Source organism: Brasilonema octagenarum UFV-OR1, from assembly GCF_963888615.1.
GTDB classification, from domain to species: domain Bacteria; phylum Cyanobacteriota; class Cyanobacteriia; order Cyanobacteriales; family Nostocaceae; genus Brasilonema; species Brasilonema sennae.
In genome coordinates this window covers 57,672-109,260 of sequence record NZ_CAWPKW010000056.1, presented here as the reverse complement: position 1 = coordinate 109,260, position 51,589 = coordinate 57,672, and the positions used below count along the sequence as shown (strand labels likewise).

The following is a 51,589-nucleotide window of genomic DNA, read 5'->3' as shown; positions in this document are numbered from 1 at the left end:
TCAACTAGTTGGGTATGTCAGAGTAAGTCAATCTCTAGAAGAATTTGAGGAAACCCTGGAAAAATTGGACTGGGGATTAGGCGGTGGAATTATTATAACTTTGGTTCTTAGTGGAGTTGGGGGAATTTTACTAACTCGTCAAGCGATGCAGCCAATTGAGGAGAGTTTTCAAAGACTCAAACAGTTTACTGCTGATGCTTCCCACGAACTACGCAGTCCGTTAATGGCAATTAAAATTAATGCTGATTTGGCGCTAGAATACCCAGAAGAAATAGGAGCAAAAGAGGTAGAAAAGTTTCAGGCGATCGCCAGCGCTACTAACCAGATGACTCGCCTCACAGAAGACTTACTATTCTTAGCACGCACCGATAAAGTTCCGAATCAAAATTGGGAGACTCTCAATTTAACGTCTATTTTAGAGAACTTAGTACAACTGTATAAACCTCAAGCTCAAGCTAAGCAAATTAACTTAATATCTCAGTTAAGCGAAAATCTTTATCTGATGGGTGATTCAGTTCAATTGACACGGCTATTTACGAATTTAATTGAAAACGCCCTTTATTACACACCATCATCCGGTGTAGTTGAAATCAAAACTAGTCGTGTCGCTTCCCAGCTTTATGTGAACGTGCAAGACACAGGTGTGGGAATTGCGCCAGAACATATCGACAAGGTTTTTGAGCGCTTTTGGCGAGCAGATCTGTCTCGTTCTTATTGGGGAGGTGGTTCTGGTTTGGGGTTGGCGATCGCTCAAGCCATTGCTCAAAATCATGGTGGATTGATTACTGTCACGAGTCAATTAGGAATTGGTAGTTGTTTTACAGTACGCTTACCAGCTTCTTGACTATCAAGACTTGATAAAATTTACTTTTTATGCTTCATAAAATGACGCAGCAAGTACCAGAAGACAGCTACATTCAATAAAAGTACTATGAACTTTAGTATTGTAATTCCTTTAATTAACTCAAAGATTTCTGGAGGGATACTAATGCCAACAAGTCCCACAACTAACAGTGTTGCCCAGGATTTTTCATACCACAATCCAACTGCTTCAATTGCAGTTACAATAGCATAAACCCCAATAGCTATTCCGCTGAATTTCAGTTTTGTTGGACTTATCTTCAGAATTTTATCTATGAGCAATTCAATAATTGTCATTTTGGTTTCTAAAACATAAGATTCTGAAAAATCAGCTAAGTTTTGGTAATTTTTTAGTGCTAATAGCAAGGCGATAGAAGTAACAGCTAAGAGTGAAGCGACAAAGGTCTTGTAAATGACAATTGCTAATAAACCAGGTGGGCGCTTATTTTTCACGTAACCTCTTCAAATTGTTTAATATCTACTTGATTCTAATCCCAATTATACAAATAAGGGATTGTGAAGGTTATCTTCAACAATCCCCATGTAGTTGATGTTTTGTTAATACGCGCTACAGCAGTATTTTACTTAACTTCTGGTGCTTACAACTGAGATAGTGTAAATTTCAATTTCCCTACTTACCATCATCATTAGTTTCACCATCGCCATCACTGGTTTGCTGAACTTGAATGCTACTTTTGGGGCGAGTGGCTTCATTCTTATCGTCTTCTTGATTGGCATTCTCAGTGTAGAGAACCTTAGCATTACCAGCATCAACTTTAATCTCTTGCTGGGCAATTTCTACAGCATAAACTAAGTTGCCATTTTCATTTTCGAGTTTGACGCTGCTAGCTTTACCTCCTACAGATGTTTCAGCTGCTTGCTGTGCTTGTTGTGCTGTAATTTTAGCTAGAGGTTGTAATTTAGTTGCTTCTTGCTGTTCTTGTGCATCGTCGTTGGTTTCACCATCGCCATCACTAGCTTGCGCAACTTGGGTAACACTATGATGCTGACGCACAATTGCAACTGGAGATTGTGGTTGTTTTGCAGACACAACTCGCGATAATCCAGCAAGTCCCAAAGTACCAAAAAAAGCTGTTGTCAAAATGATTTTTGTTGAAGTTTTCATAGTTGTAGAATACCTTTCATTCTGGGTTTGTCTTTTCACGGTATGTAAGAAAAGTTCAGAAATAGTCAAGATTGGTTGGAGTTAACAAAATTCAATATCAAATCGTTAAATCAAGTAAGAATTAGAGATTTCAGCAATTTTCTATTCATCTATCAAGGGTAAATTCCGCTTGAAATAAAATCTTGACTTTTTCTTGACCTTTGGTGTGTATAGTGCAATCACTATGTACCAAATAAAGTTATAAAAAAACTTTTCTCTGCTTCTATTGAGGCGAGTTTTTTTAGGTACTATTGTGACTAAATTGATATCAACAAACTATAAATCATTACTTTTAGAAAGGAGGAGGAATACGATGAAGAAGATGTTAAACAGGGTTCCAGAGATTACACTTGTTTTCTGGATTATTAAGGTTCTCGCAACCACGGTAGGTGAAACGGCAGCAGATTATTTGTCAGTAACCCTGAACCTTGGTTTAAGTGCTACATCGTATATAATGAGCGGCATATTATTGATTGTGCTTTTGAATCAGTTTAGGCTGAAACGGTATATTCCATTGAGTTACTGGATTGTAGTTGTTTTGATGAGTATTACTGGCACACTGATCACTGATAGATTGGTGGACGAGCTTAAAGTTAGTTTGATGACAACTACTGTGATTTTTAGTGTTTCCTTATTGGTAGTCTTTGCGCTCTGGTATTCAAACGAAAAGACGTTAGCCATGCACTCCATAAATACAGCGAAAAGAGAACTTTTCTACTGGGTAGCTATTTTATTTACGTTTGCCTTGGGAACCGCAACAGGAGATCTCTTGGCAGAGGCTTTGAAGCTGGGATATACCCAATCAGCACTGATATTTGGTGCTTCAATTGCAGTAATAACAGTCAGTTATTATTACTTCAGAATGAATGCTGTTTTGGCATTTTGGTTAGCTTACATCTTGACTCGTCCGCTTGGAGCATCTATAGGCGATTTACTATCCCAACCTGCTTCAAATGGTGGCTTTGGTTTAGGTACGGTTGGCACTAGTATGCTTTTTCTTTCTATAATAACGAGTTTGGTTATTTACTTAAGCCTGAAGCAGAAGAAATCAGTATCATTGCCGATCAACTCACAACACTGATTGGCGCTCGCCTTCTCGAACTTGGGCATTTTTCTGTTTGTGAAGAGGCGATTTGGTTGGCAATTTGTGATCGCCTGATCCATCCCTTCACTGTTCAATAGCTTTTAAAACTGTAGTCCTGATTCCACATAGCTTAGGTTGTTTCTACCAGACTGCGCTCATCGGAATGATGATGACTTACTATTTTTTATTGTGAAAAAGAAATGAACAAAGTTGCAAAAGTCACAATTTTCTTCTGGATCATGAAGATCATCGCTACGACGCTTGGCGAGACGGCAGGTGACTTCATCTCAATGTCTCTTGGGCTGGGGTATTACATAGCCTTTGCCGTAACGTTCGCCATTCTGGCTATTTTCCTGTTTTTTCAAATTCAATCCGACAGATATCGTCCAGTCCTTTATTGGGCGGCTATCATTGCGACAACCACAGCCGGAACCGAAGTTTCAGACCTGATGGATCGATCTTTCGGATTGGGCTACGCACTGGGATCGCTTATTCTGGTAGCCTGTCTGTTGAGCGTTCTTGCCATCTGGTACTACCGCGATCGGGATCTGAGCGTTTATCCGATTATGAGGAAAGACGCAGAGACCACCTATTGGCTGGCTGTCGTGTTCTCCAACAGTTTGGGAACGGCATTTGGTGACTTTCTGACAAGCAACTTGGGACTGAGCTATATCCAGGGCGCATTTGTGACGGCCAGCGTCATTGGTGTTGTCATCGCCCTTCACTACCTAACAAAGTTGAGCGATATTCTCTTATTCTGGCTCGCGTTCATCTTCACGCGACCCTTCGGAGCCACCTTCGGAGATTTTCTTACCAAACCAGTCAAAGATGGTGGTCTATCACTGCCAAGGGGCTATGCTTCGGCGATCGCCTTTATCCTGCTGGCTGTTGTCCTATTCTTTTCAGTGCGAAAGGAGAAAAAAGTGCGTCACCCAATTGAGTGATGCATTTAAACTGCTGCTACTTGAAGGCGGAAGACGGAAGTCACGTTAGCAGAGAGTAAGGTTTTCATTCCCAAGCATATCTTTTGTGAGCTTAATATTTTAACATATGATACAAATTATTTCTACCTTTTGGTTGCGTTATATACATCCTCGTTTGATTTCCTTAATCGCCACAATTGGTATTGTTGGACTTACTAGTTGTCTGCTGATCCTGTTTGTTGTCGCCAAGCTTGCTGAAGAAGTTTTAGAGAAAGAAGCTTTTGCATTTGATACATCTTTTCTTTTATGGTTGCATCAGTTTGCTAATCCGAGTCTAGATAATTTAATGCTGGCTATAACGAGTCTTGGTAGTTCAACGACAGTAGTAGTAGTCGCAGCATTGACTTTAGGAACACTTTGGTGGCGACATTACCGAGTCGAAACATATATTTTTGTGCTTACCTGTTTAGGAGGGTTAATTTTAAATAGAGGGTTAAAGTTATTTTTCTCTAAACCTCGTCCACAACTTTGGACTCTTTTGATTTCTGAGAAGTCTTTTAGTTTTCCCAGTGGTCATGCATTAGGTTCTATGGTACTGTACGGTTTTATTGCTTATATACTAGCTACTCATTCTCCGAAATTTTCACAGATAATCTACACTTTAGCAGTTATTTTAATTGTGGCAATTGGTACCAGTCGGCTGTATTTAGGAGTACATTGGCCGACAGATATAATTGCAGGTTACGGTATTGGATTTTTGTGGTTGATGATATGTATCACAATGCTGAAGCTACAGAGATTAAGGCAGGGACAGTCTCTTGATTGAAAAAGCTAAACTTGATTGATCGGTTGTGGTGGGATGAAATAGCGCATATGTTCCTTCCCGTAACACTGTTAATATAGAACCACATTGTTTTTAGCTAGTGAAACAACAAAAAGACAACTGTGAAAATTCTTTTGGTGGAAGATGATGAGCGGATTGCCTTGGCACTAGCAGAAGCCTTAACTGACCAACATTATGTGGTTGATATTGCGTCGGATGGTCAACAAGGGTGGGATTTTGTAGAAATCTTTTTCTATGACCTAATTGTATTGGATATAATGTTACCGCAGTTAGATGGTATCAGCTTTTGCCAGCAGTTGCGTAGAAGAGGTTATTCTATGCCAATTTTAATGCTGACAGCTAAAGACACCAGTACTGATAAAGTTATGGGGCTAGATGTAGGTGCAGATGATTATGTGGTCAAACCCTTTAATTTACAAGAGTTAATGGCTCGAATTCGCGCTTTGCTGCGGCGTGGAATTGCTATTTTACCTCCTGTTCTGGAATGGAAAAATTTGTGTTTAGATCCTAGTAAAATTGAGGTGACATATAAGGGAAAGCTGATACATCTTTCTCCAAAAGAATATCGAATATTAGAGTTATTTATGCGTCATACTCATCGAGTATTTAGTCGTCGTGAAATTCTCGAACATCTTTGGTCTTTCGAGGAAATACCAGGAGAAGAAACAGTTAAAGTTCACATTCGGAGTTTACGCCAAAAATTAAAATCAGCTGGAGCCTCTGCTGATTTTATCGAGACAATCTACGGCTTGGGTTATCGCCTCAAGCAATCTTCTTAAGTTTATGTTTCAGGTTTTACGCTGGCGGCTTCTACTTTCATATATAAGTGTTATGGTGGTGATTTTGGGAGTATCCACTGTAGTTGTTTATGAGTTTGTTGCCTACAAACTTTATCAAAAACTAGACCGCCAGATGATTACATTAGCAGATGCTGCTGCTCATAGTTTACTAACAATTAAGGCTGATGCAAAAGCGATTTCGCGTAGAACTCCTCGGAATTTAGATTATGATGATGACTTAGATATACCTTGGCAAGATTTACACAATAATTATCAAAGTGTGGAATGGTTTGATGCCAATGGTCGGTTATTGGGTAATGCAGGTCGTTATATTCCTCAAATTCCATTTAATCCAAATATAAAAACTTCTCAAAAGGAAAAAATCCGCAGCATTATTATCCCTGTCTACTCCGCTAGTTTTATTCCAGAAAAAAAACAACTACAAGGATATGTACGGGTAAATGAATCTACTGAAAATTTGCAAGAAGAACTCGATAGGCTTATGTGGGGGTTCAGTTGTGGAGGACTCATTGCTGTTATTTTAACTGGGATTGGCAGTTGGTGGTTGACAAGACAATCCTTAAAGCCTGTTGAACAAAGTTTTCAACAATTAAAACAGTTCACTGCGGATGCTTCCCATGAGTTGCGAAGTCCCCTTACAGTTGTAAAAACCTCTGTTGAGGTGATGATGAATCACCCAGAACGAATTCATCCCAATGATGAAAAGAAGTTGAAAGCGATCGCAAGCGCGACTAACCAAATGACTCGTTTAGTAGAAGATTTACTCCTGTTAGCAAGAACTGACACCACACAAACGCTAACTTTTAAGTGGGTATCAATTCCCCTAGATGAACTTTTAGAAGATTTGATGGATTTACTGCAACTACAAGCAGATGTTAAGGGAATCATCCTCAAGTCAGAAATACCCGAAGAGGTGTTTGTTAAGGGGAACCCTGTTGAGTTAAAGCGATTATTTTCTAATCTCCTAGAAAATGCTTTGCAGTATACACCAACTGGAGGAACTGTGAGTGTCGGGGTAGTGAGACGAGATCGCTTTGTTTTTGTTTCTGTCAATGATACTGGTATTGGTATTGCCTCAGAAGATATTCCACTAGTTTTCAATCGCTTTTGGAGGGCAGATAAAGCCAGAAGCCACAGAGAAGGAGGTTTGGGCTTGGGATTAGCCATTGCTGCGGCGATCGCCCACACTCACAGCGGAGAAATCACTGTCAAAAGTCAAGTTGGCGTTGGTAGTTCTTTTCAAGTACGCCTGCTTGCTGTTTTGAAAACATACTGAGTACAGAAATTAGTTCAGATATTAACTATCTTTCCGAGTTTTTTACTTTTCACATCTAAAGTAGCTAGTACCGCTTTGCGAAATTCAAAAACCATGATTGTTCTGTAGCTTTTAACAAAAGTGGAAATGGTTTAGCAAATTCGTTTACCTGTACTAGAACAGTAAGAGAATGAATCCGTTAACTGAAAAACCGCCTCGTCAAAAGTTGCATCTTCATTACCTGGATGGCTTACGAGGAATTGCAGCTTTGTATGTGGTAGCCGTACATATTGAACCATCTCTAGGAGAAAAGTTACCTACATTTTGGTTACTTTTTAAAAATACACTGAGATATGGTGCATTCAGTGTTGTTATTTTTATTGTCCTTTCTGGCTATGTTCTCATGTTGCCAGTTACACGTTCACAAAGTGGTTTTGTTTCTGGTGGTTTACTTGAGTATTTTAAAAGGCGTTGGCGTCGAATCTTACCACCTTACTACGCGACTCTGTTGGCATGTCTCTTACTCGCATTTGCAATATTCTTGCTAGAGAAATTTACTACTTTTCAATGGGATGAAGTTGCAGGAAAAGGCCCATTTTCTCCTGACTTTTCATTGATTGATGTGTTATCTCACCTATTCCTTGTTCACAATTTTGCCCGTAGTACATCCATGACTATTAACCCACCAATGTGGAGTGTAGCAACAGAGTGGCAGTTATATTTTTTATTTCCACTTTTACTACTACCCATATGGCGGCGTTTCGGGTTGTTATCAGTCGTTATTGCTGGCTTTAGTTTAGGAATATTACCATTTTATATTCTGCATGATTTTTCAATGGCAACCAGTTCTTGGTTCATTGGCTTATTTACCTTGGGAATGGCTGCAGCAGAAATTGGATTTTCTCAAAAACTCCAGTTAATTGCTTTGAAAAAATCCTTACCGTGGGGTATTATGGCAATAACTTTAACTATTGTTGCTTTTATAACTGAGTGGAAAAGACTGGGACTACCGATATGGATTGGTCAGAGTTTTTTTGGTGCTTCAGCAGCTTGCCTATTTATTTACTGCACTCAGTTTGTGATTTCGGGCAAAAAGTTACCTCATGTTTTAGGGGTAGTTGAGCATCCTTGGGTAATTACATTGGGCGCATTTTCTTACAGTCTGTATCTCACCCATGGACCAGTCATCACCATGCTACGTTACTTTCTTTATACTCTAAATATGACGCCCTTCATGTTTGCGACAACATCTTACTTAATGGGTGTAGTACTATCCCTACTCATTGCTTATTGGTTTTATTTAATTTTTGAGCGACCATTTATGTCCAACTTCAATCGTTGCAAGTGAGATTTTGAGGTGATTTGTTTACGGCGAACACGTAGTGTGCGCTTGCGCTTACAGAATGACATTCAGGATTTTTTGACTTTTGCAAGAAGTCTAGTTATTGGGACTTTAGAAAATTCGGACTGGAAAAGTACCTGAAATCCTTGGCAGATAACGGAACTTAAACATTTTTGAGGGATAAACAAGCCTCAAACCCATACAGGGTAAGGGAAATACACCAAATGCTCAAAAATGGTTGAAACCCAAATATATCAAAAAACTAGGCGAAATGATGTCAAAGTCTTTCTGTATATAGATTTGAGGTTTGTTTATGGGTGTTTTTTGTCTAAGTCCCAATAAGGGAAATACGTCGATGAGCTAAAAATGTCTCAAGTTCAGTTCAATCAAGGAAAAGTGATGAATCGATGTAAAACCTTTATCACATCTAAGTTTGGAGCTAATTTGAGCTTAGTTTTTTACAAAGTCCCATGCAAGTTTTTATATTGTTTTGCAAACTAGACTTAAAAAAATCTTCGTCAAACTAGATTTCATCCCAATTTCATCTTCTTCTGAGAAATTATGAGTAGTGCTTAACCATTAACATCGCTCTCATCCCAACTGGTTGAGCAGCATTGGAAAGCAAATATCCCAGCCAGGGGTCTAAAAAATGCTCAATTCCATCATTAAATGGGCGATCGCTCGCCGTTGGCTAGTCGTTTTAAGTGCAATTATCCTGATGTTTTGGATATTTAGGACAATTATCCAAATGCCTCTGGATGTCTTCCCCAGCTTTGCGCCCCCCCAAGTCGAAATTCAAACTGAAGCACCGGGACTTGCTCCCGAAGAATTGGAATCCCTGGTAACTTTACCAATTGAAAGTGCAATTAACGGGACTCCGGGCATCACTGCGGTACGCTCTTCGAGTGCGGCGGGCATTTCTGTTGTCAAAGTCATTTTTAACTGGGGAACCGATATCTATCAAGCTCGCCAGCTAGTAACAGAGCGATTGCAACAAGCTCAAAGTAAGCTTCCATCCGGGGTAGAAACGCCACAAATTTCCCCTACCAGTTCCCCCATTGGCACTGTACTACAGTATGCCTTTACTTCTCAAAGCACTCCTTTAATGGAAGTGCGGCGTATTGTTGATTGGCAAGTGACAAACCGCCTTTTGGCTGTCCCCGGCGTTAGCCAGGTAGTAGCATACGGTGGTGATAGTCGTCAATATCAAGTATTGGTTGATCCAGAGAAATTAAAAGCATTTAATATTACTTTACAAAACATAGTAGAAGCAGCTTCTGCTGCCAATGTCAATGCTCCTGGTGGCTATTTTATCACCCCTGACCGAGAAAAGTTAATTCGGGGTATTGGGCGGATTGAATCTATCGAAGAATTACAGCAATCAGTCATTACCTCGCGCAATGGTACGCCTATTAAGTTATCCGATGTCACTAATGTGCAAATTGGTGCAGCTATTAAACGGGGCGATGGCACCTTTAACGGTCAAAAGGCAATTATTGTCATGATTAATAAACAGCCGCAAGCTGATACTCCCACTGTTACCCGCGCCATAGAAAGGGCGATGGAAGAGATTAAAGCAGGCTTACCTAAAGACGTTCAGGTACACCCAACATTTCGTCAAGAAAACTATATCGATTCTTCTATTGAAAATGTTAGAGAAGCTTTAGTTGAAGGCAGCATTATTGTTGCGATTATTCTCATTCCGTTTTTGATGAATTGGCGCAACTTGGCTATTTGTTTAACTGCTCTTCCCTTGTCTTTACTAATAGGAGTACTGGCACTGAATTGGTTGGGACAAGGTTTAAATACGATGACTTTGGGAGGGTTAGCAGTAGCAATTGGTTCAGCAGTTGATGATGCGATTGTCGATGCTGAAAATGTCTTTCGTAACCTGCGAGAAAATAAATACTCTCCTAACCCGCGTCCTGTTCTAGATGTTGTATTTGACGGCTGTCAGGAGGTGCGCGATTCAGTATTTGGAGCTACGATAATTACAATAGTTGTCTTCTCTCCAATTTTTGCTTTGAGTGGCGTAGAAGGTAGCATTTTTATTCCAATGGGGTTGGGATATCTAGCAGCAGTTCTCGCTTCTAGCGTGACAGCATTGACGGTGACTCCAGCTTTATGTGCAATTCTTTTGCCTTACGGTAACTTGCCAGAAACCGAACCTTGGGTTGCGAGATTTTTTAAAAAGCTCTATCATCCCCTGTTAACATTTTCTATACGCCGTTCTGGAATTATTATCGCCGTAGCTGCTGCCAGTTTAGTAGCAGCAACTGTGATTTTTCCCTCCTTTGGAAGAGTATTTTTACCAGAGTTTCAGGAACAAACTTTGGTAAATACCGTGTTGCTATATCCGGGTGTTTCTCTGGAAGCGACTAACAGTGCAGGCTACGCTATCCAAGATGCACTTAAGGGAGACTCCAGATTTCCTTACGTGCAGTTACGTTCTGGACGTGCGCCTGGTGATGCGGATGCAGCAGGGGTGAATTTGGGACACTTGGATATTGAGTTAAGCGACTCAGGAATGAAAGACAGGGAGGCGACTATTGAGAAGCTGCGAGAGGAATTTGCTAAGTTACCAGGGGTAGCACCGAATATTGGTGGTTTTATCTCTCACCGGATGGATGAGGTGTTGTCTGGAGTCAGGAGTGCGATCGCAGTCAAAATTTTCGGTTCAGAATTAGAACAACTCCGCACTATTGGGAGTCAGGTAGATGAGGTGATGAAAACCGTTAATGGTATTGTAGATTTGCAACTTGAACCTCAAGTACCAGTAGAACAGATACAAATTAAGTTCAATCGAGGAGCAGCTTCTCGATATGGTTTGACAGTTGGAAAACTTTCCGAAATTATTGAAACTGCGCTCAATGGACGAGTAGTGTCTCAAGTGTTGGAAAATCAACAAACTTTCGATTTAGTTGTGTGGTTAAAACCAGATGCACGGCAAAACCTGGATACCATTAACAATTTATTAGTTGATACTCCTGGTGGTAATAAAATTCCCCTAGCACAAGTTGCCGCAATTGACAATGGTACTGGTCCCAACACTATCAACAGAGAAAATGTTTCCCGTTTGATTGTGGTTTCTGCTAATGCAAGCGGCAGAGATTTGCGCTCTATCGTGAATGAAATTCAAACCAAAGTTAAGCAACAAGTACAGATACCCTCTGGCTACTATATCCAGTATGCTGGTCAATTCGAGGCGCAAGAACGAGCTACTCAAAATATCTTAATTTTTAGTGCCATAGCCTTTGTCGTCATTACAGTAATCATGTACCTTTCAGTCAAATCCATTCCTTCTACCGCCATGATTATGATTAATTTGCCTTTGGCATTAGTCGGAGGAATATTTTCGGTAGCTTTGACTGGAAGCGTTATTTCCATCGCTTCTTTGGTTGGTTTTGTCACTCTATTTGGAGTCGCCACCCGTAATGGTTTGTTACTGGTGGATAATTACAACACCAAATATGCTGAAGGGATGGCTTTTAAAGAAGTTCTGATGAAAGGTTCAATGGAACGTCTTAACGCTATTTTGATGACAGCTTTTACTTCAGCTTTAGGATTAGCACCCCTAGTCGTTGAAAGTGGTCCTGGAAAGGAAATTCTGCAGCCACTTTCAATAGTCGTATTGGGTGGGTTGTTTACTTCTACAGCGTTAACGCTAGTCGTTTTACCTGCGTTGTATGCTAAATTTGGTAGGATTTTGCTGCCAAAGAGAACTATGCCAGTTGTAGCTAATGGTAAGGCAGTTGGAGCCGTTTTGGAAAATTGATTTGTAAAAATTACTGAGTGTGAAAATAACATCAATTTTTCTTGGTGCAAGATCTGAGCTAACCAAAAAAGTAAATTTCATCCTGATTTCATCTTGATTTGAGAAAGTAAGTACAGTGCCGAACCTTTAACATTGCTACTCATCCCAACAGGCTGAGTAGCATTGGAAAGCAGATATCCCAGCCAGGGGTCTAAAAAATGCTCAATTCCATCGTCAAGTGGTCGATTGCCCAACGGTGGCTAATCGTTATCGCTTCTATATTAATTAGCCTGTGGGGATTTCGCGTCATAACGCAAATGCCTTTAGACGTATTTCCTGCCTTTGCACCACCACAGGTGGAAATTCAGACAGAAGCTTCTGGTTTGGCACCAGAAGAAATTGAGTCTTTGGTCACTCGCCCAATTGAGAGTGCTATTAATGGTACACCCGGACTAGAATCTTTACGCTCTGCTTCTGCCGTGGGGATTTCTGCTATTAAAGCCGTCTTTAGCTGGGACACTGACATTTACCGTGCCCGTCAACTGGTGACAGAGCGATTACAAGGGGCAAAACTGCCACAGGGGGTAGATCAGCCAGAAATTCTCCCTGTTAACTCGCCCTTGGGATGGGCTGTCAAATACGCCTTTTCTGCTGAAAGCACTGACATGATGGAAGTGTGGCGCATTGTCAATTGGGACGTGAGAAACCGCTTACTGGCAGTGCAAGGAGTTAGTAATGTATTTATCTACGGTGGAGATGAGCGTCAGTATCAAGTTTTGGTTGATCCAGACAAGCTGAAAGCGTACAATGTTTCCCTGCTAGAAGTTACTAAAGCAGTGCAGAATGCTAACGTTAACGTGCCAGGAGGGTTTTTAATTACTCCCGACCAGGAAACGTTGATTCGAGGAATCGGGCGTATCGAGTCGATTGACAAGCTGAAGCGTTCGGTGATAAAAGCAACTAAAGGCACACCCGTATTATTAGAACAGGTAGCAGAGGTCAAAATTGGTCCAGCACTGCGGCGTGGGGATGGGCTATTTCAGGGCAAGCGAGCGGTGATTTTAACTGTTAGCAAGCAGCCTGCGGCAGATACTCCCACCGTTGTGAAAGCTGTGGAAGCAGCAATGGAGGAGATTAAGCCAGGGCTACCAAAGGATGTCAAGTTTACTAAGACGTTTGACCAAAATTTATTTATCGAAGCTTCCGTCAAAAATGTTGAAGAAGCCCTGCGCGATGGCACGATTATCGTTTCAGTCATCCTTGTTATCTTTTTGATGAACTGGCGCACGGTCATTATTAGCCTCAGTGCGCTACCTTTATCGTTACTGTTGGGGATGATTATTCTAAACTTTACTGGACAGGGCATTAACACCATGACTTTGGGAGGACTGGTCGTTGCCATTGGTTCTGTGGTGGATGATGCCATTGTGGATATGGAAAACGTTTACCGCCGATTGAGGGAAAACCAAATAGCAGGCAACCCTAAAAGTCCCTTGCAAGTGGTGTTTGATGGTTCAGTGGAGGTGCGAGTCAGTGTTTTATTTTCTACAGTGATTATTGCGGTGGTCTTTGCACCTATTTTTGCCCTGTCTGGAGTAGAAGGTCGTATTTTCACACCAATGGGGATGGCTTATCTGCTATCGATTCTCGCCTCCACCTTAGTTGCATTGACACTGACTCCAGCGTTGTGCGCCTTACTACTGGCAAATCGCCGCTTGCCCAGTACAGAAACTTGGCTAGAGCGTAAAGTACATCAATTTTATCGTCCGGCGTTGAAGTTTTCAATTCGTCGTCCCAAGGTGATTTTAGGGGTTGCGCTCGCGGGCTTTGTAGCTTCTATGATTATCCTGCCGGGGTTAGGCAAAGTCTTCCTGCCAGAATTCCAAGACCGCTCCTTGGTGAATGCAATAATTCTTTTACCTGGTGAATCTCTAAATGCAACTGACCAAGCAGCTTTAGCAACTATGGATGCCCTCAAAAATGATAAGCGCTTCGATGCCATTGCGTTTCGCTCTGGGTTTGCCCAAGGAGATCCAGATGTAGCAGGGGTGAACTTTGGGGAATTGGATGTGCAAATTAGCTCAGAAGGAGCAAAAAACCGGGAGAAAACAATTGAAGTACTTCGCAAAGAGTTTGAAAAACTTCCTGGTGTCGCCACGAATATTGGTGGATTTATTTCACACCGCATGGATGAAATTCTCTCAGGAGTTAGGAGTGCCATCGCCGTCAAAATCTACGGTCCCGAACTCGAACAACTCCGCACTATTGGCAAGCAGGTACAGTCGGCTATGAGTGGTGTTCCCGGCATTGTGGATTTGCAACTCGAACCCCAAGTTCCGGTCAAGCAGATCCAAATTCAGTTTGATCGCGATGCAGCTGCTCGTTATGGATTAACTGTCGGGGAACTGGCAGAAACGATAGAGACTGGGCTGAACGGTAAAGCTGTTTCCCAAGTGTTAGAGAAACAACAAACGTTCAATCTTGTCGTGTGGTTGCAAGAGCGCTACCGTAACAATTTGGATGTGATTGGCAATTTATTGGTGGACACACCCAACGGGCAGAAAATTCCCCTTTCCCAGGTTGCCAAAGTTGATTATGGCACAGGACCAAGTACCATTAACCGTGAAAACGTTTCCCGCCTGATTATAGTCTCAGCCAATGTTTCCGGACGGGATTTGGGGTCTGTGATTAAAGATGTGCGCGATCGCGTCAAGCAAGTACAACTACCTGGGGGGTACTACATCCAGTATGGCGGTCAGTTTCAAGCACAAGAGCAGGCAACCCAAACCCTCCTGATTTCGGGGGCAGCTGCTTTTGCTGCGATCGCCGTGCTGATTTACTTTGCTGTCAAGTCAATTCCTGCTACGCTGATGATTATGATTAATTTGCCACTAGCGTTAATCGGTGGTGTAATTTCTGTTGCTATAAGTAGTGGGATAATATCTGTCGCTTCGATGGTTGGTTTTATTACCCTATTTGGTGTTGCCACCCGCAACGGTTTACTGTTAGTGGATAACTACAACAATCGCCTAGCTGAAGGAATACCGCTCAAAGAAGTAATTGTTGAGGGTTCGATGGAACGCTTAGTGGCAATTCTATTAACAGCTCTTGCATCAGCACTTGGTATGGTTCCCTTAGTAATTGGCTCTGGCGCAGGCAAAGAAATTTTACAACCTTTAGCGGTAGTAGTGTTAGGAGGATTGTTTACTTCCACTGCTTTAACACTGTTAGTTTTGCCAGCTTTGTATTCTCAATTTGGTAGATTTTTAGTTCCTAAAATTTCTACAAACATACAAAATATTGAAGGAACTCAAGGGTCAAAAAAAGAGTCAATTGTATAAGAATATTTATGGATTTGATATATTGAAGAAAATCATAAATATTCTTAGGAAGCAAGGCATAATAAGAAGTGTAAAAACTTCATAAAACGGGGTAACCCTACCGATTTTTGCTCAATTTGTAATGATTCTAAATGAGGATAAAACGAATGAAATCACTGAAATTAGGTTTTCTTATTTTAGCAAGTACAGGACTAGTTTTGTTGGGAGGTCTTAGTAACAGCAATCAAGCAGCCCAGATTAGTAAAAGTCTATCTGGCTCAACTTTAATTTTAGCCAAAGACCAGTCATCAAATCATGGCGATTCACATGGGAAAAATGCTCAAGTTGTCGAAAATGGAGCCTATCATTTGGAGTTTGTCCCTGAAAAGGAAGCTAATGGAACTCACTTAGATTTCTATTTGCAAAAAGGAGACAATCACGAAGCAATTCCCAATGCGAAAGTGACTGCTCAAGTTCAGTCACCTGATGGGAAGCAAAAGTCAATTCCTCTCTCTTATGACGCCAGCGGCAAACACTATACAGCTGTACTTCCTGGAAACGCAGCTGGTCAGTATCAGGTGAAAGTTACTGCGGATATTGGCGGTAAAAAGGTAGACGGTCGGTTTAGCTTTAAGCAGTAGATTTTTAGGCTCAGTAAAGCTGCTGGGACTTATGTCTAATGCTCCTGATGTCTTTGTAGAATAAAAGCAAATCTACAGTTTTCTAGCTGTTCTTAGAATAGGGTGTTTTCTTAGCTTGAAGGAGGTTTTTGACAATGGAACACCAGCATAGCAGTCACCAAGATCACGAGCATCATACCTCCTCAAGCCACGGAGAACATCAAGGGCATGACAAACATGCTGGGCACAGCCCAGAGATGTTCAAGCAACGCTTTTTCGTGAGCCTCCTGCTGACTCTTCCCATCCTCTACTTTGACCCTCATTTTCAGGAGTGGTTCAACTACCAAGCAATTCAGTTTCCTGGATCAAGTTGGGTCAGTCCTATTCTGTCTATAGTGCTTTATTTCTATGGTGGCTGGGTGTTCGTCCAAGGAGCGTGGCGCGAGCTGCGCTCCCGCATTGGTATGATGACTCTAGTCGCGTTGGCAATTACTGTAGCCTTCGTCTACAGTTTGGCTGTGACGCTGGGTTTACCAGGGATGCCGTTTTACTGGGAACTAGCAACCTTAATAGATGTAATGTTGTTGGGACACTGGATTGAAATGGCTTCAGTGCAGGGAGCAAGTCAAGCACTTGAGCATCTAGCGCAACTCGTTCCTTCAGTAGCTCATCGATTGGTAGATGAGCGCCTGGAGAATGTATCCGTAAGCGAACTTCAGGCGGAAGAAATCATCCTGATTCGTCCTGGTGAACAAATCCCCATAGATGGAGTAGTGATTGAGGGAGCATCAAGCGTCAACGAAGCATTTCTCACAGGGGAATCTCGTCCAGTGTCCAAACAAGAAGGTGACGAGGTAGTTGCTGGGGCGGTTAATGGGGAAGGAGCACTGAAGGTTCAAGTCACGCGCACGGGAGAGAAGACAACCCTTAGCCAAATTATGCGTTTGGTGCAAGAAGCCCAAAGTTCTAGAAGCCGTTACCAAGTCTTAGCTGACCAGGTTGCTTACTGGCTGACTTTGATTGCAATTGGTGTTGGAACATTAACTTTTGTAATTTGGCTATCTCTGCAAGACTTGACTTTTGCCATCAACCGTGCAGTTACTGTGTTAGTCATTGCCTGTCCTCATGCTCTAGGTCTGGCAATTCCTTTGGTTATTGTCAATGCTACAGCAATGTCAGCGAAAAACGGAATCTTGGTTCGCAACCGTGAAGCCTTTGAGCGGGCAAGAGACATCAAAACCATTGCTTTCGACAAGACAGGTACTTTAACTGAGGGGCGGTTCGGAGTACAAGCTGTTTATGTTGAAGGTTTGAGTAAAAAGGAGGCTTTGGCAATTGCTGCTGCCCTTGAAAGTCTTTCCGAACATCCATTAGCTCAAGCAATAGTGGAAGAAGCTGAACGTGAACACGTCCAGCTCTCTTCTGCAACCGACTTCAAGGCGATTGCTGGTAAAGGAGTGGAAGGTAAAGTGGGCGGAAAGTCATATTGCGTTGGTCGTCCGGAGTGGATTGGAGAGTTAGGCATTGAGTTTCCTTTATCTGTGCAAAGTGGTCTTGAGGAGTCGGAAGCTAAGGGCGAGAGCGTGATTGCTTTGATGGACGAAACAAGGGTTCTCGCTTTATTTGCACTAGCAGACCGAGTGCGAGAAAGTGCCCGTGAAGCAGTCCGTCAGCTACAACAGCAGGGTATTCAAGTAGTGATGATTACTGGGGATGCTGAAGCTGTTGCTCAGACTGTTGCAGCAGATTTGCACCTTGACCGTTATCACGCTCGCATTTTGCCAAGTGAGAAGGCGCAGTTGGTGCGATCGCTCAAAACTAAAGCACCTGCCGCCTTTGTTGGTGATGGCATCAATGATGCACCAGCACTGCTGGAAGCCGATTTGGGAATCGCCATTGGTGCGGGAACAAATGTCGCCATTGAATCAGCTGACTTGGTACTTATCGAGGATGATCCCGTGGATGTGGCGCGGGCGCTCAAATTAGGAAAGGCTACGTACTCCAAAATGATACAGAACCTGTTGTGGGCTACTGGGTATAACGTTATAGCTATTCCTTTAGCTGCGGGAGTTGCCTATCCCCTGGGTTTTCTCCTTTCTCCGGCAGTAGGAGCTTTGTTTATGAGCCTTTCCACTGTTATCGTATCAATTAATGCTATGACTCTACGCCGAGTACCGCTGGCTTAGATTTGATAATTTGGGATTTTTTTCTAATGTTACTTTGGATGCTTAAGCCAGAGAGTCAACTCCCAGAACAGAAGCCATGTTTAAAGCAGTAGAGTTATAACAATGGTGAACACTAAGTAAGTCGGCGTTAAAAAATCAACCTACATAACAAAATGTAAAATCAGCAAATAGCCTAAAAATGTGTCATTTCACAGTTGTTACAAAACTCAATATATATTGGTTTTATCGTGCCGACTTACTTATCCAAAGATTCTCTCTGGTGGATAGAAACAGAAGGTTGTGTTCTCTCGTCCCTCATAAATTATCCCAAACTGATTTTAGCCTACTCTGAATTAAAAGTAACATTTTAGAGTATTTGGTACCCTTGTCAAAGGATGTTATTACAGATGACAATTGACCTTCAAAGTATTATTCAAAATTACAAGAGCGATCTAGAATCGGTTTATAACACCTGGTTTATTAATAATGAAGAACGTCTGAAAGCTTTCCGCTCTATCAGACGAGGAGTTATACAGGTTGTTCATGATATCAAAAACGCTAATTTTGGCAATGATTTTAAAGGTTCTTCTTTAGAGTTTGTCCTAACCTGCATTACCGAACAAAAACAAGTTTTTGAAGGAGCTGCTCATCCCTTTTATTGGAAGCCAAAATTAAGAATTCCAGATATTTACGAGAATGAAGCAAATAAAATAGCATTTGGTCAATTTCTCGAAAGTTGCTTAATATTTTCTAAAGAAGACCAGATTATCAAGGAAATTATCAAACTTTCTAGTAAAAATATCAAGGGTTTAGGTCCAGCAGTTGCTAGTATAATTTATTTCTTACACCCAACGATTATCCCTCCCTTCAACACTGGTATAGTCAACGGTTTTAACTATCTCTTTAGCGAGAAGCAAAAATTAGGTTCTTGGGATAGTTACTTGCGGATGCGAGAAATTATTATCCAAGTAAATCAGCAATATAAAAATATTCTTTCCAGTGACCTGGGTGCTTTCGCTGGGCTTCTATTTGAGATTGGCTCAAATAAGCTAATTATTAATCATAAACAAGTTATTGATGAAACGCAGAGAAGCAAAGTAGAAAAACTAATGGCGAAACGTCATACAGAAGTTTCGTTTGAAAGAGAAGAAGAAGATTTACATACTGAGATGCAATATCATCTCCTGAAAATAGGTCAATCGTTAGGATATGCTGTGATAGCAGCAGCAAACGACCGCTCAAAATCTTTTGCAGAAAATAAGTTCTCTTTCTTTTGTCTTCCTTGTCTTCCGGCAATGGAAATAGATAAAGATACTTTGAACACAATCAATTTAATTGATGTTCTATGGTTAGAAAAAAGTACTAATCAAATTATTAGTGGTTTTGAGGTTGAGAAGAGTACTTCTATTTACTCAGGAATTTTAAGACTGACAGACTTGGCAATTTCTTTCCCTAATAATTTAAAGACACTATTTTTAGTTGTTCCAAATAAACGAGAGAAAGAAGTAATTATGCAACTCAAAAGACCCTGTATTCAACAGCAAAACATTTCAATTAAATACATTCTATTTTCTGACTTACGTCAGCATTGTGAGGCAATTTGTAAATTTGGTGAAGACTATACTGTAATATCGAAGATATCGAAGGTAGCTTAATACAAGCTGATTTTTTAAGTTCTTTACTCCTATTCGATTAGAGATTAAGTAATAAATTCAAAAATTTACCTGACATTAGAAAGTTGCCGTTGAACGAACCAGATAATTATGGGTGGTATCAGTATCCACTGAAGCAATGGAAGCAAGCCAGTACCGAAGAATGGAAGCGTCAGCATGATATTAGCATATTCCCATCTGTTAAGCACTCCAGTAACTAGAGCTTCAAAAATAATCGTAATTATAACACCAACTAAAATAAAGCTACTTAACTGCCACCAATTTGGCTGACCGGTTCATGCCAAGTGGAAGAATCTGCAAGACTAAAACGTTCACCGTACTTTTTTGGGCAACCACGTTTTTTTGGGGTTTCTTGTATAGAAGGAGACTGATAGAAGACACGATGGCTACGGGTTCTGGCAATGAGCACTAAATTTTTGTGCTGGGCTTGTTCTACTAAAAATGAACGTTGACTATAAGTACTATCCGCAGCTAAAACAGATAATTTCCCAGACCACGGAACTTGAGGGCAGGACATAATATTGTTAATTTGCTCACTTCCCACACTGACTGGAGTTTAGACTAGACAACAAGAAACGACCCAGCTACGCTGAGTGAAAAAGAAACAGGCTTCAGGTATGAAAATCGACAATTTTAAGCAGATTCTGGTTGTTCTTTGCGGGGCTTAGTTGTAGTTTTTTTGACTATAGGATAGCGAATTCTACGTTGGCGTGGTAGCCCGGTCTTCCAGCCTGGAGACTTTCCACGAGGTTGAGGGGAACAGGCAGGAGTACCAATCACCGCAAAAATGCTCCCCATAGCCTGGGCAACCCTTCCAGGGGTCAAGTTGTCTAATGACTTTTGCCAAGGCAAAGGATTATCCGCCACGATATCACGCGCCAGCCACAATTCCCAAGTCATCATTGGCATCAGGTCACTCCAACGTATGCCCTTCGGGCACGCTACGCTAACACATTGCTTAGGGGTACTCAGCTTAGGTAGCATCCAGTGTAGACGTTGCTTCAGAAACCGATACCAGTGGTCAACAGTAAAGCGACGCAAGTAGAGTTGCCAAACTTCTTCTAATGGTGGCATTTGTTCTCCCAACCAAGCCAACCATAAAGGTTTTGATATCCGTAAATTGCCCAGTTCATCCACACGCTCAACTCTGATGAGGGACATAGGGCGTGTAGCAGTTTTACGAAAGTGTAAATTTGACCATAGATTAACCTGGACTCGTCCCAGCTGGGAATGGTTGACTTGTATACTTTGAGTGACTTCACCCCATGTAGAAGATTCATTGAGTTTGAATTTCTCACCATGCTTCCTGGGTCGCCCTCGACCAGAATATGCTGGTGGTGCGCCCCACAAACACAGGTTGGAACGCAACCGGACAAGAATATCTGCTTTGATGTCAGCCGTCTTCAACACGAACGGGGCGCAGCCATACTCGCTATCCCAAACAGAAATCGGTCTAGTAGACTTGGGCATAAATACGCCTACCATTGTTATAGTTGAACTAAATGGAGGTTGTATTCCTTGCCTAGACACATTCCTTCCGTTTTACAGTTAAGTGAAGAGGAACGCCAAGAACTACAACAGTTAGTCAATCGCCACAGTACTCCGCAGCAAATTGCCACCAGAGCCAGAATTATTTTGCTGGCAGACTCCGGACATAACCACCGACAAGTTGCCAGAGAACTGGACGTTAGTCGGGATATGGCACGTCACTGGCGTAACCGTTGGTTGATGTTGGCAGAGCGCGCGATGCCGATTGGTGAACGCTTGCAAGATGCTGAGCGCAGTGGCGCGCCTGGCAAGTTTGATATGGAGCAAGTGATTCAACTGTTTGCGATCGCATGTGACAAGCCAGAGGACTATGACCGACCCATCAGTCATTGGACAGCCCAAGAATTAGCTTCGGAGATGGTAAAACTTGGTATTGTCGAGAGTATATCCCGACGCCATGTAGGAAGACTACTCCAAGAAGCCGACCTCAAACCACACCAGAGTCAATACTGGTTAACCCCCCCCGGATCAGGACTTTGATCGCAAGGTGAGAGAGATTGCTCAAGTATATCTGAGTGCGTTGGAGGCGTCACAACAAGGAGAACGCACGATTTGTACCGATGAAATGACTGGAATTCAGGCGAACGAGCGCAAAGCACATGACCTACCCCTGTGACCTGGGAAAGTTCAACGACGGGAATTTGAGTATATCCGGCACGGCACCCAGTCATTGATTGCTAGCTTTGATGTCGTCAGTGGTCAGGTAATTTGTCCACTGGTAGGGGACACTCGTACTGAAGCAGATTATGCCCTTCATATCCGTAGCGTAATTGAAACTGACCCCGATGCCTCGAAATGGCACCTCATTTGCGACTGTCTTAATACCCACCAATCGGAATCCCTGGTGCGCTTAGTGGTGCAATTAGAAGGATTGGACATTGACTTAGGCATCAAGGGGAAAAGTGGCATTTTGCAGTCAATGTCAACCCGTACCGCATTTTTGTGTGACCCCACTCATCGCATTGTCTTCCACTATACACCCAAGCACTCCTCCTGGCTGAATCAGATTGAACTCTGGTTCAGCATTCTCGTCCGCAAACTGCTCAGACGAGCCAGTTTTCATTCTCAAACGGATCTCAAAGCCCGGATTTTAGAGTTTATCAACTACTTCAATCGCACAATGGCGAAGCCGTTTAAATGGACTTACAAGGGCAAGCCATTAACCGCTTAAAGGGTAGGCGTATTTATGCCCAAGTCTACTAGCATCGTCTTTAGGTTTTGAAGCTGAAGGCTAAAAAATAGAAATCTCCGAAAATAGCCAATTCTGATCTCTGACTGGCTTTCAGTGAGTTATGTACAGATAGTAGACTCAAGCCAGTTTTAAGGAAAAAATTACCACCTTCAATGATCTGAGGGCATTGATTCATTTTTGTGTACATTACTATTTTTTTATTTGGGTTATAAGGATTTCATGCTATTTTCATTTCTTTATAAGAAGCTGAATATAGATAGTGAAACTTAGCGGTTGAATTAAGTCTTGTCGTCTTGTCAGCCCTATTACCCTAGTTGAAGAGAAACAGATATGACCACACTAGAAATAAAATCACTTACTCTCCTAGAAAGCAAAATTGAGGAGGGTAAGAGTCAGAAGAAACTGGAGTACGAAATCCTAGCTAAGGACTCTAATCTCCCGTGGGTTGCCTCTAGCGAACTACTAAAGGATATCAAGGAGTTGATAAGTAACCATCCAGAATTGGATGGGTTAGCAGTTACCAGTATTTATGTATACGCACCCAAGTTTAATATAGAATCTACCAACTTATCTAAGCAAGTTCTTGATTTGACCCTCTCTGGTAAAGCAGAGGTTTACCACGAGGTATACGAGACAGAGGATGGATAAGCTAATCGGCATTAAAAAGTGCTTATTTAACAGAATTCCGAAATTTTGGAGTCAGGAGCCTGAAACTTTCTTTATTCTGAATTTATGCGCCTTTGTTTAGCTTATGAAATTGTGCTGGCGTCGTCAATTGTGGTTATTGCTGTTGCATTTCTAACAATTCAGGTACAGTCACAAACTGATACCCGCGCTTTCTAAGAGCATCGATAATTGATTAATTCCTTAGAATCCCAATTCAATGCTAAAGCCTCTAGCTAACTAAAGAGTCAAGGAATTCGTAAAACTTCTTTGTAACTACTCAATTCTTTCTAATTCCATTAATTTCCCTAAAGCATAAATTATCTCGATTGAAAACGTCGCGGTTTCTTCCATACACGGGCAAATAATTGAGTTCCATCGTCTACTACCGAGTGCATAACAGGAATGACAATGAGAGTGAGCAGAGTAGAAATGCTTAATCCTCCCAGAATCACTGTAGCGATTGGCGAGTATGCATCCATTCCAGTATCAGGGAAAAACGCAAGTCGGATAATCACTACTAAAGTGATAATTACAGTCATCAAAATCGGTTTAAGCCTAATAGGACCAGCTTCACGAATAGCGATATCTCTGGGAATTTTCTGCCTGCGTTTTGTTAAAATTAAATCTATTAGTAAGATTGCTCCAGCCACATCAATTCCTGACAGAATGATAATCCCTAAAATAGAAACTGTCGAAAATGTCTGCCCAGCTAGCAATAAAGCACCAAACACCCCCGCCAGTTCTAAAGGAATTGATAGCATCATGTTGAGGGGCTGGATAAACGAGCCAAACTGAACTACCAAGATGAGATAAATCAGTACTAGGGAAAGTACAAGCCCTCTAAGCAACCTAGCAAACTCAATCATCATGTCAGTCATATCACCCATTGAGTCTAAGCCGTATCCTGGAGGAAAATTAAGTTCAGCGCCAGCCTGCATTGCCACTGACATTGATAAATCCATAGAGGCAGGACTGTGTTTACGGTAAAATCCATTGATGTAGACTACGCGGTGACCATTGACATGTTCAATCAGGCTTGCTCCGTTACGACGCTCAAGGGTGACAACTGAATCAAGAGGTACTTGTTTTCCGTCTTTTGTTGTCAGGTAAGTGGCGGCTAAGTCTTGAGCATTCCCCCGGTCTTTCTGGTCGTAACGCACCAGAATGGAGTTCAGCCTGCGGTTAGGTAGATTGTAGTACTGCTGAGTATATCCCCCCTGCAAAGCGTAGCGAGCTTGTTCAGTTACTTCTGCAACACTAAGTCCCAATTCCATCGCGCGACGACGATCAACTTTTAGTTGATATTCAGGTTGACTCATTGTTGAGCTTGTGTGAGCCATTTTCAACCCAGAGGTTTTCTCAGCAATATGTAAAACCTGGTCAGCGAGGCGGTGTAAAATATCTAAGTCCTCTCCATAAACTGCCAACTGCACAGGCGCGGCGGAAGTAGCCATCACATCTACCCCCATTGGTTGCATAGCAATACGTCGGATACCAGGAATGGTACGACGAGCGATCGCTTCTACCGCATCGATAACCTGCCAGATATCGCGGGTTCTTTCGCCTCGGTCTTTGAGAGTCACAATCATTGAGGCGCTGTTTACCCCACCCATACTATAACCACTAAAATAAGTACTGTTGCTAGTGAGTTCAAACCCCACTTCTGAAGAAATTTTCTCGACTTCTCGCTGCTGGGATAAAATCTGCTCAAATTTCTGGGCGATGACATCTGTTTTAGCGAAGGATGTTCCTGGTTCAGCTTCCACAGTCGCCATAAATTGACCAGAGTCCGCCAAAGGCATCATTTCTTGACCCACAAAAGGGTACAAACTGTAGCCCAAGTAGATGAAAGCAATTGCGACAGCTAAAACCATCCCCCGATTTTTTAATGCTAAATCCAGTAGAGATGCATAGCTTCTTTCCAACCACCCAAAACCTTTACGAAATGGAGTAAGGAGCCGTTTTAGTAAGATTGGTTTGTGTTCTTCATGCTCGTTGTGAAGTTTTAAGAAGTAGGCTGCCATCAGGGGTGTCAAAGTCAGCGACACAATCAGGGAAGCTAATAGGGCATAGATAATTGGCCAGACAATACCGACAAACATTATTCCTGTTAGTCCGCCTGCAAAAGTCATCGGAGCTAATGCCGCAACCATCACTGCAGTAGCTGCGGTGATCGCCAAAAATACTTCTTGTGTCCCTTCAATCGCTGCGTGGAAAGGCTTTCTACCCTGTTTAAGCTTGCGCTCGACTGCTTCAATCACTACAATCGAGTCATCTACTAGCCGTCCAATAGCCAACAGCACCCCAATCAAGGTCGAAGAGTTCAAGGACATTCCCATCGGCACAAACGGCAAAATTGACATTGCCAACGAGGTGGGAATGGAAATTAGTACCATTGCGGTTGCCCGAAAATCCTCCAAAAAAATCAAAATCACTAGCCCAGCTAAAGCTACGCTGATGAGCAACTCTGCAATTGTGCCTTCTTTGATGATCTCTACCAAATGGGAATTATCGTAGGCTTCTTTAAACTCAATGCCAGAATACTGAGTCTGGATGCGCTTGAGTTCGGCTCGCACGCGCTCAATCACCTGGGGAGAACTAGCATCCGGCTTTTGGATAATATTAATTCCCAGCGCTGCTGAACCATTGTAGCGATAGCCACTACGCCGTTCTTCATAAGTATCTTTGACGGTAGCTACATCTCGGACATAAACAATGCGATCGCCTTGATTGAAAATAGGATAATCCAAGACTGTCTGAGCGCCCAAAGCGCGTTCGTCACTACGTACTAGGATTTCGTGATCGCCTTTGGTTAATACTCCAGCACCCTTGGAAATATTGTTACGGTCGATTGCATCCCGCACCTGTAAAATTGAAAGACCGTATGCTGCTAACTTTTCTCGGTCTACAATTATTTGTAGCTGCCGTCGGTATCCGCCAAAAATAGATACAGCCTGAACATCAGGTACTTGTTTGAGCCGATCAACCAGAGTATTATCTGCAAAATCACGTAGACGTACTGAGTCCCATCCTTCCCCTCGCAAAGCCAAGGTTAAAACAGGACGATTAAGGGGGTCGATGGACAGAACCCAGTAAGAGCGTGTATTGAAACCATCAAGAGGTATATCTCCTTCTGCCGATTTCATGACACTTTGCACTGCCGCAAGCGATCGCTGCATATCTTGACCCCAAGCAAACTGCACTGTCACTAGGGACATATCTTGCTGGGAACTAGAGCGGACAAAGCGCACACCGTCTAGCACCGTCATCCGCTGTTCGATTGGCTTGCTGATGTAAGTCTCTACTTCTTGGGGAGATGAACCAGAAGCCATTGTTACAATAGCGACTAGAGGACTTTGAAGGTAGGGCATCATCCGCACTGGTAGCTGAAATAGCGCCAAGACAGCTAGGGCAAGAATGCCAACATACAACGCTAACAAAATCACTGGGTTCCGGATCGACCAGCGCACAATTGAGCCAATTTTCATTTGGAAAGCTCCTATGGGCGATTATCCAATGTGAAAGAACCACTGCCAATTCGTGAGGAGTCTTTGACTTTGGCAGTTACTTCCCACTTTCCACTCATACCCAAATAGGTATTGACTTTAAAACGACCTAATTGAGTATCAGGTTTTACTTCCACATCAGTAGACATGGGAGAGGAATTTTTCATTGGCATGGTGACGCTAACTTCTAAACCTTCAACTTGTACAGGCTTCTTGGTTTTAGAGTCTTGAACTTCCAGAATCAGTTGATTATCACCAGATACTGCTTTGCCTTGCGGGCTGACTAACTTAATTTGGGTGTTGCCTTGTACAGCGCTACTTAAGGAGGCAACTGGTTGACCAGAATCATCAATAGCTGCCACTGATGCATTTTCAATTAGTCTTTCCTGTCCCGAAGTAATAACCAAATCGCCGGGTTGCAAACCGCTAGTTGCCTCTACGCGATCGCCGGTGGTTAACCCTGTGGTGATAAATTTGCGTTTAGCTGATTTACCTGCTAAAACCCATACAGCTTGCTTACCTTCAGATTCAACCAATGCTGCTTGAGGAACCGAAAGAGCATTTGGTTTACGAGCTGTAATAATTTGCATCTGAACTGCCTGTCCTGCCAAAATCTGTCCGCCAGGGTTATCGACAACTGACTCGACTGTAACTGTGCGAGTTTCTTCCCCAGCTTTTGGGAAAATGCTTGTCACCTTTGCTTTGATGGTTTTAGTGGAGTTGCCAATCACACGAGCCACAACAGGAGAACCGATTTCTACACCTGCTAAATTTTGCTGGGCAACATTTGCCTGGAGGCGAACTTTGCGATAATCTCCGATTTTAAGAATCCCCATACCAGGTTGTACCACTACACCAGGGTCTGCCATGCGCTCCTGCACAATACCTGTAATCGGTGATGTAATTATTTTGTAACTTTCTATAACCTTAAGACGCTGAATTTTTACTTTAGCCTGAGCTACCTGCGCTTGGGCTTTAGCTATCTGTGCTTGCATCCGTTCCAATTTAACTTTTGCACCACCCAGAGATGCTTTGGCTGCTGTCGCTTCACTTTTTTGTTTATCAAAGTCGTTGCGGGCGATCGCACCTGAATTTAATAAAACCTGCTCAGTTCGCTGTACTCTTGTATCTAAATAAGTAGATTCGGCTGCCATCCGCTGTATTTCTTGACGTTGCTCATCCAGTTCTTCTCTGGTTGCACGCTCCTCAGCTTTGGCTGCCTCCATTTCCGTTGTTGCTTCCTCTACCTCATCAGAAAGTTCCGTCGCAGTTAGCCGAGCCAGCACTTGTCCTGCTTTTACTTTACTTCCTGGGTAGGCAGAGTATTCAGTCAACTGCCCACCCACTCGTGGATATACAGTCACTTCCAGGTAAGGACGCACTGTCCCTGTGTAACGAACACTCGCCTCCATTAAACCAGACTTGATGGACTCGACCTTTACCGGGGTGGGATTAGAGGAACCGTCCACTCGCATCATGTCTTCCATTGACATCCCTTTCATATCTTCCATCCCAGCCATAGAAGAAGAGGGTTTGAACTGCTTTGTTACTATTGAGATGCCACCAATTAGTGCCGCGAGGACTGCAAGTGTCATGACCGTTTTGACGGATAAAATCAACTTTTTGACAGGCTTAATCTCAATTAAGGTGGCATTGTCATTATTACTGACCTGATCCGGTGTTCCTTCCTCAAGGGGGGAGAGGGGAGCAAGAGGAGTTTGCTCGTTCTCTGGTTTGATGCGAGAGTTTTGATGTTCGTCAGTAGTTCCGGACATTTACCCTCCTCGTAAGTTGTGGACAGGTACATCCTGGCAAGCGACTTCCTCAATCATGCTACAAAGCTCTTTGCTACACGGGTCGTCTAAAGGTCGGCTTGCCCAGCGCTCTTGATATGCTTCTAACTCCTCCTTCAGCACCTTCATGCGATAAATCTGCTTCTCAAGATCAGCTATTTTCTGTTTCAGTAAGCCCCTCACGAGTGGGCAAGCAGGATCGCCGTGGGAGCGGACACCAACCACTTGTTGAATTTCCGAGAGGGAAAACTGTAAAGATTGGGCTTTTTTGATGAATTGCAACCGCTTGATTGCTTCGCCATCGTAATAGCGGTAGCCATTTTCACTTCTTTCAACTGGTGTTAGCAATCCTAAGCTTTCATAATACCGAATTGTTCCTACTGCCACATCGGTTTGCTTTGCTAGCTCACCAATTTTCAGCAGTTTTTTCGGGGATGATGCTTCACAACAAACTTGTTCCACCACAGCAACTATAGTTCTTTATTTCTACTATGTATTGCTCCAACCTTAAAGTCTATAGTTAACTGTAGAGTCAACCCCTAAAGTCAGAATTTTTGTAAATTTTTCTGACAAAATCTTGTATTGCTAACAAATTGTCATACGTGTTAACCACAACGATAAGTTTAAAGCCAGGTGTAAGGCGATGAAAGAGTCAAAAACTTATACCTAGTGCAAGGAGTCAGAACTCACCAAGTCAGGAGAAAAATACCTACAAAATCAGAGTTTTAAACTATTCCTAACTGTCTAGTTATTTCTGCCACGCTGTACTAGATAGTTTCTACAAGTATGGACTTTTAGAAACTTTAGCCCAACTACTTAACGGCTACATTAAAGACAGCGCTGGCAGTAGGCTGAATGTCTTTAAGGTTTACCTTCAGTTGCCAGTTGCCCCCGTAAGGTAGGCTGGTTTGAATTTCAAACATACCGGGTGAAGATGCCGGCTTGACTTGTGTTTTTGCAGTTCCTACTCCTTCCATCCCCATTGCCTTCATTTCTTGCTCAGACATGACCATTTCGACTGCTATATTTTTGGCAGCTAAAGGCTTACCATTCTTGGCATCTGTAACGTTGAGCATTAAAGTACTTTTTCCGGTTTTGAGAGGTGTAGCTTCCGTGTTTAGAGTCATGCGAGCTTCTCCCGTCTGAGTAGCAGGTTCAATCACCTGACTGCCTGTCATGGTTTTTGAGGAAGAGACAGCAGGATTACTACCCGAATTATCTACCTGCTGTCCATTGCTACAGGCTCCTAAAGAAATTACTCCCGTGCTTCCTAGAACGATTAAAAGCCACTTGAAAGATTTCATGCTATTTGCTACTCCTCACAGGCGGTAACAAGTTTTAGAACAGTTAAATAAATTAGAGTCATGTTAAACCCTCAAGTCAGCTGTAGAGTCAAGTAGATATGCGCAAGAATTTCATTTAACATTTCATTGCAATACTTCCAAACAGCACTGTCACCTTAATTAGAATTAGGTGTTAAGTCAAAGAACAAATTCAGAAAATAGAAAAGGGTTGACTCTCTAGTTCACTAGAGGCTTCAGAATGGATGAGTAAGGAAAATTCTCGGTGGACATCATGACGAAACGTCAAATAGAAATTTTTACGGCTGACTGTCCTCTTTGCGATGAGACAGTTCAATTGGTGCAAGAATTGACTTGCCCTAATTGTGAAGTATCGGTCTATGAACTGCGACAAGAGCAGGAGAAAGCCCAGCAGTATGGAGTGAATGCAGTGCCAGCGATCGCCATTAATGGAAAACTGGTTCTGACTGGTAAACCGAATCGAGAGCAACTTCAAGCTGCTGGTGTAGGTCAGATTCTGAGTTGAAATAGCTGAAACTGGAGGTAAATAAGCTAAAAGACCTTCAATTTGCATTCTCTAAAAACTAAATTTATTGTGGGGTGGGCGTCTCGTCTGCCCTACCTAGTAAATCAAATTTTAGAAGTGTATGTTAACCCACAATAAGAAACTGTTTTCAATTAGTTAGGTAAGCGATATGCCAAGGTGCGTCTCTTGCTCCGCGCAATCGCTCTCATCTGTTGTCATTGCTCATTAAAGGCGATCATCTAAGTATTTATAACTATCATCATTGCAGAGTAGGATTTCATCCTAATTTCATTTTCTTCTGACAGACTGATGATAAAGATCAAGTTCACTAAGGAAGTATCCCTATTTTGCAATCACACCTGGAGAAAAAATGAAGCGGTTTTTCACTGCACTCGCTATCACTTCAACCCTTTTTATCACTCAAGCTTGCGCCTCACAAGTAAAATCTGGCGAAACACCAACCTCTAATGCTAGTACTGTTGCAGATACGAATCCGCACACAGGTCACAATATGGGTGATTCCAAAACTCCAAGGACTGAGGAAAATCCGCACACAGGTCATAATATGGGTGATTCTCATGATAGTAATTCCAAATTAGAACCTGCGAACGCTACCGCGAAACTCACCCTCCCCGACAAAATCACTCCTAAAAAACCTGTACCTTTAGCAATTGATGTCAAAGACAAAGAAGGAAGACCAATTGCTAATTTCGATACTTTCCAAGAAAAATTGATGCATTTAATCGTCGTGAGTGATGATTTTCAGTCTTTCAATCACATCCATCCCACATACAAAGGAAATGGACGCTTTGAAGTCCAAGCTGATTTTCTCCATTCTGGTAATTACACACTTTTCAGTGATTACAAAGTAGCAGGAAAAGCAGAACAAGTTTCGGTCTTAAAAGCACAAGTTCCAGGAAAAAGTCCAGCTGCACCAAAAATTGATTTAGCTACTACAAAGACTCTTGGTGATACTAAGGCTAATCTCAAATTATCTCAACCTACAATCAAAGCTGGACAAGAAGTTCATCTAATTTTCAACTTACAAGACGCTGCTAACAACCAACCACTGAAAGATTTGAAACCTTATTTAGGAGAAAGAGGACATTTAGTCATCCTCAAGCAGTCATCACCATTGACAGAAGCAGACTACATTCATGCTCATGCATTGAAAAACACTCCAGCAGGAGAAATTCATTTTATCACCAGTTTTCCTCAAGCAGGAAAATATAAAATGTGGGGTCAGTTTAATCGTAATGGCAAAATCATCACTGCTGATTTTTGGGTAGACGTGCAATAGTTATCTCAAATTTCATCTTGATTTCATCATGGTCATATACTAAGTTTCGCCGTCTCAATTTATGCTTTGATAGTCATTAGAGGCTTTTTAGTTATGCCACTCTGGTATGACTGAAAGTCTGGTTTTATATTAAGAATGAGTGAAAGGAGATAATCAGCTATTCTCAGAATCAATCTAATTTGATGAGGAGATTAACCGTGAGATTTCATCTTAATTTCATTTACATTATCTATAATAAATATTAAAAACATGCTCCTCATGTTTCACAATCCTGACGGGCTTATAGTTATACTGTAAGCCTGTTTTCTTATCGCGTATAACAGTAAAGTAATTTATTTCATCTTAATTTCATCTTGATTTTTTACAATAATATTTATAAAGTAATTCCTTGGCTTTATTCCACACAATTTCTGGGCTTATAGTTCTATCAGAATGCTACTACTATAAGCCTGATTTTTTAGGATAAATGAGAATGAAACCTAGCCCAAAATCTCAAAAACCTAGCTTCTGGTTCTGAAGTGCCTGATGTAGAAACCGAGTCAAATCAGATAGTAACAGCTAGTAATAACCCAGGAATAAAGGTAATAAATAGTACAAAATCAAGACAGGCTACTTTACTAACAAAAATACAAAATATTTCTAGTTGAATGGCAAATCCACCTTAAATTTATTTTACCAAGCTGGTTATTTCATCTTAATTTCATAGTGACCTATTACACTGGTTTTGTAAGGTTCATGCACTAAAAAGAAATTTGAATCTAAGTGACATAGTTTGCTAATTTAACAGCCAAATGAAAAGAACACTGATTTCTACTGCTGTATGTAGTGTTGCTACCGCAGCTTCAATTTTTACTGGCTATGCAAATGCCAAAACAGATAATAATAAGGTTGCTAATCTTGAAAATTACATGCAATTACCTCCTGCTGGTTGGCAGCTTGTTAAACAAACTTTTCAGATACACGTTCCCAAAAATGGTAAAGCCCTTTCCGAGTTAATTATTGACGCACCATCCACAGTAGCTGTAAGTAATGATATTGATATATTGGATGATAAGGGTCAAAAAATTAAAATTAATATTTCTGTAAATAATAGAAGAATCATTATAGATTTTCCTAAACCAGTTACTTCTAGCACTACTAAATTGCAAGTAAATCTTAACAAAGTACAACAACCAACTCTTGGTTCTACCTCTGTTTACTATCTTTCGGTTAAAGTCGTTGGTAGTGACGTAGAGATTCCCATAGGTGTCGCTCAATTTGCACATTCTAATTAATCTATAAACTTTGACGATAAGTGCTGGAATTTCATCTTGATTTCATCATGACCTGTCATCCTAGTAAGTAGAGGGAGCATACCTCTTTGACAAAAACATCATCAGCAGGTTGAACCTGCTAAAGGCGAGTAAGCTGTCTAACTTTCCCCGATTAACAGGTAAATGCAGGGAAATAGTTAAGTCTGGCTTGACCAAATTGTGATGCATTTGTTAATAACAAGTTCATTTCTTTGGAATGAACTTAAAATTCATCTGACATAATTGATTCATAGAAATTGAAAAATGAAGAAATCACTGATATATGCGGGTGCAGTATTGACTCTAGCTGCTGCAGTTTTAATTCCTGCTAATTATGCAACTGCGAAGATGAATAATGGAAGAGTGCCTCATATAGATGGAAATGTGCAATTTCCTCCTTATGCGCGATGGCAGCTTATCAGATACACTTTCCGGTTACATATTCCCCAAAACAGTAAAGCTATCACTCAGCTAATTATTAACGTTCCAAACAATGTAACTATCAGTGCTGACATTAAGAATATCGATATTGTGAATGAGAATGGTCAGAAAATTAACACTAATATTTCTGTCAATAGCAAAACTGTTTCATTGGCTTTTCTTGAATCAGTTGCTCCCAATACTAAGCTAGATATTGACCTAAAAAACGTGAAACGATCAACTCTTGGTAATAGTGTTATCTATCGCTTCTCGGCTAAATTTGTTGGCAGTGACGAAGATATTCCCATAGGTATAGCTCAATTTCGCATATATTAATCCCAAGATTTATTTTCAAAACAAACACTAAAATTTCATTTTGGTTTCATAAGTCACGGTCAAACTAATAAATAGAGAGTTAATCAAGTGACCTCATAAGGATAACTAAAATGAAAAAAATGATTTACATAGCTGCATTGACCTTAGCAATTACATCTTCAGTTCCTGCTGTTTGGGCAAATGATAAACCTGGCGATACTAGTGGTTCCTATCTTGGCAATAGCACTGCTTATCCTAGTGATACTACTGCTGTAGATGCTACCCATGAATTTGAAGTTTATGTAGGAAAACCTCTAGCAGAACTAGTAATTGATTTACCAGAGGGGGTAAAAATTAATAGAGGAATTGAGGTGAAAAATCAATCAGGTCAAAAAATACCAGCGACGGTTTCTATTAACAACAGAAAAGCTACGGTAGCTTTCTCACAACCAGTAGAGCCTGAGACAAAGCTATCAATTTTGATGAATGGAGTTAATACTATAGGAAATAGCGAAGCAGGATATAGCCTACCTTGGATATACCGAGTCTACGCTAAGAATGCTGGATCTCAAGGAGAAATTTCACTTGGTGTAGCTCGAATTCAGACCTACCCTATTTAGGCAGAGTGACTGTATGTTATGAGGATTTTGGTTATGAAGACACTTATTATCCGCGCTACATCTATCCTAGCAATTCCTTTAGGGATAGCTTTGCTTCACACATCTTCGGGTTCTACCGCCTATGGAAGCGTAAGTGAGTCAACTGTAAAAGCTTGTGAATCTATTCCCCCAGCAAGACCTACAGGCGGAGCTACTGCTGCACGACTTCAAGTCTTGCAGCAATGCAATAACAGACTCCAACAATCCACTCCTACAACTGAATCTACTGGTCAGCCTACTACAGAAAAATCCCAAAACATGAATAAGTCAAACACAAGAGGCTGTGCAATTCCCCCAGCAAGACCTACTGGTGGAGGTACTACAGAAAGACTCCAAGCTATACAACAATGCAGTACAGGCGTTCACTAATCTACAGTCTTTCTGCTCTAAAATACTTGCCTAAACTTGGTTAAACCAGGTAAGGACGATTTCTTACTCTTATAAGTAGTGGAGGTGACAAGCGCTTTCACTTACTACTACTGCACCACCTACTCAATTACTTTGGATAATTCTCAGGATTAAGAAGACTGCGTTCAGAATCAGGAGTATCTGCAGCTGAACCTGCTGCAGCTGCCCCTACATACTCTATGTTATAGATATTTTTGAGCCAGCCTCGTAATTGATTGATTTCGTTTACTTGCGCAGTGACAACATTGGCAGCTAGATTGACAAATTCTACATGGTAAGCACGGTCAGTAATTTCCCCAGCAAATATGATGGCACCCCAGTGGTGTGAGGTTAAAGTCTTCATGAATGTGATGTTGAAATCATCTCCACTCAGCCCTGCTAGCTGATTTATCACATTCTGACTAAACTTGTTTGATGTCGGTGAGTATGTAATGCCATACCAGTCACTAAGCCACGACTGCATTGTTTGAATCTCTTCCTGCTGATTAGTGATAACCTGCTGACAAACCGATTTTAATTCTTTGAGTGTAGCTCTTTGCAAACATATCTTCGACATCTCAATTGCAAAGTTGTGACCGTCAATCAGATCCCGTAGAAGACGGATTTCAACTTGTGTGAGCCTATTTCTCGGAGCAGGTTGGCTTGCCAGTATAGGCTCAATCGCAACTGTAAAAGCACTTAAAGCGGGTGTCAGGGCTAGAAGCATTTGTAAGCCGATGCTAGCGCTTAAACGTGGTAGTAAGCTTTTGTTGTTACGGAACATCTGTCCTATTGGTTTAGATAACTTGTTTGTTAAGCTATCAAGGATGCCTTTTTCATCCTATAAAAGTAAATAAAACAGCAAAACTTGCACATGAAATAGCTGCCTAGTTAGGGAATGTCATATTGCCTACAGGGCAAAGGTATCCAATCTAACTAGGCTCATTAAGCAGACCAAGATGGTAAAAAACTTCTGGCGTTATTGAAGTGCTTAACCAATACTTTAGGTTAAGCAGTGCTTGAGCATAGCAAAGCCGAGCTTAGAATTAACTAGACCTGCTGCTAAGAGCGCTAGTTAATTCCTGCTTAAGTGGGTTATGCTTTAGCATTAAACTTATACCGAAAGCACCAAATACAAGTAAATCCAGTACTAAGCGCGAATTTGAGGAGAGAAACCGGATCTAAAGTTGTCGGTGTACTGCTGTAAGAGCAGACCCTCAAAGTTATACCAAAAACAGCAGCAAGTGTACTGCTTGTTACAGTTGTAGTCATGTACTCCTCAATTAATACTATTGCTTGATTGTTGCATTGAGCTTTCAATCAAAACACCACAAACAAAAACATTTAACTAGTAGAGCAACAAACTTTTCTTGACCATAGAATTTGGGATTGCCAGCGTCAATAATATAACAATGACAACTGATGATACTTTAGGGTTTATGTAGAAAAAAGCGCGTCTATCTATAGATAGAACTGTTATCTATGTATTTCTCACTACATTCATCCAAAATTTCATTTTGATTTCATTTCTTTATGCATAGCTATTACTATTGATAAACTAAGAGGGTTTCATTTTTTTAGGAAAAGCTAAATAAAACATTTTTTAGACTATTAAAAAATATTCTTCGCTAATTATCTGCTTTGATTACAAAATCTTTCTTACTGGTAGGACATTAGTCTGTTGCTAATAATCCCTAAGTCCTCCTTTAACTCTTCCAACTGCTCGCCACGTTGCTCAACGTAACTTAGAGCTTCAGTTAGCAAGAATGGAGGCTTTTCATCTCCCACTTAAGAGCTATAATTCAAAACATCAAAAGCCGCTCAAGTCGTCCTCAATAGAGGGTGTGCAGTCGTTGGGTAAACGATCAAGATGCGCGTAGGAAAGTAAGTTCAGTAGAACTCCTCTCCTATGATTCAAGAATCCCACGCTACGCTAAAGCCGTGGGAGGTCAATAATTTTCTAAGGATTTTGGCTATGAAAATACTCGTTATCCGCAATCAGCGGTAGATAAACAACAGCCCCATCCCAGCGATCGCCACCAACACGCCCAGAATTGCCCGCAGACTGATTTTCTCTCCAATAAAGAAAGCAAACGGCAGGACAAACAGAGGACTCGTAGCATTGAGGGACTTAGCAATGGCTGCAGGACTGAATTTAAGAGAGATTTGTTGCAGCCAAAAGCCCAAGTAAGTACTCAGAAAAGCACACAGTATAACGATGCCCAGTATCCGCCCAGACCGCAATTCTTTTAGAGAGGCGCGGACTGGTTCTCGCTTCATCGGCAGCCACAACAGCAGTATTAATACCCCACCCACTAGCCGTACCATCGCACTCCACAGGGAATTAATAGTTGTTTCTGCCAGCGCTGCACGGGATAAAACTGCACCCATTGCGTCTGTGAATGCTGATAACAGAGCAAAGCTGACACCAACAATCAGCTTGTCATTGGTAGTAGCATTTTTAACTCGTTCGCTAATTACCCAAGCCACACCTAAAATAATTAACAAAATACCAACCCAAGCAACATATGACAGTTGTTCGTGCAAAAAAATAGTCGATACAATTGCAGCCATCGGTGGACCTAATGTCTTCAATAGCAGCGTCCGTCTTGCCCCTAAATTGTTCAATGCCGCAAAATAAGCAGTATCGCCAATGCCAATTCCAACAGCACCGCTGAGAAGTAGGAGTATGAAGCGGATTGAGTCAATTGCTGGCAGCAGTTGCTCACCACTCAAAAGGATGGTGAGGAAAGCCATCGCAATTGCGATCGCACCTTTGCTCAAGTTCATCGCCAGCGGGAAAATTTTCTTTCCTAAGCGACTGTAGATAACTGAAGTCAGTGCCCACAAAAACGCCACTCCCAGAGCTGCCAGTTCTCCCTTAAAATTCATTAAAAATAAGTCAGAAAAATTTGCCAGCATAAAACATCTAACCTCCATGAAGCATCGCCATGCCAGAAAATGAAGCGAGTAAACAAAAGGTGCAGAAGATGGCTAGTCATAAAAAGGTAAAATTCGGTAATGACGAGCTATCAGAGGGTAGATGCGCTCCCTGAGTCTGGGGATTTTACTTATTCAGGACTTACGCAAAAATAACGCAATTCTGTCATTGCGACCGAAGGGAAGCAATCGCAAAGCCTTATTTTTCGTCACGAGTGCGTAAGTCCTATTATTAAACTACTGCTGTTAGCCTCTGGAGTCGCGTTACCCAGTCATCGTTATAGACCAAATCAAGATAGCGCTCCCCTCGATCTGGAAACACTGTCAACACACGATAAGGTTTAGGGAAAGTGGGGAGAAGCTTTTTGATAGCAGCAACAACAGACCCAGACGAACCACCTGCAAAAATGCCTTCATGAGTTACTAGGTCACGGCAACCTTGCATAGATTCCCAATCATCGACATAGACAATCTCATCAATCTCAGTCTTGTTTAACAACTCGGGAACACGACTGGAGCCGATACCAGGTAGCTCGCGCTTACCTGCAGGAGCACCAAAGATTACCGACCCGACAGCATCAACAGCAATTACTCGGATATTGGGAAATTTTTCGCGCAGGCGACGAGCTACTCCTAATATTGTTCCTGTAGTGCTAACTGCAATCACCACACAGTCAAGACCACCATCTAAATTGGCAATAATTTCACCACCAATACCGTTGTAATGCGCTTGCCAGTTTAGCTGGTTAGCATATTGATTAATCCACAAGCTATGAGGAATAGTCTTAACTAATTCCTGCACACGCTGAATCCGTGTCTTCAGGTAGCCCCCTTGATCATCGGGCTTTGTCACCATATCGACATTAGCGCCCAATTGCTGGAGTATTTGCAAATTAGTTGGTGAGATTTTAGGGTCAACCACACAGGTGAATGAAAGCTTGTAAACTCGCGCCATCATTGCTAAGGCGATACCCAAATTACCAGAGGTACTCTCAACTAGGTGGGTTCGAGAATTGATAGTACCGTCTTGCAATCCCTTTTCAACAATGAATCTAGCTGGACGGTCTTTAACACTACCACCAGGATTCAAAAACTCTAGTTTGGCGATAATATCGAGATCTGCTTGGGGAAATAATCGACGTAAACGAACGAGCGGTGTTTGACCAACACAACTGGCTACTGATTCATAAATCATATCTTCACTCTCGAACGAAAAGTTTCAGGAATTGATTGAAGTACAGGTCAACAAGAAAATGGCTGTCCAGGGTTCTTGATCATAAAAAAGCCATTTCTTATGTATGGCATCTTGAACAATGGTGAACCTCAACAAATTCCATGATTTGTTTTGGCTTTCCGTACTCTAAAGCAAGCCTATTTTTTGTCTACATTCAGCTATGAATAAACCTGCTGTTTTCTATACTGCAAATCAAAAATGAAATTTGGATGAAATTTCTGGCTTTTGATTGGATATTTATTTAAAAATCATTACTGACAATGCGGATTTTGTTTGTATAGCCTTAATTGGCATTCTCTTGGACGCAGACAAACTTTATGTGTAGAACCGTCAATGATTTTTAGAAATCTTCTTGAGTCAAATAAATTTTCATCTTAATTTCATATTAGTATGCTAAAATTTATGATTTGATATCAGTTGACAAATCGTTTACAAAATACATCTCTTACTTACTGATTTGTTTGATTCAAACATTTGGAATTTCATCCTAATTTCATCTTAGTATGCTAACACTTTTCTTTGGATTAAAGTTGACAAATTGTTTAGAAAATGCATCTCTTACTTACTGATTTATTTGATTCAAAAATTCAGAATTTCATCCTAATTTCATCTTGATCTGAGAACCTAATTTATAGGAGTGAACTCTGGAAATACTTACTTAGATGTGAAAAAACAACAAATCATATCTAAGCCGAATTTAGGTGTGAGAGAGAAAAAATTATGACAACACAATTCCGGAACGTTCTGAAGCTAAGTCCGGTTGTTCTGGCAGCCACATTCTTCACTGCGAATAGCGCTATGGCTTCTTCTGTCAACGAACAGGTGACTTCCGTCTCTCAGTTGACAGCACAATCTGACAACATTGGTCAAGTAACATCTGTTTCTCAGTTTTCCGACGTACAGCCAACAGATTGGGCATTTCAAGCATTACAGTCTCTGGTAGAGCGCTACGGTTGTATTGCAGGTTATCCCAATGGTACCTATCGTGGTAACCGCGCTTTGACCCGTTATGAGTTTGCGGCTGGTTTGAACGCCTGTTTGGATCGAGTGAATGAACTGATTGCAACAGCTACCGCTGACTTAGTCAGGAAAGAAGACTTAGCTACCTTGCAGCGTTTACAAGAAGAATTCTCTGCTGAATTGGCTACTCTACGCGGTCGTGTTGATGCCTTAGAAGCTCGTACTGCTGAATTAGAAGCAAATCAATTCTCTACCACGACAAAACTGGTTGGTGAAGCGATTTTCAATCTATCTGACATTTTTGGTAGCGATAATCGGGCTGTTCCCTCTGGTGTAAACCCGGCAACAGCTCAGGACTTGAATTCTAATACCATTTTCGCTGACCGGGTTCGTCTGAACTTGCTCTCCAGCTTCTTTGGCTCAGACCGGTTGCAAATCCGTTTGCAGGCTCGGAATGTCACTCCTTATGGTACAGGCGTAACGGGTACAAATATGACCCGTCTGAGTTTTGATGGAAATGACAGCAACGACGTTCTGATTGACAAACTAAACTATGCATTTAATCTAGGCGACGCCGTACGCGTTCAGGTTGATGCATTTGGTGGTCTATTATATGAAAATCTCAACACCTTTACCCCTGAGTTCAACAGCTCTGGTAGGGGTAGTATCTCTCGCTACGGTCGTTTCAGCCCCATTTACCGCGTAGGTGAGGGTGGTGCAGGTGCAACATTATCCTTCAATCCCAAAGGACCTATCACCGTGTCAGCGGCTTATCTAGCCGACAGAGCTAACAATCCTAATGATGGATCAGGTTTTTTAAATGGTGGATATGCAGCCCTTGGTCAGATATCCTTCCAGCCTAATCAGGCATTCAATATCGGTTTAACCTATGCTCGCACCTATCAAAATATAGGAAATGTTGCTAACAATAGCATTAACCTCTTTAACTCTACAGGGAGTCAGTATGCTAATAATCCCTTCGGTGGCGCTGCTCTGACTGCTGACCACTATGGCGTAGAAGCTACCTTGAGACTAGGTCCCAAGGTTACGCTTGGTGGTTGGTATGGTTACAGTGAGGCAGAAGCTAAAGGCGGTACGGCAAATGGTGCTAATGCATACTTTGAGTATTGGGCTGCTAACGTTGCTTTCAAAGACTTTGGCAGACAAGGTAATGTGCTTGGTTTTATCTTTGGTCAACCACCTAAAGCAACTGGCAACGAATTCGTCCAAACAAACGGTATTCGTCGTCAAGACAGGGACACATCCTACCATCTAGAGGCGCTGTACAGACTGCAATTGACTGAAAACATTGCTGTCACGCCTGGTGTGTTGGTTATCTTCAATCCAGAACATAATGACAGGAACGACACTGTTTACGTAGGTACACTGCGTACCACGTTTACTTTCTAAAACTGCTAATAGCTAATAATTAACAGTTATCAGTTTCATCACTTGGGTAACGGTTCCTCCATTAAGAGCGTGGAACGCATTGATGGCGGGTCTAAATGCCTCCATACATCTTTGCTGACTGTTCACTATTAACTGATTTATAACTATTAGCAATTGGCTCTTGTCAAGTCGAGAAACTAAAGCTTGCAGCAAGCAGGCTTTGGTACACCTATAACTGTCTTCAAGTCAAATTTTATTTAATAGTAAATGAGCGAATGCAAGACCCTAGCATTTGTCTAGGGTCTTGTTTTAAGTACAGATAAAAAATATTATATTGCTCAAGATTTCATCTTAATTTCATACTTACATATCATAATAAAAAGTAACTCACAAAAAGTAATTCAGTAGACCTTTTGCAAGTAGTTAGTTTCCATGATTTTACTAACTGTGTCTCACTTACACCTACCGATTGATAGCAATTAGGTCTATTGAGTTTTTCTTACTGTTAAAACCTTGAGAGGCTGTTTGTAAACAAAAGTAAAGGTCTCAAAAACCAAGTTTTTCGATTGAACAGAGATAGTCAGATGATGAACAATCCTCGCAAGTTTAGGATAAAAATTCCATGCGTCTTTTCAGAAGCTGGCATTTCATCCTAATTTCATACTTATCTGTCAATATAAATATTGACTCAATAGACTCCTTGCAAAAAGTTAATTTTATAACTCCTCTCACTAAACCCATACAGTGTTTGGGCAAGAAGGTTTATTGAGTTTTTCTCACAGTCATCACTGGTTTTAGTTCATTCAATTATTATAAGTAGTGAATTATACAAAATTTGGATTTGACAAATGAAGTTTGCTAACAGTGGGATGAGCATACTGCAAAAGTGTTTTAGAAATACCAGTTGACAAGTAATAGGTTAACTTTATGAGAGTACTGTTAGTCGAGGATGAACCAGATTTGGGTACCGCTATCAAGCGAACTTTACACCAAGAAAAGTACTTGGTTGACTGGGTTATGGATGGTACTGAGGCATGGGCATATCTAGAAAATAGATGGACACAATATACGCTAGCTATTTTCGATTGGATGTTGCCAGGAATGTCAGGATTGGAGTTGTGCAAAAGGTTACGTAGCAACAAAAATCCTCTGCCCGTGCTGATACTTACAGCTAAAGACAGTATGGCAGATAAAGTGGCTGGGCTAGATGCAGGAGCTGATGACTACTTGGTGAAGCCATTTAGCATGGCAGAATTACTAGCGCGGTTACGTGCTCTGCAACGTCGTTCTCCTCATTTTCAATCCCCAGAACTGATAGTTGGCAATCTAACTCTAGATTATGGTAATAGTGCGGTTGTGTTTCAGAATGCTACGAGGGAAAAACAAGTCATTCCCCTAACTAATAAAGAATTCCAGCTCCTAGAGTATTTTATGAAGCACCCGAACCAAATTGTTACCACAGAACAGATTCGCAATCAGCTTTGGGAGGTGAGTGCAGAACCTGCTAGCAATGTAGTGGCAGCTCAAATGCGTTTGCTGCGTCGTAAGCTAGCGTCGAGTGGCTGTGAAAACCCCATTGAAACTTTGCATGGCATGGGATATCGTTTGAAACTTACCAATGAACCAAAATAAACTGTTTAAGCTGACTCGTATTCGTCTGGCTTCGTGGTATGCACTCGTCATGGCTCTTATCTTAGGTTTGTGCGGATTTGGCGTTTACCAAGCGGTGTCCCATGCTCATCGGATAACCTTAGATCGAGAAATAGAATCAGTTGCAGGAACCCTGCATGACAGTGTTGAACTAAAACTACAGCAACCTGGACACTTGGAACCAGTTTTAAAGCAGCTACTACCAAATATCTGCACAGTTGGAGACAGGTGTATTCAAGAGCAATCTTTCAAACGCCATACTCTCACCGCTATTAACCAAGGTTATTATTATGTTCGCTTTTTCGATAATTCCGGACGCTTGACTGCTATCGCTGGTTTTCATCCACAAGAACTATCCCCAGTTTTTAAGAAGGAACTTTGGCAAACTGTTAAAGACAGCAAAGGCAAGTTTTTCCACCAAATATCCTTTAGGCTACACACCGAAGATAATCGTGATTGGGGGTATATGCAAGTGGGGCGAAGTCTGGAAGACTTCAATAGTTATTTAGATGGTGTGAAATTGATTTTAGCATTGGGATTGCCAGTGGCAATGGGTCTAGTTGGTCTTGCTAGTTGGTGGTTAGCAGGATTAGCGATGCAACCGATTTACCAATCCTACAGACAAATTCAACAATTTACAGCAGATGCAGCACACGAGTTACGAACACCTTTAGCTGCAACACAGGCGACGGTGGAGTCAACGCTTTTAATGCCGCAACTGGATGAAACAGAAACGCGGGATATTCTGCAAACTATACAGCGTCAGAATCAGCGACTCACGACTTTAGTGACAGATTTGCTGCTTTTAGCTCGCTTGGATCGACAACCTATGCCGATGCGACGCGAGCTTTGTTGCCTTAATGATGTTGTTGACGATTTAGTAGAAGAGTTTGCAGCGATGGCTACTTCAGTCGAGGTGAAGCTGACATCCTTTATAAAGGTGCATCAACCTTTGAATATTGTAGGCAATCCTGAGCAGCTTTATCGTTTGATTTCTAACTTAATTATCAATGCAATTCAATATACACCTCAAGGAGGAGAGGTCACAGTTATTTTAGACCGCAATGAGCATTATGCTGTGATTCAGGTTCAAGATACAGGCATTGGCATTCCACAACATGAACTGTCTCGGATTTTTGACCGTTTCTATCGGGTGAGTGGCGATCGCTCACGTAGCACTGGTGGTTCTGGATTAGGGTTGGCGATCGCGCAGGCTATTGTTCAGGCACACCACGGCAGCTTGAATGTGCAAACTGAATTAGGTAAAAGTAGTACTTTTACTATTCAATTGCCCTTCGATGTCACGGTGTTTAATGGCGTTCGTTCTATTTACGGATTTAAAGGGCTGTATCGTCGTTTACGTAAATTCAAGGTCAATTAACCTCTTCTCCCCTTAAGGGTTAATACTCTAGCCCTAGCCCTGTCAAGGTGAGATCAAAACCCTCCCCTAGAACTAAAAATGGCAACCAAAATCGTAAACAACAGTCCAAATGAAATTTATGGCGTCTTTTCATTTCCCCTCTTCATTGTCAATAATTTTGAATTACTGACAATAAAAGACATAACGAGAGACTAGAGGATTGCAAACGCAAAAATAATTCAACGCAAAAATGAGGGTTTCACCTACTTACAGTCACCTTGACAGGGCTATACTCTAGCCCTTGTGAGTGGTCTTTCAACTCAGCACTGAGCACTCGGTACTCAAGACTTTTTATTCCTAATTTGAGTAGCTAAAAAGCTATTTTCTCGTCACCCTTACTTAGAATTTTTATCGCCAATCATATTGACAAATCTTGTTCCTTAGCGGATGAAACAGCCCTGCTTGATATATAGGGGTTTAAAAATGTGTTTTTTAGAAGTCTAAGCTTCTGAAGCCATCTTATAGCAGGACTTCAGAGGCTTTTCGATGGGGTAGTTGTCGAGGGCTTGTTTGACGGTAGCATTAACCTTATCAACCCTTCGCTAATGTACCCGTTGCTACTTAGATGGAAGTAGCAACAAGCGCTCTAATACACCAAATTCCCAGTACCGCGCAGCTGACGCAAAGAATTTATACAATACGGGCAGTCGCAGGTAAATAACCGCATCGCAGTATTACTTTCCTCTTCAGTAAAGTTCAGCATGGCGACGTTCTGATCTGATTTGTTTGTAGTAAGAGTTGTTGAACGTACGGGCGGGGCATTCGGATTTCTTTCAGAATCTTTAATGCATACAGGAGTTTTGAAACTAGCGTGGGGATGTGTTATGCAGGTACGACCATCGCTGGTATGCGTTAATCGCTGAGTCATAGCAGCGTGGGCGGGATTGATGACTCCCAGCGTAGACATCAGTGATACAAAAATGGAGGAACTAGAAAGCAAATTCAGTATAAGTTTTCTGTTCATAGGTTTCCTTGAAGAACGTGCTTGAGCGTTCAGGTTATTCCATTGACTGTCAGAAGGTCAAGTGATTTTTTTCCTGAAATAATCTAGTTTGACAATACGCATCACAACTTTGTTTCCGTCTGCACTGATTTGTGTTAAAAATAAGGGTGAGCAAAGCTTGCCCACCCTATCAATAAGCCTGTTCAAAACAGGTTTGACAATGTTGAATTTTGCATTGCTTACTGCTGAATCTGCTGAAGGAAGGCTTGTGTTTGCTGATACCCTTGAGTATTTCCTTGTTGTTGAAACAAGCTTGCAGCCTGCTTTAAATCAGCAACAGCGCTCTTGTTGTCTCCCAAAGCATACTGAGCAAGTCCCCGGTTACCATAAGCATCAGCTAGATTGGGATTTCTATTGAGGGCAGAGTTAAAATTTACAACAGCTTGCTTATGATTTCCCTGTTTAAAATTGGCAAGTCCCAGATTGTAGTAGCCATCTGGTGAAGTTGGATCAATTTTTATTGTCTGAGTGAAGTCGGCGATCGCTTTTTGGAAATCTCCCAGTTGAGCATAAGCAGTTCCCCGACCTCTGTAAGCATCCGCATGGTTGGGATTTAGCCGCAACGTCGAGTTAAAATCGCTCAGCGCTGCTTTCAAGTTTCCTAAATGAAATTCTGCTAGCCCCCGCAGGCAATAACCTTCATAATATCTAGGATTCAACTGTACTACAGAGTTGAAATCCTCAATAGCTCCGTTGAAGTTGCCTTGATTTAACTTTTGCACTCCTTGGCTATAGTATCCCTGAAAATTCGTTTGCTGGGTGCGACTTTGTGGTACTTGTGCAGAGATAGCAGCAGGCAATCCACCTACTACACTCGTTATTCCCAGGATTGCGATTGTTTTATGAATGTAGTTCATGGCTTGACTTTCTCTGTGCTAGAAATACGAGGTAGATTTGCACAGAAGTATTCCCGATTACGATTATTGTATACGAGTCAAACAAATTAAGGGACAAGATGCAACCAACCCAAAAGACTTTGTAATAGTAACCAAGTATTTAAGCAGACGATGACAATTGCAACTCCCCAGGCTAAAAATTTGAGCCATAGCGGATTCACAAACTCACCCATGAAGCGGTGGTTGCTCGTAAACATCACCAATGGAATCACTGCAAACGCTAACTGTAAACTGAGAATAACTTGACTAAGAACTATTAAGCTGCTTGTACTATTTTCTCCGAATATAATAATTGTCATCAACGCTGGAATAATAGCAAGTAAACGGGTTACTAAACGGCGTAACCAGGAAGGAAGACGAAATTGCAAAAATCCTTCCATGACAATCTGCCCAGCCAAAGTAGCAGTCAGCGTTGAACTTTGTCCAGAAGCAAGTAAAGCAATACCAAATATAGCACTAGCTGCACTCACTCCTAACAATGGGGAAAGCAGTTTGTAAGCTTCTTGAATTTCTGCCACATTCTGATTTCCAGAATCATGAAACGTGGCTGCAGAAACAATTAAAATTGCTGAATTAATAAACAGTGCTAACGATAAAGCTACTGTTGAATCAATCGTACCAAATTTAATCGCTTCCCACCGTTTTTCAGTTGTTGGTTGCCAATCGCGTGTTTGTACAATTGAGGAGTGTAAATATAAGTTATGAGGCATGACTGTTGCCCCTAAAATACCGATTGCAATATAGAGCATTTCTGGGTTCTGTAAAATCTCTCGCTTGGGTAGATATCCAAACAGTATTCCCCCAAAATCAGGTCGAGAAAAAATAGTTTCTGCTGTGAAACAGATGCCTACAGTTGCTATCAGCATAATTACCAAAGCTTCTACATAACGAAAGCCTTTTCCTTGCAGAAATAACAATACAAGTACATCTAGGGCAGTGATACAGACTCCCCAAACTAAGGGAATACCAAACAAAAGTTGCAGTGCGATGGCACTTCCAAGTAGTTCCGCTAAGTCACACGCAGCAATAGCAATCTCACACAGAACCCATAAACAAAAGCTGATTCGTGGACTGAAATAGTCCCGACAAGCCTGCGCCAAATCTCGCCCTGTCGCAACACCTAAACGCACGCACAGCGATTGCAGTAATATCGCCATGAGGTTCGACAACAAGATGACTGTCAACAAAGTGTAACCAAATTTAGACCCCCCAGCGATGTCAGTCGCCCAGTTACCTGGGTCCATATAGCCAACTGACACCAAATACCCTGGTCCTCCATAGGCAAGCATTTTGCGCCAAAAGCTGTTGCTTGAAGGAATTTTGATACTGCGGTGAACCTCGCTAAGACTGGGTCTGTGTTTTTCTTGCGTCATGAGTTTCTCGGTTGAAGTCTTTCATATTTTTCTCATAATCTCAGAAAATCTGAAAGAAAGATCAACCTCTAGGCGCATACATTATGCTACGAGCCTAGTTAGATTGATTGAGTATATTTATTATCATATTTGTACTTAGAGTCTAAAAAAAGAATTTTGGCACCAATACCTCTCTCAAACTATCTTTTGACAATGGTTCACCCCATAAAGTTGAGGTGGAACTAACTCCTCTAAGCGGATTATCGCGTCAGTTTACACCAGTGAAAGTGGCACAGTCAGTTGAAGTAGAGGGGATTGCACCACCAATGTCTGTCCGGTTGCTTGGTTTATTCTACTTTACTGCTTTTGTGGGCATTGGTATGGTGATTGGATTGCTGATACAGTCGAAGCTCAAACCACAAGCAAGGGTATCTTAGAAGCAGACTTTCATCGGTTTGAGTTTAATAACGGGGTAACTGTTAAAGGCAATTGAACGATGAAGGTGCTACCTTTACCAACTTCGCTTTGCACATGAAGGCTACCTCCATGTGCTTGAACAATAGCAGTCGCGATCGCCAGTCCTAATCCTGATCCACCAGTGGTACGTGAGCGATCGCTATTCACCCGATAAAAGCGATTAAAAATCCGCTTTTGCTCACCAAGTGCAATGCCAATGCCTGTGTCTTGAACTTCAATTACAGCATGACCGTTGTTGCGTTTGAGAATGACAGTGACATAACCACCGGCTCTGGTGTATTTAATAGCATTAGCAATTAAATTAGAAAGCAGACGTAAAAGTTGGTCTTCATCCCCCATCACATACAACGGTTGATGGCATAGAACTGAAGATGTTAATTGTAAAGAAGCTGCACTTGCTAACGCGGAAAACTCTTCTATAAGGTCATTAATCAAAATGTTGAGACAGCAAGGTTCCCATTGTGTTGTCAGCTCTTGCTGATCCAATCGAGACAGTAGCAGTAAATCACCAACCAGTTCAGCGAGTCGGTAATTCTGACGTTGAATAGATGCCAGGGTATCTCGCGCTTCTGCAAGAGACAAATGCTCCGTATCAAGTACAGTTTCTACTGTTGCATTAATTGCTGTTAGAGGAGTACGCAATTCATGGGAAGCATCAGACGTAAACTGTTGCATTTGTTTGTATGATCTGTCAATTCGTCGCATCGCCAACCCCGCCAGCCACCAACTAGAACCACCAACGAGGAGTACTGTAATGGGCAATCCCAACGCCAAGACCAGTTTTAAAGCAGCGAGACGATTATCAAGCTCTTTAAGAGAGCGCCCCACCTGTATATAGCCCCAAACCTGATTATCTTGAGTATGCAACGGCAGAGACTTTTGATTATAACGATTGCCTTGCGGGTCTTTGACTGTTTGCCACACTTTTGTTTGCACAGTTGGTGGTAATTTGTCAGGCAGGAAACCAACCACAGCAATTAACCGTCCCGAACTATCGATAAAACGTATGTAATATTGCTTATCTCTGTGGATAGTACTAATAATGTCATCTTCAGCAAGGGTGCGTTGTTTGTGCCCAAAGATTGTTTGGGTAGGACAACCGGACTCAATTACACAAGTATTGAGTAAAACTTGCTGAAAGATCGGCTCTATGCGACCGGGTTGTTTCAAATTCGGTTCAATGACATTATGCAGTGTGCCTGTCACAGACTCTAGTTCCCGTTTGATGGAAACTAAATAAGCATCAACAATTACCTCATAAACGACGAAACCGCATAGAGTCAAAATCAGACCCATAACGACTGCATACCACAGAGCGAGCCAGGTGCGAGTCTGACGAAACAGTCTAATTTGCATCGCTGGAATTGAAACGATAGCCCATACTCGGGACGGTTTCGATAAAACCATCACAACCATGTTCTGACAATTTACGTCGCAACAGTCGAATTTGAGCCGCCACCACATTACTAACACGTTCCGCATTCAACGTATAAAGATGGCTCAAAATTTGTTCGCGGCTAAGAATCTGGTTAGGACGTTTCATGAAGTATTCCAGCAGATGAAATTCTTTCTTTGTTAAAGAAATGACCTGACTATCACCATTGGGCTGTTGATAACAAGCCGTACCACTACCATAATCTAAAATAAGGCTACCAACTTGAAGTTGCTGAGGTTGAAACTGGGGCGATCGCCTTTGCAATGCTCGCAGCCGCGCCAGCAGTTCTGCCATCCCAAATGGTTTGACCAAATAATCATCAGCCCCTGCATCCAGTCCAGCCACCTTATCTGCCATACTGTCTTTAGCTGTAAGCATCAGTACAGGCAAGGGGTTACCACGAAGCCGTAATCGCTTGCAGAGTTCTAAACCCGATATTCCTGGCAGCAACCAATCAAAGATTGCCAGTGTATATTGCGTCCATTGGTTTTCCAGGCAAATCCAAGCTTCAGTGCCGTCTAAAATCCAGTCAACAATATATTTTTCTTTGCTCAATTTTCGTTGAATCGATGCGCCTAGATCTGGCTCATCTTCAACTAGCAGAACTTTCATAACGAGCAGATATACCTTTAAAGTTTGTTCATCAATAAACTCTAAGCGTAGTCACACTAATACATAGGTCTGTATTAATGCCAACGATAAGAGCAGAAATTTTGTATAACTTATCATCAGCAGTCGTTGCTGCTGTTTCTTACGTTGTTCATTTCAAGAGTTAGCATAGTTCCAGAAGTAACTGGAATGACACTATCGTTTAATAGTTTGACAAACTGGAATGAAATTCGGATGAAATTTTATACTGTTGAAGCAGATTTTTGCAAAAATGGCGGACTACTAGCTTTGGAAAGGTCTGCGGAAGCGCTTCTCCAGTCTATCCCAGTGCATAATCACTGTACTTCCTCTCTGTTGTTGTTGCTCCGCCCACATTGATAACCAGTCAAGGCAAGAGTGGTCAATATAAGCCAAATTCTCAAGGTGAACATACAACTCGGTATCTGCTGGCATTTGCTCTAGAACAGAAGCCATCTTTGGCAGCCGAATAAATGTTGCAGTTCCTTCTATGTGGATATCAATTTTGCAATTTTTTTCATCCCTCTCAAAGTATATATTTAGGTAGGATATTTTGTAAATTAGCGCTATTGTGGTCAGCACAATGCCAATCAGCACACCCGTAAGCAGATCGGCAGCTACAATTCCAACAAAGGTTGCAAAGAAAATGACTACAGGCACACGCCCGTACTGTTTGAGCTTGCGGATGTTCTCTACTTCCACCAACTTGTAGCCTGTAACAACCAGAATTGCAGCGAGGCTGGACATGGGAATCATCTTTAGTAAACCAGGTGCGGCAACTACCAAGACAAGTATCCATACACCATGAAGTATTGCTGACAGTCTTGTTTTAGCCCCTGCTTTGACGTTCACAGAGCTACGGACAATCACTCCTGTCATTGGTAAGACTCCTAGCGCCCCGCAAACCATGTTACCAAAACCTTGTGCAGCTAATTCGCGGTCAAAATCTGTTTTTGAGCCTTGGTGCAGCCGATCCACTGCTGCTGCTGAGAGTAAGCTTTCCGCACTGGCAATGAAGGCAATTGCCGTAGCTGATATCAGTAGCGGTGGATTCATCAGGCGAATCAAGTTGGCAGGCGTTGGGACTTGAATGACTTCGGTTAGATTTGCAGGTACATCAACATAAGGAATTGGTAGATGGAACAAGTTGGCTAGAGTGCTGGCTATTACCACAGCAATCAATGCTCCAGGTATCAGCTTCAAGCTTCGCGGCTTGAATTTATCCCACAGCAGAAGCACGATTAAGGTAGTAACACCAATAGCAGCAGCCATCAAATGGCTAATATTGTCATAGTCAAAAAAAGTATGGTAAAGGGATATGGGAATCGAAATTAGATTTTCAATTCCAGTAGCACGTGGCTTTTCTTTAAGCATCACATGGAATTGGGAAGCGAAAATTAACACGCCAATACCTGCAAGCATTCCATAAATAACTGCTGGAGATATGGCGCGGAATATTTTACCAAACTTAAATACTCCCGCCAGCAACTGTATC

Annotated in this window: 42 protein-coding genes and 1 pseudogene (1 of these 43 running past the window's edge); 26 read left to right on the top strand and 17 right to left on the bottom strand. The window is 41.8% G+C overall.

Annotated elements, in window-relative coordinates; genetic code table 11:
- A partial coding sequence (locus AC5590_RS04960; protein WP_169263285.1) for a sensor histidine kinase occupies positions 1-844 on the top strand: 844 nt, incomplete at its 5' end.
- Positions 845-864: 20 nt separating this feature from the next.
- On the opposite strand, the gene AC5590_RS04955 is transcribed toward AC5590_RS04960, so the two are convergent.
- Both AC5590_RS04955 and AC5590_RS04950 read right to left on the bottom strand, forming a co-directional pair.
- Entirely contained in the window at positions 865-1,314 is a 450-nt protein-coding gene (locus AC5590_RS04955) for a DUF2127 domain-containing protein (RefSeq protein WP_169263284.1), read from the bottom strand.
- A 178-nt stretch (positions 1,315-1,492) separates the two neighbouring features.
- The gene (locus AC5590_RS04950) at positions 1,493-1,987 is read right to left on the bottom strand and encodes a PepSY domain-containing protein (RefSeq protein ID WP_169263283.1); all 495 of its coding nucleotides are present in this window, start codon (positions 1,985-1,987) and stop codon (positions 1,493-1,495) included.
- A gap of 352 nt (positions 1,988-2,339) precedes the next feature.
- Between AC5590_RS04950 and AC5590_RS04945 the strand changes: the two genes are divergently transcribed.
- From AC5590_RS04945 to AC5590_RS04895, 11 genes are all read left to right on the top strand, one after another.
- Entirely contained in the window at positions 2,340-3,107 is a 768-nt protein-coding gene (locus tag AC5590_RS04945; protein WP_169263282.1) for a COG4705 family protein, read from the top strand.
- 203 nt (positions 3,108-3,310) lie between these two features.
- On the top strand, positions 3,311-4,054 hold the full coding sequence (locus AC5590_RS04940; protein WP_169263281.1) for a COG4705 family protein: 744 nt from the start codon (positions 3,311-3,313) through the stop codon (positions 4,052-4,054).
- Positions 4,055-4,160: 106 nt separating this feature from the next.
- Positions 4,161-4,859: a phosphatase PAP2 family protein gene (locus AC5590_RS04935; protein WP_169263280.1), complete on the top strand. Its 699-nt coding sequence runs from the start codon at positions 4,161-4,163 to the stop codon at positions 4,857-4,859.
- Between the two features lie 119 nt (positions 4,860-4,978).
- On the top strand, positions 4,979-5,656 hold the full coding sequence (locus AC5590_RS04930; protein ID WP_169263279.1) for a response regulator: 678 nt from the start codon (positions 4,979-4,981) through the stop codon (positions 5,654-5,656).
- Between the two features lie 4 nt (positions 5,657-5,660).
- Entirely contained in the window at positions 5,661-6,953 is a 1,293-nt protein-coding gene (locus AC5590_RS04925) for a sensor histidine kinase (RefSeq protein WP_169263278.1), read from the top strand.
- A 169-nt stretch (positions 6,954-7,122) separates the two neighbouring features.
- Positions 7,123-8,280 carry an acyltransferase family protein gene (locus tag AC5590_RS04920; RefSeq protein WP_169263277.1) on the top strand — a complete coding sequence of 386 codons (1,158 nt, stop codon included), beginning with the start codon at positions 7,123-7,125 and terminating at the stop codon, positions 8,278-8,280.
- Positions 8,281-8,923: 643 nt separating this feature from the next.
- Entirely contained in the window at positions 8,924-12,049 is a 3,126-nt protein-coding gene (locus AC5590_RS04915) for an efflux RND transporter permease subunit (protein WP_169263276.1), read from the top strand.
- Between the two features lie 197 nt (positions 12,050-12,246).
- Complete coding sequence (locus AC5590_RS04910) at positions 12,247-15,369, top strand: efflux RND transporter permease subunit (RefSeq protein ID WP_169263275.1); 3,123 nt, start codon at positions 12,247-12,249, stop codon at positions 15,367-15,369.
- A 146-nt stretch (positions 15,370-15,515) separates the two neighbouring features.
- Positions 15,516-15,989 (top strand): copper resistance CopC family protein, encoded by a 474-nt coding sequence (locus tag AC5590_RS04905; protein WP_169263274.1) that lies wholly within the window; start codon positions 15,516-15,518, stop codon positions 15,987-15,989.
- Positions 15,990-16,123: 134 nt separating this feature from the next.
- Entirely contained in the window at positions 16,124-18,154 is a 2,031-nt protein-coding gene (locus AC5590_RS04900; protein WP_169263273.1) for a heavy metal translocating P-type ATPase, read from the top strand.
- Between the two features lie 386 nt (positions 18,155-18,540).
- Positions 18,541-19,788 (top strand): type II restriction enzyme NmeDI-related protein, encoded by a 1,248-nt coding sequence (locus AC5590_RS04895; protein ID WP_169263272.1) that lies wholly within the window; start codon positions 18,541-18,543, stop codon positions 19,786-19,788.
- Between the two features lie 265 nt (positions 19,789-20,053).
- On the opposite strand, the gene AC5590_RS04890 is transcribed toward AC5590_RS04895, so the two are convergent.
- Both AC5590_RS04890 and AC5590_RS04885 read right to left on the bottom strand, forming a co-directional pair.
- Positions 20,054-20,323 (bottom strand): transposase, encoded by a 270-nt coding sequence (locus tag AC5590_RS04890; protein WP_169263271.1) that lies wholly within the window; start codon positions 20,321-20,323, stop codon positions 20,054-20,056.
- Between the two features lie 116 nt (positions 20,324-20,439).
- Positions 20,440-21,276, bottom strand: a complete 837-nt coding sequence (locus AC5590_RS04885; protein ID WP_246163636.1) for a transposase — start codon at positions 21,274-21,276, stop codon at positions 20,440-20,442.
- 48 nt (positions 21,277-21,324) lie between these two features.
- Here AC5590_RS04885 and AC5590_RS04880 point away from each other — a divergent pair, with 48 nt between their 5' ends.
- From AC5590_RS04880 to AC5590_RS04865, 4 genes and pseudogenes are all read left to right on the top strand, one after another.
- Positions 21,325-21,834, top strand: coding sequence for a helix-turn-helix domain-containing protein (locus AC5590_RS04880; RefSeq protein ID WP_169263269.1), 510 nt, complete (start codon positions 21,325-21,327; stop codon positions 21,832-21,834).
- A 7-nt stretch (positions 21,835-21,841) separates the two neighbouring features.
- The gene (locus AC5590_RS04875) at positions 21,842-21,970 is read left to right on the top strand and encodes a hypothetical protein (protein ID WP_282453041.1); all 129 of its coding nucleotides are present in this window, start codon (positions 21,842-21,844) and stop codon (positions 21,968-21,970) included.
- Positions 21,971-21,985: 15 nt separating this feature from the next.
- A pseudogene (locus AC5590_RS04870) lies at positions 21,986-22,525 on the top strand (transposase); the annotation flags it as partial.
- A gap of 351 nt (positions 22,526-22,876) precedes the next feature.
- The gene (locus AC5590_RS04865) at positions 22,877-23,194 is read left to right on the top strand and encodes a hypothetical protein (protein WP_169263268.1); all 318 of its coding nucleotides are present in this window, start codon (positions 22,877-22,879) and stop codon (positions 23,192-23,194) included.
- 335 nt (positions 23,195-23,529) lie between these two features.
- Here AC5590_RS04865 and AC5590_RS04860 read toward each other — a convergent pair whose 3' ends face one another.
- From AC5590_RS04860 to AC5590_RS04845, 4 genes are all read right to left on the bottom strand, one after another.
- Positions 23,530-26,700 carry an efflux RND transporter permease subunit gene (locus tag AC5590_RS04860; RefSeq protein ID WP_169263267.1) on the bottom strand — a complete coding sequence of 1,057 codons (3,171 nt, stop codon included), beginning with the start codon at positions 26,698-26,700 and terminating at the stop codon, positions 23,530-23,532.
- An 11-nt stretch (positions 26,701-26,711) separates the two neighbouring features.
- Positions 26,712-28,493, bottom strand: coding sequence for an efflux RND transporter periplasmic adaptor subunit (locus tag AC5590_RS04855; protein WP_169263266.1), 1,782 nt, complete (start codon positions 28,491-28,493; stop codon positions 26,712-26,714).
- Positions 28,494-28,976 (bottom strand): heavy metal-responsive transcriptional regulator, encoded by a 483-nt coding sequence (locus AC5590_RS04850; RefSeq protein ID WP_339379363.1) that lies wholly within the window; start codon positions 28,974-28,976, stop codon positions 28,494-28,496. It abuts the gene before it with no gap.
- A gap of 347 nt (positions 28,977-29,323) precedes the next feature.
- The gene (locus tag AC5590_RS04845; protein WP_169263265.1) at positions 29,324-29,815 is read right to left on the bottom strand and encodes a FixH family protein; all 492 of its coding nucleotides are present in this window, start codon (positions 29,813-29,815) and stop codon (positions 29,324-29,326) included.
- A gap of 271 nt (positions 29,816-30,086) precedes the next feature.
- Between AC5590_RS04845 and AC5590_RS04840 the strand changes: the two genes are divergently transcribed.
- The 6 genes from AC5590_RS04840 (at position 30,087) to AC5590_RS04815 (ending at position 34,693) form a co-directional block, all read left to right on the top strand.
- A complete protein-coding gene (locus tag AC5590_RS04840; RefSeq protein ID WP_169263264.1) occupies positions 30,087-30,338 on the top strand; it encodes a thioredoxin family protein in 252 nt (83 codons plus the stop codon).
- 370 nt (positions 30,339-30,708) lie between these two features.
- On the top strand, positions 30,709-31,638 hold the full coding sequence (locus tag AC5590_RS04835) for a DUF8832 domain-containing protein (protein ID WP_169263263.1): 930 nt from the start codon (positions 30,709-30,711) through the stop codon (positions 31,636-31,638).
- A 791-nt stretch (positions 31,639-32,429) separates the two neighbouring features.
- The gene (locus tag AC5590_RS04830) at positions 32,430-32,912 is read left to right on the top strand and encodes a DUF2808 domain-containing protein (RefSeq protein ID WP_169263262.1); all 483 of its coding nucleotides are present in this window, start codon (positions 32,430-32,432) and stop codon (positions 32,910-32,912) included.
- 282 nt (positions 32,913-33,194) lie between these two features.
- Positions 33,195-33,686 carry a DUF2808 domain-containing protein gene (locus AC5590_RS04825; RefSeq protein WP_169263261.1) on the top strand — a complete coding sequence of 164 codons (492 nt, stop codon included), beginning with the start codon at positions 33,195-33,197 and terminating at the stop codon, positions 33,684-33,686.
- Positions 33,687-33,796: 110 nt separating this feature from the next.
- Positions 33,797-34,285: a hypothetical protein gene (locus tag AC5590_RS04820; RefSeq protein ID WP_169263260.1), complete on the top strand. Its 489-nt coding sequence runs from the start codon at positions 33,797-33,799 to the stop codon at positions 34,283-34,285.
- Between the two features lie 33 nt (positions 34,286-34,318).
- The gene (locus AC5590_RS04815) at positions 34,319-34,693 is read left to right on the top strand and encodes a hypothetical protein (RefSeq protein ID WP_169263259.1); all 375 of its coding nucleotides are present in this window, start codon (positions 34,319-34,321) and stop codon (positions 34,691-34,693) included.
- A gap of 127 nt (positions 34,694-34,820) precedes the next feature.
- On the opposite strand, the gene AC5590_RS04810 is transcribed toward AC5590_RS04815, so the two are convergent.
- The 3 genes from AC5590_RS04810 to sbnA form a co-directional block, all read right to left on the bottom strand.
- Entirely contained in the window at positions 34,821-35,495 is a 675-nt protein-coding gene (locus AC5590_RS04810) for a DUF305 domain-containing protein (protein ID WP_171978376.1), read from the bottom strand.
- A gap of 1,214 nt (positions 35,496-36,709) precedes the next feature.
- Complete coding sequence (locus tag AC5590_RS04805) at positions 36,710-37,633, bottom strand: DMT family transporter (protein WP_246163635.1); 924 nt, start codon at positions 37,631-37,633, stop codon at positions 36,710-36,712.
- A 250-nt stretch (positions 37,634-37,883) separates the two neighbouring features.
- Entirely contained in the window at positions 37,884-38,846 is a 963-nt protein-coding gene (gene sbnA, locus AC5590_RS04800; protein WP_169263258.1) for a 2,3-diaminopropionate biosynthesis protein SbnA, read from the bottom strand.
- Positions 38,847-39,605: 759 nt separating this feature from the next.
- Between sbnA and AC5590_RS04795 the strand changes: the two genes are divergently transcribed.
- The 3 genes from AC5590_RS04795 to rppB (AC5590_RS04785) all read left to right on the top strand — a co-directional run bounded on the left by AC5590_RS04795 (position 39,606) and on the right by rppB (AC5590_RS04785) (position 44,265).
- Positions 39,606-41,255 (top strand): iron uptake porin, encoded by a 1,650-nt coding sequence (locus AC5590_RS04795; RefSeq protein ID WP_169263257.1) that lies wholly within the window; start codon positions 39,606-39,608, stop codon positions 41,253-41,255.
- Between the two features lie 906 nt (positions 41,256-42,161).
- The gene (rppA, locus tag AC5590_RS04790; protein WP_169263256.1) at positions 42,162-42,866 is read left to right on the top strand and encodes a two-component system response regulator RppA; all 705 of its coding nucleotides are present in this window, start codon (positions 42,162-42,164) and stop codon (positions 42,864-42,866) included.
- Positions 42,853-44,265 carry a two-component system sensor histidine kinase RppB gene (rppB, locus tag AC5590_RS04785; RefSeq protein WP_169263255.1) on the top strand — a complete coding sequence of 471 codons (1,413 nt, stop codon included), beginning with the start codon at positions 42,853-42,855 and terminating at the stop codon, positions 44,263-44,265. The genes rppA (AC5590_RS04790) and rppB (AC5590_RS04785) overlap by 14 nt, the downstream gene beginning before the upstream one ends.
- A 625-nt stretch (positions 44,266-44,890) precedes the next feature.
- Here the strand turns inward: rppB (AC5590_RS04785) and AC5590_RS04780 are convergent.
- The 3 genes from AC5590_RS04780 to AC5590_RS04770 form a co-directional block, all read right to left on the bottom strand.
- Complete coding sequence (locus tag AC5590_RS04780; protein WP_169263254.1) at positions 44,891-45,268, bottom strand: hypothetical protein; 378 nt, start codon at positions 45,266-45,268, stop codon at positions 44,891-44,893.
- A 218-nt stretch (positions 45,269-45,486) separates the two neighbouring features.
- Positions 45,487-46,164 (bottom strand): tetratricopeptide repeat protein, encoded by a 678-nt coding sequence (locus AC5590_RS04775; protein WP_169263253.1) that lies wholly within the window; start codon positions 46,162-46,164, stop codon positions 45,487-45,489.
- 86 nt (positions 46,165-46,250) lie between these two features.
- Positions 46,251-47,576, bottom strand: coding sequence for an Nramp family divalent metal transporter (locus AC5590_RS04770; protein ID WP_169263252.1), 1,326 nt, complete (start codon positions 47,574-47,576; stop codon positions 46,251-46,253).
- A gap of 215 nt (positions 47,577-47,791) precedes the next feature.
- Here AC5590_RS04770 and AC5590_RS04765 point away from each other — a divergent pair, with 215 nt between their 5' ends.
- The gene (locus tag AC5590_RS04765; protein ID WP_318284558.1) at positions 47,792-47,992 is read left to right on the top strand and encodes a hypothetical protein; all 201 of its coding nucleotides are present in this window, start codon (positions 47,792-47,794) and stop codon (positions 47,990-47,992) included.
- A gap of 10 nt (positions 47,993-48,002) precedes the next feature.
- On the opposite strand, the gene rppB (AC5590_RS04760) is transcribed toward AC5590_RS04765, so the two are convergent.
- From rppB (AC5590_RS04760) to AC5590_RS04750, 3 genes are all read right to left on the bottom strand, one after another.
- Positions 48,003-49,388 carry a two-component system sensor histidine kinase RppB gene (rppB, locus tag AC5590_RS04760; RefSeq protein WP_169263251.1) on the bottom strand — a complete coding sequence of 462 codons (1,386 nt, stop codon included), beginning with the start codon at positions 49,386-49,388 and terminating at the stop codon, positions 48,003-48,005.
- Complete coding sequence (gene rppA / locus AC5590_RS04755) at positions 49,378-50,079, bottom strand: two-component system response regulator RppA (RefSeq protein ID WP_169263250.1); 702 nt, start codon at positions 50,077-50,079, stop codon at positions 49,378-49,380. Before rppA (AC5590_RS04755) ends, rppB (AC5590_RS04760) begins: the two co-directional genes overlap by 11 nt.
- A gap of 279 nt (positions 50,080-50,358) precedes the next feature.
- Positions 50,359-51,589, bottom strand: the 3' portion of a protein-coding gene (locus AC5590_RS04750; protein WP_169263249.1) for a SulP family inorganic anion transporter. The gene runs 293 nt beyond the window's last position; the window shows 1,231 of its 1,524 coding nt (coding positions 294-1,524); its start codon lies off the right edge, out of view; the stop codon is at positions 50,359-50,361.

Coding starts and splice junctions, on each gene's coding strand:
- AC5590_RS04950 (WP_169263283.1), bottom strand. CDS start 1,987: ATGAAAACTTCAACAAAAATCATTTTGACAACAGCTTTTTTTGGTACT.
- AC5590_RS04945 (WP_169263282.1), top strand. CDS start 2,340: ATGAAGAAGATGTTAAACAGGGTTCCAGAGATTACACTTGTTTTCTGG.
- AC5590_RS04940 (WP_169263281.1), top strand. CDS start 3,311: ATGAACAAAGTTGCAAAAGTCACAATTTTCTTCTGGATCATGAAGATC.
- AC5590_RS04935 (WP_169263280.1), top strand. CDS start 4,161: ATGATACAAATTATTTCTACCTTTTGGTTGCGTTATATACATCCTCGT.
- AC5590_RS04925 (WP_169263278.1), top strand. CDS start 5,661: ATGTTTCAGGTTTTACGCTGGCGGCTTCTACTTTCATATATAAGTGTT.
- AC5590_RS04920 (WP_169263277.1), top strand. CDS start 7,123: ATGAATCCGTTAACTGAAAAACCGCCTCGTCAAAAGTTGCATCTTCAT.
- AC5590_RS04915 (WP_169263276.1), top strand. CDS start 8,924: ATGCTCAATTCCATCATTAAATGGGCGATCGCTCGCCGTTGGCTAGTC.
- AC5590_RS04910 (WP_169263275.1), top strand. CDS start 12,247: ATGCTCAATTCCATCGTCAAGTGGTCGATTGCCCAACGGTGGCTAATC.
- AC5590_RS04905 (WP_169263274.1), top strand. CDS start 15,516: ATGAAATCACTGAAATTAGGTTTTCTTATTTTAGCAAGTACAGGACTA.
- AC5590_RS04900 (WP_169263273.1), top strand. CDS start 16,124: ATGGAACACCAGCATAGCAGTCACCAAGATCACGAGCATCATACCTCC.
- AC5590_RS04895 (WP_169263272.1), top strand. CDS start 18,541: ATGACAATTGACCTTCAAAGTATTATTCAAAATTACAAGAGCGATCTA.
- AC5590_RS04890 (WP_169263271.1), bottom strand. CDS start 20,323: ATGTCCTGCCCTCAAGTTCCGTGGTCTGGGAAATTATCTGTTTTAGCT.
- AC5590_RS04885 (WP_246163636.1), bottom strand. CDS start 21,276: ATGCCCAAGTCTACTAGACCGATTTCTGTTTGGGATAGCGAGTATGGC.
- AC5590_RS04865 (WP_169263268.1), top strand. CDS start 22,877: ATGACCACACTAGAAATAAAATCACTTACTCTCCTAGAAAGCAAAATT.
- AC5590_RS04860 (WP_169263267.1), bottom strand. CDS start 26,700: ATGAAAATTGGCTCAATTGTGCGCTGGTCGATCCGGAACCCAGTGATT.
- AC5590_RS04855 (WP_169263266.1), bottom strand. CDS start 28,493: ATGTCCGGAACTACTGACGAACATCAAAACTCTCGCATCAAACCAGAG.
- AC5590_RS04845 (WP_169263265.1), bottom strand. CDS start 29,815: ATGAAATCTTTCAAGTGGCTTTTAATCGTTCTAGGAAGCACGGGAGTA.
- AC5590_RS04840 (WP_169263264.1), top strand. CDS start 30,087: ATGACGAAACGTCAAATAGAAATTTTTACGGCTGACTGTCCTCTTTGC.
- AC5590_RS04835 (WP_169263263.1), top strand. CDS start 30,709: ATGAAGCGGTTTTTCACTGCACTCGCTATCACTTCAACCCTTTTTATC.
- AC5590_RS04830 (WP_169263262.1), top strand. CDS start 32,430: ATGAAAAGAACACTGATTTCTACTGCTGTATGTAGTGTTGCTACCGCA.
- AC5590_RS04825 (WP_169263261.1), top strand. CDS start 33,195: ATGAAGAAATCACTGATATATGCGGGTGCAGTATTGACTCTAGCTGCT.
- AC5590_RS04820 (WP_169263260.1), top strand. CDS start 33,797: ATGAAAAAAATGATTTACATAGCTGCATTGACCTTAGCAATTACATCT.
- AC5590_RS04815 (WP_169263259.1), top strand. CDS start 34,319: ATGAAGACACTTATTATCCGCGCTACATCTATCCTAGCAATTCCTTTA.
- AC5590_RS04810 (WP_171978376.1), bottom strand. CDS start 35,495: ATGTTCCGTAACAACAAAAGCTTACTACCACGTTTAAGCGCTAGCATC.
- AC5590_RS04805 (WP_246163635.1), bottom strand. CDS start 37,633: ATGCTGGCAAATTTTTCTGACTTATTTTTAATGAATTTTAAGGGAGAA.
- sbnA (WP_169263258.1), bottom strand. CDS start 38,846: ATGATTTATGAATCAGTAGCCAGTTGTGTTGGTCAAACACCGCTCGTT.
- AC5590_RS04795 (WP_169263257.1), top strand. CDS start 39,606: ATGACAACACAATTCCGGAACGTTCTGAAGCTAAGTCCGGTTGTTCTG.
- rppA (WP_169263256.1), top strand. CDS start 42,162: ATGAGAGTACTGTTAGTCGAGGATGAACCAGATTTGGGTACCGCTATC.
- rppB (WP_169263255.1), top strand. CDS start 42,853: ATGAACCAAAATAAACTGTTTAAGCTGACTCGTATTCGTCTGGCTTCG.
- AC5590_RS04780 (WP_169263254.1), bottom strand. CDS start 45,268: ATGAACAGAAAACTTATACTGAATTTGCTTTCTAGTTCCTCCATTTTT.
- AC5590_RS04775 (WP_169263253.1), bottom strand. CDS start 46,164: ATGAACTACATTCATAAAACAATCGCAATCCTGGGAATAACGAGTGTA.
- AC5590_RS04770 (WP_169263252.1), bottom strand. CDS start 47,576: ATGACGCAAGAAAAACACAGACCCAGTCTTAGCGAGGTTCACCGCAGT.
- rppB (WP_169263251.1), bottom strand. CDS start 49,388: ATGCAAATTAGACTGTTTCGTCAGACTCGCACCTGGCTCGCTCTGTGG.
- rppA (WP_169263250.1), bottom strand. CDS start 50,079: ATGAAAGTTCTGCTAGTTGAAGATGAGCCAGATCTAGGCGCATCGATT.